Source organism: Citricoccus sp. NPDC055426, assembly GCF_040677445.1.
In the GTDB taxonomy this organism is placed as follows: Bacteria; Actinomycetota; Actinomycetes; order Actinomycetales; family Micrococcaceae; genus Citricoccus.
Window position 1 is genome coordinate 391,908 of record NZ_JBFARZ010000002.1, and the last position, 56,635, is coordinate 448,542.

Genomic DNA, 56,635 nt, shown 5'->3' on the forward strand with positions numbered 1-56,635 from the left:
GGAAGCCGATGGTCGAGCGCTGCATGAGCCACCAGGCGAAGACGGTGGCGAGCAGGGCCACCACGAAGCCCCAGTTGAGGCGGAAGGAGTCCCCGAACAACAACGGGAACCGGGCCGATGCCGGCAGGAAGTCCGAGACCGGGTTGGTGGAGCCCTCACGCTGGAGCACGGGGGTGTACAGGAGATAGGTGACCAGGTGGATGGCCACGTAGTTGAGCATGATCGTCAGGATGACCTCGTGCGCACCCGTGAGGGCCTTGAGGAAGCCCACCACGGCCCCCCACAGGGCACCGCCGAGGATGCCCATGACCAGCACCAGGATCAGGTGCAGCCCGAGGGGCAGTTGCAGGTGCACGCCGAACCAGGTCGCGAACATGGCGCCGAAGATCATCTGCCCCTGGCCGCCGATGTTGAACAGGCCGGAGCGGAAGGAGATGGCGATGCCCAGCGAGATGATGATCAGCGGGGTCGCCACCGTCAGCGATTCCATCAGCGGGTAGATGCCCTGGCTGAAGGTGTCGGCCCGGTAGTTGAAGACCGCGCCGCGGAACAGGGCAGCGTAGGCGGAGGACACCGCGGCCCAGGCGGCCGCCAGGGTGTCGCCCGGACGGGCGAAGAGATACCCCGCGGACTCGATGACGTCCTCATCGGTGAAGACGATCAGCAGGGCGCTGATGACCAGGGACAGCACGATGGCCAGAACGGTCACCGTGCCGTTGCCGGCCAGGACGTCCCGCATCGAGAATCCGCCGGTGGTGCGGCCGGCCGTGCCGCCGGGTTTCGGGCCGGGGACGGGAGCGGTGGTGCTCTCGGTGGTGGCGGCGCTCATGCCGTCTCTCCCTTCTGGGTGGGGGCCGCCGGGGCGGCCTCCGCCGCGGACCGGTTGGCCGTGGCGGGGTCCACCCCGGCCATCATGAGGCCGAGTTCGTCCCGCGAGGTGTCACCGGGGACGATCCCGATGATCCGGCCGTGGTACATCACGGCGATCCGGTCGGCCAGGTCCAGGACCTCGTCGAGCTCCGTGGAGACGATCATCACGGGGACGCCGGCGTCCCGCTCGCGGATGATGCGGTCGTGCAGGAACTCGACGGAGCCCACGTCCACCCCCCGGGTGGGCTGGGAGGCGATGAACAGCTTGAGCCCGTCCACCAGTTCACGGGCCATGACGACCTTCTGCTGGTTGCCGCCGGACAGCGTGCCGACGGGCAGGTCCACGCCCTGGGTGCGGACGTCGAACTCGGTGACCCGCTGCTCCGCGAGGTCCCGGATGGCCTTGAGGTTCAGTTGGAAGCGGCCGCCGGCCGGCGCCTGGTCGAAGCGGTTGAGGACCAGGTTCTCCGCCACCGTGAACGAGCCCACCAGCCCATCCGTGGACCGGTCCTCGGGGACGTAGCCGACGCCGGCCCGGATGATCTGCTTGGTGGTGCGGCCGAGCAGCTCCTCGCCGTCCAGCCGGATGGACCCCTGCGCCTTGAGCAGGCCCATGATGGCCTCCGTCAGCTCGGTCTGTCCGTTGCCCTGTACGCCGGCCACGGCGAGGACCTCGCCCTGGCGGATGGAGAAGGACACCTGGTCCACCAGCCGGACGCCCGCGGGGCTCAACACCGTCAGGTCGGCGACGGTGAACGTCTCCTCCCCCAGGTCCGGGGCGGACTTCGTGGTGTTCAGCTCCACGGCGCGGCCGACCATGAGGGCGGCCAGCTCAGAGGGCTCGGCTCCCGGGTCCGCGGTGCCGACCATCTTCCCACGGCGCAGCACGCTGATCACCGTGGAGATGGCCTTGACCTCGCGCAGCTTGTGGGAGATGAAGACGATCGCGGTGCCGTTGTCCCGCAGCCTGCGGATGATGTCCAGCAGTTCGTCCGTCTCCTGGGGGGTCAGCACGGCGGTGGGCTCGTCGAGGATCAACACGCGCGCGTCCCGCACGAGTGCCTTGATGATCTCCACACGCTGCTGGACGCCCACCGGCAGGTCCTCCACCAGGGCGTCCGGGTCCACGTGGAAGCCGTACTCGGCCGAGATCTCGCGGATCTTGCGGCGGGTGGCCTCGAGGTCGAGGATGCCGGCGGCGCGGGTGTGCTCGTCGCCGAGGGCCACGTTCTCCGCGACCGTGAAGACGGGGATCAGCATGAAGTGCTGGTGCACCATGCCGATGCCGGCCTCCATGGCCTCACCCGGTCCGCTGAAACGCACCGGGGTGCCGTCCACCAGGATCTCGCCCGCGGTCGGCTCATAGAGGCCGAACAGCACGTTCATCAGGGTGGATTTACCGGCGCCGTTCTCCCCGAGTAGGGAGTGCACCTGGCCGGACTCGACCGTGAGGTCGATCGAGTCGTTGGCCGTGAAGGCACCGAACTTCTTGGTGATGCCGCGTAACTCGAGTTTCACCGTGCTCCAGCCGTTCTGGCCTTGAGAAGACCGTTGCAGTGTTCTGGGCTCATGGGAGAGATCATCTCAGGAGAAGGACGGTGGGGCGGCCCGCAGGCCACCCCACCGCGTGATCCGCCGTCCGGCCCAGTTCGGACCGGACTGGCGGTCAGACCTCGGGCGAGTAGTCCGAGTCGACCTCGATGGAGCCGTCGATGATGCCGGCCCGGATCTCCTCGAGCTCGGCCTTCATCTCGTCCGAGACCTCGGCGTCGAAGTCGTGGAAGGGGGCGATGTCCACGCCGCCGTTCTCGAGCGTGCCCACGTAGGGCTCGCCGTCGAACTCGCCGGCCAGGTCAGACTCGATGACGTCCTTCACGGCCTCGCCCATGAGCTTGACCACCGAGGTGAGGATGATGTCGCCGGACTCCGTGGTCTCGAAGCCGTCGGAGTCGACCCAGATGACCTTGGCCTGCTTGCCACCGGCGTTGGCCTCCGTCACGGCGTCCAGGGTGCCCAGACCCACCGGACCGGCCACGGGCATGATGATGTCCGCACCCTCGTTGATGAAGTTGGAGGTGTTGGTCTTGCCGTTGGCCTGGTTCTCGAAGTCACCGGTGAAGGAGCCGGTCTTGGCCTCGCGGTTCCAGCCCAGCACCTCGACCTCGGCGTCCTTCTGCTCGTTGTAGTACTCCACGCCGGCGGCGAAGCCGTCCATGAAGATCGTCACGGTCGGGATCTCGGCGCCGCCGTAGGTGGCGACCTTGCCGGTCTCCGAGGTGCCGGCGGCCAGGTAGCCCGCCATGAAGGCGCCCTGGGCCGTGTCGTAGATCAGGCGCTTGACGTTCTCCGGGAACTCCGGGTCGGTGACGTCCACGCCCATGAAGTGGGTCTCGGAGTTGTCCGTGGCGATCGGCTTGATGGTGTCACCCAGGAGGAAGCCCACGCCGATGATCATGTTGCAGTCGGCCTGCAGCATCGAGTTGACGTTCGGGGTGAAGTCGGACGGGGAGGTCGACTCGGCCTCGAGGGTCTCGATGCCGAACTCCTCCTCCGCGGCCATCAGTCCCTCGTAGGAGGACTGGTTGAAGGAACGGTCGTCGAAACCGCCCTGGTCGGAGACGATGCAACCTTTGTAGTCGGAGTTGTCCGCGCCCACGGCGGAGCCCTCGGAGGAGGCCGCGGCCGAGCCGTCCCCGGCGTCCTCCGGGGCCGCGCCACAGCCGGCCAGGAGCAGGCCGGACAGGCCCAGGACGGCGGCCGGCAGGAGTGCTTTTCGAGACGACCTGCGATGCAGGGGGGATGCGATGCCCATGATGATCCTTCGGTGCGAGTGAGCGGGCTTCAGGGGTGCGGGCAGGTCAGTCGACGGCCGGCCTGCACGGGTGTCCGCGCCCAGATGACGGACAGTTACCGGGGAGTTTACCCAAAGTTGGCAGGAAACGCTTCAGAAATCGGGGCCGAGGTGTACAACGGATTGGTCACTGGACCCCGGCGAGGGTCCTCAGGGCCGCGGCCGTGAAGATGCGCATGCCAACCCCGATCGCCCGCTCGTCCGGCGCGTAGTCCCCCATGTGCAGGTCGTAGACCGGGCCTCCCGGGGTCCGGGTCCCCAGCCGCAGCATGGCGCCGGGGACCTGCTGGGTCATCCAGGCGAAGTCCTCCCCGCCCATGGACTGCGGCGTGAGCTGGATGGCCCGGGAGCCGAGTTCATACCGGGCGGCGTCCTCGATGAGGTCCGTCTCCGCCTCCGTGTTGACCACGGGCGGGACGCCACGGACGTGCTCCAGGTGGACCTTCACGCCGAAGGGCCGGGCCACCTGCTGGACCACCTCGTCCAGCAGGTCCCCGGCGGATTCCCACACCTCGGCGTCCAGGCACCGCATGGTCCCGGCGAGGTAGCCGGAGGCGGGGATCGCGTTCGGCGCCGCCCCCGCGTTGATCTGCCCCCACACCACGGAGACCGCCGAACGGACGTCGATGCGCCGGTTCAGCACCGCGGGCACCTGCATCGCGATCGCGGACAACGCGTGGACGAGGTCCTCGGTGAGGTGCGGGCGCGAGGTGTGGCCGCCGCGGCCGGACAGGCCGATCTTGATGGTGTCCGCCGCCGAGGTGATGGCCCCGATGCGGGTGCCGATCGTGCCGACGTCGAACCGGGGTTCGCAGTGCGCGGCCAGGATCCGCGGGATCCCCTGCAGCGTGCCCTGCCGGATGACGGACAGGGAGCCGCCGGGAAGGCGTTCCTCGGCCGGCTGGAAGATGATGCGCACCCGGCCCGCCAGCGGCAGGTGGGCGAAGTCGGGACCGGGCCGGCCGTCGTCGCCCAGGATCCGGTGCAGCGCCAGCGCGGTGCCGGCCATCACGGAGGTATGCAGGTCATGGCCGCAGGCGTGTGCCACCCCGGGGGTGAGTGAGGCGTACTCCAGGCCGGTCTGTTCCGTCAGCGGCAGGGCGTCGATGTCCGCGCGCAGCCCGAGCACGATCGGCCCCGAGCCGATGTCCACGTAGGCCCCGGTGTCCTCGAGCCTGACCGGTGACAGCCCGGCGGCCGAGAGGGTCTGCAGGATGCGGTCCGTGGTGCGGTGCTCGTCGTAGGACAGTTCCGGGTGCGCGTGCAGGTCCCGGCGGAAGGCCACCACGGCGGGCTCGAGCTCCTGGACCAGGGGGGTGACCCGCGGCAGCCCCGGATCGTCCAGGACGGGGCGGGGTTCATGCACCACGGGGCTCATCCCTCACAGGACGTCGTCATCGCCGTGGGCCTTGAGGGACTCCACGGCCTGCTTCACGGACTGGGCGTGCTCGGTGGTGGTCACCAACAGGGCATCCGGGGTGTCCACCACCACGATGTCCTGCACCCCGATCAACGCGATCACCCGCGCCGTGTCCGTCACGACCACACCGGAGGCCTTGGAGGAGTACACCCGCGGCGTCTCCCCGATCACGGTGATCCCCGAGGCCCGCTTGGCCGGGTTCAACCGGGCGATCGCGGCGAAGTCCCCCACGTCATCCCACGTGAACCCACCCGGGATCACCGCCACATCCCCGGCCGCCGCCGCCGGCTCCGCCACCGCGTAGTCGATCGCGGTCTTCTTCAACCCCGGCCACACCCGCGCCATCGTCTCCGCCTGCGCCTCGGTGCCCCAGGCCTTGGCGATCTGCACCACCCCGGCATGCAACTCGGGCTCGTTCGCCGCCAGGTGCTGCAGCATCAGGGACACCGGGGCCACGAACATCCCGGCATTCCACAGGTACTCCCCCGAGTCCACGTACTCCTGCGCCACCGCCTCGGCCGGCTTCTCCACGAACGCCGCCACACTCTTGGCATGCGGGGCCCCGTCCACGGACAGGTCCTCACCCTGCTGGATGTACCCGAACCCCGTGGCCGGGTGCGTGGGCCGGATCCCGATCGTCACGATCCGCCCGGTGGCCGCCGTGGCCACCGCCTCCGCCACCGCCTCCTGGAACTCCTCCACCGGGGTGATCACCTGATCCGCCGCGAAGGACCCCATGATCGTCTCCGGATCCCGCTCGAACAGGATCGCCGCCGCCAACCCGATGGCCGCCGCCGAGTCCTTCGGCTCCGGCTCCAGCACCACGTCCTGACCGGCCAGGCCCGGCAACTGCTCCACCACGGCGTCCTCATGGGCCTCACCGGTCACCACCATCACCCGGTCCCCCGCCAACGCGGACAGCCGGTCATAGGTGGCCCGGATCAGGGTCTGCCCCGATCCGGTCAGGTCATGCAGGAACTTCGGGGCCGCCGCCCGCGAGAGCGGCCACAGCCGCGTCCCCACACCACCGGCGGGGATCACTCCATAGAAACGGTCCAGCCCCGGGGTACCGGAGAGGTCCACGGCTGGCTGGCCATTGATTTCGGGGTCAGTCATCACACCGGACAGCATAGGTGACCGCCTCCCTCCATCCCGGCAGCGCCCCACCCGCACCGCCCGCGCGGTGACACGTGCCACACCGGGGCCTGGCCGGGTCAAAAAGGGGACCGGAGCGCCAAGAAGGACTAGTCTGTCGTGGAGGAATGCACTCGCACCGGCGTTTCCATGTGCCCACTGGAGGTGGCACAGGCGCCCTTGCAGTCCCTGGGAGGTTTAACAGTGTCAACTGCGACATCAGCGCAGGCCCCGGCGAAGTCCGGCCGTGGGACCCTCTATCGCGGCAAAGAGGGGATGTGGTCGTGGGTGATCCATCGGGTCACCGGCGTCGCCATCTTCTTCTTCCTGCTGGTCCACGTGCTGGACACCTCATTGGTGAGGGTCTCGCCGGAGGCCTACGACGCCGTGCTCGGCACCTACAAGAACCCGCTGATGGCCGTCGGTGAGGTCGGCCTCGTCGGGGCCATCATGTTCCACGCCTTCAACGGCATCCGGATCATCCTGGTCGACTTCTGGAAGGGCGGCACCAAGCACCACAAGAAGATGCTCTGGACCGTCGTGGTCGTGTGGGTCATCGCCCTGGCCGGCTTCTCCATCCGTCACCTGATGCTTGCTCTGGGAGGTCACTGAGCCATGAGTGCCACCGCTGAATCCACGATCGCAGCCCCCCGCACGGGGCGGATCGACCCCAAGTACACCCGCGGCGCGTCCACCACCGGCAACTTCGAGATGCTGACCTGGTTGTTCATGCGCATCTCCGGTGTGGCCCTCGTGGCCCTGATCTTCGTCCACCTGTTCTCCAACCTGATGGTCGGGGACGGCATCAACGGCCTCGACTTCGGGTTCGTGGCCGGCAAGTGGGCGGATCCGTTCTGGCAGTTCTGGGACCTGGCCATGCTGTGGCTGGCCATGCTGCACGGCACCAACGGCGTGCGCACCATCATCAACGACTACGCCGAGCGTGACGGTGTGCGGTTCTGGCTGAAGATGGTCCTCTACGTGGCGACCGTGGTCATCATCGTCCTGGGCACCCTGGTGATCTTCACCTTCGAGCCCTGCCTCACGGATGCGGCCGGGAACCTGCTGGGGTCATCCCCCGCGTTCTGCGAGACGCTCTGACGCTCCCGCGCCCCACTGACCCACCGAGATCTCTCGAGTAGAAGGAACTCCAACGCATGCAGGTACACAAGTACGACGTCGTGATTGTCGGTGCCGGCGGCGCCGGCATGCGCGCGGCGATCGAATCCGGTCAGCGCGCCCGCACAGCGGTGCTGACCAAGCTCTACCCCACCCGTTCGCACACGGGCGCCGCCCAGGGCGGCATGTGTGCCGCCCTGGCCAATGTCGAGGAAGACAACTGGGAGTGGCACACCTTTGACACCGTCAAGGGCGGCGACTACCTGGTGGACCAGGACGCCGCCGAGGTCATGGCCAAGGAGGCCATCGACGCGGTGCTCGACCTGGAGAAGATGGGCCTGCCCTTCAACCGCACCCCGGAGGGCCGGATCGACCAGCGCCGCTTCGGCGGCCACACCCGTGACCACGGCAAGGCGCCGGTCCGCCGCGCCTGCTATGCGGCCGACCGCACCGGCCACATGATCCTCCAGACGCTCTACCAGAACTGCGTCAAGCACGACGTCGAGTTCTACAACGAGTTCTACGTGCTGGACCTGCTGATGGTGGACGAGCCGGGCACCCGCCCGGACGGGACCCCCTACACGCAGAAGCGCGTGGCCGGCGTCGTCTCCTACGAACTGGCCACCGGCGAACTGCACATCTTCCAGGCCAAGTCCGTGGTCTTCGCCACCGGCGGCGCAGGCAAGGTCTTCAAGACCACCTCCAACGCCCACACCCTGACCGGTGACGGCATGGCGATCGCCTACCGCAACGGCCTTCCGTTGGAGGACATGGAGTTCATCCAGTTCCACCCGACCGGCCTGGCCGGCCTGGGCATCCTCCTCTCCGAGGCGGCCCGCGGCGAGGGCGGCATCCTGCGCAACTCGGACGGCGAACGCTTCATGGAGCGCTACGCCCCGACCATCAAGGACCTGGCGCCCCGTGACATCGTGGCCCGGTCCATGGCCGAGGAGGTCCGCCAGGGCCGTGGCTGCGGCCCGAACAAGGACTACGTGCTGCTGGACCTGACGCACCTGGAGCCGGCGCACATCGACGCCAAGCTCCCGGACATCACGGAGTTCGCCCGCACCTACCTCGGGGTCGAGCCCTACACCGAGCCGGTGCCGGTCTTCCCGACCTGCCACTACGTGATGGGCGGCATCCCGACCAACATCAAGGCCGAGGTCCTCCAGGACAACGACACGGTGGTCCCGGGCCTGTACGCCGCGGGCGAGGTCGCCTGCGTGTCCGTGCACGGCTCCAACCGCCTGGGCACCAACTCCCTGCTGGACATCAACGTCTTCGGCCGCCGCGCCGGCATCTACGCTGCCGAGTACGCCGCCACGGCGGACTTCGTCGAGCTGCCGGAGAACGGCGAGGCGCCGACGATCGAGCACATCGAGAACCTGCGCTCCGCCACCGGCACCGAGCGCGTGGCCGAGCTGCGCTCGCGCCTGCAGGAGGTCATGGACGCGGACATGCAGGTGTTCCGCACCGAGGAGTCCATCCGCCGGGCTTTGGACGAGATCGAGTCGTTGCGTGCGCGCTACGAGCAGGTCGCCGTCCAGGACAAGGGCAAGCGGTTCAACCTGGACCTGCTCGAGGGCCTGGAGCTGGGCTACCTGCTGGACATGGCCGAGGCCATGACCGTGGCGGCCCTGCACCGCAAGGAATCCCGCGGCGGCCACTACCGCGAGGACTACCCGGACCGTGACGACGAGAACTGGATGACTCACTCCATGCTCTACCGCGATCCCGACTCCGAGATGGAGGGGGTCAAGGGCATCCGGTCCGAGACCAAGCCGGTCGTTGTCACCCGTTACCAGCCGATGGAGCGTAAGTACTGATGAGCACCACAATCAACGAACCCGCCGAGGGACCCTCCAAGGTCGATCTGGGCGCCCAGGGCGGCGGCGGCGCCGGTGAGATTCCGAGCTTCGACGTCACCCTCAGGGTCCGCCGCTACCTGCCCGAGTCTTCCGAGGAGTCCTACTGGGACGAGTGGAAGATCACCATGTACGGCACCGACCGCGTGCTGGACGCCCTGCACAAGGTCAAGTGGGACCTCGACGGCACCCTGTCCTTCCGCCGGTCCTGCGCCCACGGCGTCTGCGGCTCCGATGCCATGCGCATCAACGGCCGCAACCGCCTGGCCTGCAAGGTCCTGCTGAAGGACCTGGACCTGTCCAAGCCCATCCTGGTGGAGCCCATCAAGGGCCTGCCGGTGGAGAAGGACCTGATCGTGGACATGGATCCGTTCTTCCAGTCCTACCGCGAGATCATGCCGTTCCTGGTCAACAAGGGCCCGGAGCCCACCAAGGAGCGTCTGCAGTCCGCCGAGGAGCGGGAGCGCTTCGATGACACCACCAAGTGCATCCTCTGCGCCGCCTGCACCTCCTCCTGCCCGGTGTTCTGGACCGATGGCCAGTACTTCGGTCCGGCCGCCATCGTCAACGCCCACCGCTTCATCTTCGACTCGCGCGACGATGCCGGTGACATGCGCCTGGAGATCCTCAACGACAAGGAGGGCGTGTGGCGCTGCCGCACCACCTTCAACTGCACCGATGCCTGCCCCCGCGGCATCCAGGTGACCAAGGCCATCGCCGAGGTCAAGCAGGCGGTCCTGGCCGGGGCGTTCTGACCCCTCCCCCACCGACCTGACCCACCTGCACCGCAGCACGCAGAAGCCCCCCGGAGATCTTCTCCGGGGGGCTTCTGCGTTGCCGGGTCCATCGTGTCCGCGGGGGTGTGTCCGTGGGGGTACGACGGCGGCCGGTTGCCTCAGGCGCGGGCGCGCAGGTACGCGTTGACGTCCTTCGAGAACGCGGTCACGAGCCACCAGATGTTCACGACCAGGAAGGCCACGGTGACGACGATGCTGGCGATGCCCAGGCCGGCGGCCACGGACATCATGACGCCCAGGCCGGTCAGGCCCCACAGGGTGAACAGCGTGCCGATCGCGGCGAACACGGTGCCCAGGATGCGGGCCCAGTTCTTCGACTTGCGCAGGCCGAAGTACACCAGCAGGTAGACGGCCGCCGCGATGACCAGGGTCACCACGGTGGTGCCCATGGCGATCGCCGTCCCGATCTCCATGCCCTCCTCCAGCTGCTCCCGCGGGATGCCCAGCTGCTCGGACTGCTGGTCGAGGGTGGCATCCATGATGTCCTGGTTGCCGGAGGTGATGAAGCCGACGATGCTGGAGATCACGTAGATCGCCAGCGAGGCCAGGGTCAGGTTCTTGAGCAGGCCGAACTTCTTCGGCTCGGACACCTCCTGGCCGAAGGCGCCGGAGTCGTAGGCGGCCGTGCCGTACTTGGAGCCCTGCTGGCCCTGGCCCTGCATCTGGCCCTCGAAGGCCGGGTTGCCGTAGGGCTGCTGCTGGCCCGGGACGCCGTAGGGCTGCTGTGGATTCTCTGTCATGGTGTTACCCCTCTCTGGATGGTGGAAAAGTTCTCTCGCCGGGCTACTCGTACCGCAGGGCCTCGATCGGGTCCTTCTTGGCGGCACGGGCTGCCGGCATGGTGCCGGCCAGGAACGCGATCACGAGGATCAGCGCCGTGATCAGCAGGATGGACAGCGGGTCCACGGCGAACAGGCTCAGCCCGGCCACGCCTGACAGCGGGCCGTTGACCAGGGCCGCGTTGCCGCCCACGCCGATCGCCACGCCCAGGCCCACGCCGATCACGGAGCCCATGACCCCGAGCAGCACGGCCTCGGTGGAGAACAGGCCGAAGACCTTGCCTCGGCCCATGCCGAGGGCCTTCATCAGGCCGATCTCCCGGGTCCGCTCCTGCACGGACATCAGCAGCGTGTTGACGATGCCGAAGCTGGCGGCCAGCAGGGCGATCAGCGCGAAGCCGTTGAGGACCCACGTCACCGTGTCGATGATCCCCGTGATGACGCCCAGCTGGTCCTCCAGGGTCAGGCCCATGAGACCCTCGTCCATCAGGGCCGCCTTGACCGCCGTCTCGTTCTCCGCCAGGTTCTCCACGGTGGCCACGGCCTGCACGTAGGACTGGGGCTGGTCCACCTCCAGGCCGGAGTTCTGCACCTCGTTCAGCTCCTGGTTCAGGGAGCTGGAGGGCATGGGGCTTCCGCCCACGCCGGAGATGGCCTGCTCGGAGACGCCCACGATCTGGGCCTCGACCGTCTGCTCCTGCTGGGCCAGGTCCTTGAGGCCGATGATGACGGTCTGGCCGATCACCTCGTTCGGGTCCTCCGTGTCGAAGGCCGGCAGCCAGTTCTCCGGCACGGTGATCTGGCTGGCCTCCGGGTCCGGCAGCTCGCCGGCGGACAGCTCCATGCTGTCTCCGTCCGAGGGGAAGCCCAGGCTGTCCAGGACGAACTGGTCCCCCGCCTCGGTCTGGAGGTAGTCCGCGGTGACGAACACGATGGGCTCGACGTCCGTGACCGAGTCGATCCCCTGGATCGTGGCGATGTCGTCCTCGGTCAACATCTGCATGCCGAACTCTCCGGTGGCGCCGGATTGCTCCGGGTCGTACTCCTGGGGCTCCGAGCTGGTGCTCATCTGCTGGGCGGGGTCGGCCCCGGGCATCACGTAGATCTGGTCGGTCTCACCGAAGCCGGCCACCATGGAGTCCACGTACTTGTTGATCCCGGCGCCCAGCCCCGAGGTCAGGGTCAGGGTGAAGGCACCGATGACGATCGCGATGACCGTCAGGAAGGTCCTGGTCTTGGACCGCATGGTGTTGCCCAGCGCGGTCTTGACGACGTCTACGCTCCTCATGCCTGTGCCTCCCCGGTCCCGCCGGTGCCCGGGGCGTCCGGACGCGCGTCGACCGGTGCGGGGGCGGCGTGCCGGCCGTGCCCGCCCGGCCGACGCGATCCCTCCCGGGAGGCCTGCCCCACGCCGGCGCCGGCGGCCTTGGCCGCCTCGCCCCGTTCGTCGGCGATGATCATCCCGTCCTGCATCAGCAGCCGGCGGTCGCAGCGGGCGGCCAGGTCGTCGTCGTGGGTGACGACCACCAGGGTGATGCCCCGGTCCCGGTGCAGCCCGAAGAGGATGTCCTCCACGACCTCGCTGGTGGCCGTGTCCAGGTTGCCCGTGGGCTCGTCGGCGAAGAGCACGGTCGGGTTGTTGACCAGGGCGCGGGCGATGCAGACGCGCTGCTTCTGGCCACCGGAGAGGTCGGTGGCCTTGTTCTTGGCCTTGTCCGCCAGCTCCAGCTGATCCAGTACCTGGAGGCCGCGGCGCTTGCGTTCCGCGGCGGGGACACCGGCGATCTTCAGGGGCAGGATCACGTTCTCCAGCACCGTCTGGTTCGCGTTGAGGAAGAACTGCTGGAACACGAACCCGAAGGTGTCGTTGCGCACGGCGGAGACCTGGGAGGCCTTCAACTGGCTGACGGGGCGCCCCTGCATAGCCACCACGCCGGACGTCGGGTCGTCCAGCAACGCCAACAGGTGCATCAGCGTGGACTTCCCTGAGCCCGACTTGCCGACGATCGCCACCGATTCGCCCTGCTGGATCTCGAAGGTCAGGCCCTTGAGGGCGTCGAAACGGGATTGCCCGCGCCCATAGACCTTGACCAGGTTCTCCGTCTCGAGAACGGGTACTGACATGCGGGACCTTTCCTTGTGACTTTCGTCGGGGTGGGGTTCCCTGTCAGTATGTCAGGTCACCCGGTCCCAGCCCGGTCCGAAACGGGCTCTGGGGCGCACAGATGACAGGTGTCATGGGTGTCCGTGACATGGCTCAGCGGCTCGGCGGCAGGAACCCGGCCTTCGCGTACACGTCGGCCAGCACCGGCGCGGCGACCTCGCGGGCCTTGGCCGCCCCGTGGTCCAGCAGCCGGTCCAGCTCGGCCGGGTCGTCCATCAGCTCCAGGGCCCGCGTACGGATCGGGGCCAGGCGCTCGACGACGGCCTCGGCCAGGTCCACCTTGAGGTGGCCGTACATCTTCCCGACGTAGGCCTCCTCGAGCTCGGGGATGCTCCGGCCGGTGAAGGCGGCGAAGATCGAGAGCAGGTTGGACACCCCGGGCTTGGTCCCCCGGTCGAAGCGGACCTCGGTGCCGTCGTCGGTCACGGCGGACTTGATGCGCTTGGCGGTGACCTTGGGCTCGTCGAGGATGTTGATGAGCCCGTTCGGGGACTCCGCGGACTTGGACATCTTCGCCGTGGGGTTCTGCAGGTCGTAGATCCGGGCGCCGTTCTCCGGGTAGAAGCCGGTCGGCACCACGAACGTCTCCCCGTGCCGGGTGTTGAACCGCTGGGCCAGGTCCCGCGTCAGTTCCACGTGCTGGCGCTGGTCGTCGCCCACGGGAACGCCGTGCGGCTGGTACAGCAGGATGTCCGCGGCCATCAGCATGGGATAGGCCAACAGCCCGACGCCGGCCGCCTCCGCGCCCTGCCTGGCCGCCTTGTCCTTGAATTGGGTCATGCGCTGGGCCTCACCCATGCCCGTCATGCACATCAGGATCCAGGCCAGCTGGGCGTGCTCGGGCACCTGGGACTGCACGAACAGCGTGGAGCGTTCGGGGTCGATCCCGGCTGCGATGTACTGCGCCGCGGTGTTGCGCGTGCGCAGGCGCACGGACGCCGGGTCCTGTGGGGTGGTGATGGCGTGCAGGTCCGGGATGAAGAAGTAGGCGTCGAAGTCCTGTTGGACCTGCACCCAGTTCACCAGGGCCCCGAGGTAGTTGCCCAGGTGCAGGGAGTCTGCCGAGGGCTGCATGCCCGAGAGCACGCGGTGGCGCGTGCCGGCGCCGGCCAGGTGGGCGGTCGTGGAGGTGTCCTGGGCCAAGACGTCCGCCGGGGACGTCCGCGCGGTGCGGGGGCCGGCGTCGGGGGTGGGGTTCTCGGTCACGGGGTCTTCCTCAGAACTGGTAGTCGACCACGAGCGGGGCGTGGTCGGAGAAGCGGGTGTCGTAGCTGGGGGCGCGGTCCACCACGGCGGAGGTGGCCTTGGCGGCCAGCTCGGGGGTGGCGGCCTGGTAGTCGATGCGCCAGCCGGTGTCGTTGTCGAAGGCCTGGCCGCGCTGGGACCACCACGTGTAGGGCCCGTCCACCTCTCCCGCCAGGTCGCGGTGCACGTCCCGGTAGCCGATCTCCTCGCCGAAGAAGCGGTCGAAGTAGGCGCGCTCCTCGGGCAGGAAGCCGGCCTTCTTGGTGTTGCCCCGCCAGTTCTTGATGTCGAGCTTCGTGTGGCCGACGTTGAGGTCACCGGTGACCACGGCGTAGTCCCGGGTGGCCCGCAGCTCGGGCAGGCGCCGGATCATCTCGTCGAGGAACCGGTACTTGTCCACCTGCTTGGGGGTGTCGACGACCCCGGAGTGGACGTAGGCGGACACCACGGTGAGCGCCTTGCCGTCCGGGGCGATCAGGTCGGTCTCGATCCAGCGGCCCGAGTCGTCGAAGTACGGCTCCCCGATCCCGACCCGGGTGTCCTGGGGTTCCAGCAGGGTGGCGATCGCGACGCCGGCACGGCCCTTGGCCGCGGCGGCGGTCTCCACCACGTGCCAGTCCTGGCCCGTGATGTCCTCGAGCAGGCCCTCCACGATCTCCTTCGGCGCACGCACCTCCTGGAGTGTGAGGACGTCGACCCCGCGGCCGGCGAACCAGGCGCCCATGCCCTTGCGGTGGGCGGCACGGATGCCGTTGACGTTGACGGTGGCCAGGCGCAGGGCACCGTCCGCCTTGGGGGCGTGGGCGTTGGTGTGGATGACGGGCTGGGGTGCGGTCTCGGCGGAAGTCACGCGTTCCAGCCTAGCGGGACCGAGGACCGGGGCAGGTCAGTTGATGACCTCCCCGGCGATCGGGCCCTCGGCGTCCGGTCCACGCCGCGGCCGCTGCCCCGGTGCCGGTTCCGGCTTCGCCCCCGTGTCCGTGCCGGTGCCCTTGTCCTTGTCCGTGTCCTTGAGCATGTCCCGGGCGTTCGCGGAGGTGATGTGGATGGTCTCCAGGGCGCGGGTCACCATGTCCGTGTCCGCCTCGGTGCCCTTGGCGAGTTCCTCGGTGACCACGCGGGCCTGCACCTGGACGATCTTGAACGAGTGGTCGAGCTTGGTGTCCCGCATCGGGTCGGCCGGCTCGGGGGCACTGGCCCGGTCCGGGACCTGCGGGGCCAGGGAGGCGGAGAAGTTCTTCATCTTGCGGTCCACCGAGCGCGCACCGCGGCGCACCCCGAGGACCACGAGGATGGCCAGCACGAGCCAGCCGGCGGAGATGGCCACCAGCAGCCAGCCGATCACGTCGTTCTGGTTGGCCGCGAACATCAGGGCCACCAGCAGGATCACCACCATGGCGGCGAAGGTGATGCCGCTGCCCTTCGAGGCCCAGCCCAGACCACGGGCCCCGGTGCCGGCCTGGCCGGCGTTGCGCTTGTTCGAACTCTCCACTGACTGCATGTCTCGATTATCCCGCATGTGAACGTCCGTGGTGTCCCGTCCGGGCGCTGATCGCCACCGGCTTAGTCTGGTGGACATGCCCGCCTCCTCCCGCCCCTCCGCCTCAACGCCTCCCGCCGCCCGGCCGGCGCTGTGGTCCCGGGGTTTCGTGCTGGCCTGCCTGGCCAACATCATGATGTTCTTCAACGTGCACTTCCTGCTGTCCACCGTGGCGGGCTACACCGTCGCCCGGTTCGCGGTCGGCGACTCCGTGGGCGGTGCCGTGGCCTCGGTGTTCATCCTGGGCACCCTCATCTCCCGGATCCTCGCCGGGCCGCTGATCGAGCGGTTCGGCTCCCGCCCGCTGCTGCTCATCGGCTTCGCCGCGTTCGTCGTCGCACCGCTGCTGTACTGGGCCTCCGGGTCCGTGTGGGCGCTGCTGCTGGTGCGTGCCGTCCACGGGCTGACGTTCGGGGTGTCGTCCTCCGTGATCGCCGGTGCCGCCGTGAACCGGCTCCCGGTCTCCCGGCTCTCCGAGGGCACCAGCCACTACTCCTCCTCCACGCTGATCGGCGTGGCCGCCGGCCCCCTGATCGGGCTGGCCCTGGCCGGCTCAGCCGCCGGCGCCGGCGTGGGGGGCGGGTTCGGCCCCGTCGCCGTGACCGCCTCCGCCGTCTCCCTGATCGGTCTGGTCACCGCGTGGTTCATGGACGTCCGCCCGCGCCAGCCGGAACCGGGGCACCCGGGGGACGGGCCGGCGTCGGGCACCGCGGAGGTGCCCGACGCCCAGGCTCCCGCCGCCCAGGCAGCCCCCACAGCCCCGGCCGCCCCGCGCCCGGCGTGGGCGCGCTACGTGGAGCCCGGCGCGGCACCCACCGCAGCCGTGGCGGCCCTGTACTCCCTGGGGTACGCCGGGATCGTCACCTTCCTGGCCACCCTGGCCAGCGAACGCGGCTTCGGCGCCGTCGCCAGCCTGTTCTTCGCGGTCTACGCGGGCACCGTGCTCGTCTCCCGCCTGTTCACGGGCCGGCTCATGGACCACCGGGGCGCGAACGTGGTCATGCTGCCCGCCTTCGTCCTCTTCGCCGCCGGGCTCGCGGCCATCGCCGCGGCGGACCACGTCTGGGTGTTACTGGCGGCCGCCGTGCTGGTGGGACTCGGCTATGGCCAGCTGCTCTCGGCCGGGCAGGTCATCTGCGTCACCCGGGTCCCCCGGGAACATGCCGGCATGGGCGCCTCGACCTACTTCCTGGGGATCGACCTCGGCATGGGCCTCGGCCCGCTGCTCGCCGGGGTCCTCGTCCAGTGGTGGGGCACCGGCGGCCTGTTCTGGGTCCTGGCCGGATTCGTCCTCGCCCTGCTCCCGGTGTTCTGGCTGGTCCAGGGCCGTCAGCTCCACGGGGAGGTGCGTCCGTGATGAACCGGAACCCCCTGCCGGCCGGCGGGCAGCCCGCCGGCGGCAACCGAATCCTCGTGGTCCTGCTGGTGCCCCTGTTCATGTCCCTGATGAGCGTCAGCGTGGTCAACGTGGCCCTGCCCGCCATCGAGGACGGGCTGGGGGCCTCCCCGGCGGACATCCAGTGGGTGCTGGCCGGTTACGCCCTGGCCTTCGGCGTGGTCCTCGTGGCCGCCGGACGCGCCGGCGACCTCTGGGGCCGCAAGCCGATCTTCATCGCCGGCATCCTGTTCTTCACGGTGGGGTCGCTGGCCGCCGGCCTGGCGGTCGACCCGCTGATGCTCAACCTGTCCCGGGTCGTGACCGGCCTGGGTTCCGGGCTGCTCAACCCGCAGATCATCGGCATCATCCAGAACGTCTTCCACGGCCGGGCCCGTGGCCGCGCCTACGGGTTCTTCGGCACCATCGTCGGCCTCGGGGTCGCCATCGGCCCGACCCTGGGCGGGGTGATCATCGGGGCCCTGGGCCCGGAATGGGGATGGCGCATCACGTTCCTCATCAACGTCCCCTTCGGCGTGCTCTCCGCCGTCCTGGCCGTGGCCTGGCTCCATCCTCCGGCGCGGGACCGGGCCGCCGAGGCACGCCGCACCCTGGGCGCGCTGGACCCCGTCGGCATGGTCCTGCTGGCCGCCGCCGTGGTCTTCGTGATGCTCCCCTTCATCCTGCCCGGGACCTGGCTCCTGCTGGCGCCGGCCGTCGTGCTGCTCGCCGCCTGGTGGAGGTGGGAACAGCGCATGAAGGCCCGGTACCCGGTCACGGGACGCGCCCCCATGGTGGATCCGATGCTGTTCCGCATCCCCTCCTTCAGCTACAGCACGGTGACCACGTCCTTCCTCCTGGGAGCCATGCCGGGGCTGTGGGCCGTCCAGGCCATCGTGACCCAGCAGGGGCTGGGCCTGTCCGCGCTGGCGGCGGGCCTGACCTCCCTGCCCCCGGCGGTGGCGATCATGGTCCTCTCCCCCTGGATCGGCCAGCATGTCCACCGCCGCGGCCCGCTGTTCGTGGTGCTGGGCGGGGTGCTGGCCATGATCGCCGTGGTCCTGGGCATGGTCGCCTTCCACCAGATCGCCGCCGGCGCCTGGCCCTACTGGACCCTGGCCGCCTGCCTGTTCCTCTTCGGCCCGGGCCAAGCCCTGCTGATGACCAGCACGCAGGTCCTCACCATGCACGAGGTCCCGTTGCACGCCGCCGGAGCCGCCGGCGGGGTCTCCCAGACGGCCCAGCGCGTGCTGACGGCCATCGGCCTGGCCGCCGTGACCGGGGCCTTCTACGCCTCCCTCGCGGCCTCCGGTACCGACGGCGACCGCCCCGACGCGGCCTCGGCGGGATCCGCGGTGGCCGTGGCCCACGGGGAGGCCGCCGACGCCGCCCTGCTGGTGGTCCTGGGGCTGCTGGCGGTCACCCTGGCCGCCGGCGTGCTCGACTACCTCCGGCGCCGCCGCAACGGGACCCTGGTCCTGGAGGACTGACCCCCACCACCGATCACGGCCGCAGTACAGGTCGAGAATCGCCGGCAGAGTCGACAGGTGTCGGTACCGTGATCCGGGTCAGCGCAGGAACAGCGCCTTCAGCCGGTAGGAGGTGAAGACCAGCCCGCCGCAGATCATCACCGCGAAGTACAGCACGTGCACGCCCGTGAACACCGTGAAGACCCCGGCCCCCAGCTGACGCATCAGCTCCACCCCGTGCCACAGCGGCAGCGCCTGGATGACCCACTGGACGGGCTCCGGGTACACGGCCAGCGGGAAGAACGTGGCAGAGAACAGGAACATCGGCATCAGCACCACCATGATCCAGTCCATCTGCTGGAACTTCGTCATATAGCTGGTCACCGCCATCCCCACGGAGGCGAAGGCGAACGCGATCATCAGGGCGGCGGGCACCAGCAGCAGGGCCCACCAGCTCGTCACCAGGCCCAGGGCGGACATCACCACCAGGAACGCCACCGAGTACAGGCCACCGCGCATCAGGGCCAGCGTGATCTCCCCCAGCGCGATGTCCACCGGCCCCAGCGAGGTGTTGAGCATGGTCTCGTAGAGCTTGGACATCTTCATCTTGAAGAACACGTTCCAGGTGGAGTCGTAGATGGCGCCGTTCATGGCGGACACGGCCAGCAGCGCCGGGGCGATGAACTCCCCGTAGCCCACCGGTCCCGCCGGCCCCTGGACCTCCCCCACCAGCGCCCCCAGCCCGATCCCGAGGCTCAGCAGGTACAGCACCGGCTCCACGAAACCGGACACGAAGATCGCCCAGTTCGAGGTCTTCAGGGCCCGCAGCCCCCGCTGGACCACCACCCGGATCCGGCCCGCGTACATCCCGGCCCCCGGTCCGGTCCGCGCGGTGAGTTCCGGCATCGGGGGCACCTGCTGTACCGGAACCCGGGGCACGACGCCGGCCGGCCGGCTTCCCGCTGCCACCGCACCGGGTGCGTCGGCAGCGGCGGGCGCGGGCCGTCGTCGTGCGCTGCCGGTTCTGACCCGTCCCACCGCCGCGTCCCGGTCCGCCGTCCCGGGGACCCAGCCCAGGCGCCGGGTGTAGATCCGGCGCACGAGGATCCAGCCGAGGGCGGCCAACGCCAGCAGGTAGCCCACGTGCACGGCGGTCAGCCAGGCGGGGTTCTCCATCCCGTAGGAGGCGATCCGGCCGAGCTGGGCGGCATGCCACTGCGGGGAGATCCAGCCGATCCACTGCAGGCCGATCGGCAGGGCGTCCAGGGGGTAGAAGGTGGCGGAGAACAGGAACAGCGGCATGATGATGAAGCGCTGGACGAGGGCGAACTGGCCGGCGTCCCGCCGCAGGGAGGCCGCGTACGCCATGAGCGGCAGCCCCACGGCCAGCCCGCCCAGGCACGCGGAGAGCACCTGCAGCCAGCCCCAGGGGCTGGAGACCGCCCCGAAGGCGAGCATGATGAGGAAGAACAGCACGGACTGGACCAGGTACCGCAGCAGGACCGCGGTGACGTGGCCGGCGGCGATCTGGTGCGGGGCGATCGGGCTGGCCTGCGGGCCGAAGTAGAGCCGGTGCCACTTGAACCCGTCCATCACGGGATAGGTGAACTCCGTGGCGGCGGCCATCAGGGTGCCGGCGGCCAGCAGGGCCGGGGCGATGAACTCCAGGTAGCCGACCCCGCCCGTCCCGTCCGCGGCGCCGACCGCCTCCGAGCCGCCGCCGCCGATCAGGGTGGCCAGGCCCATCCCCATCGCCAGCAGGTAGACCAGCGGCTCCCCGATGGCGGAGACCAGGATGACCCCGCCGTAGCGGCGCATGTTCTGCAGGTAGTGCTCGGCATAGTACCAGGCGCCGAACCGGCGGACCCGGGCCGCGGAGGCGGCCGGGCTCAGCGGGGCGGCCGGGCTCAGCGGGGCGGCCGGGCTCAGCGGGGCGGGCGGGCTCAGCGGGGCGGGCGGGGAATCAGTCAATGAGGCTCCGCCCGGTCAGGGTGAGGAAGACGTCCTCCAGCGAGGACCGGCGCACCAGCGAGGTGACCGGTTCCAGGCCCAGCCCCGTCACCGTCTCCAGGGCGCCCTCGCCGTCGTGGGCGTAGACGAGCACCCGGTCCGGCAGGGACTCGATCCGGTCCACCCCGGCCAGCTCGCGCTCGAGCTTCAGGGCCGCCGCGGCGTTGTGGACGGCCCCGAACCGCAGCTCGAGGACCTCGCGGCTGGAGTGTTCCCGGATCAGGGCGGCCGGGGACCCCTCGGCCATGATGCGGCCGTGGTCCACCACGATCAGCCGGTCACACAGCTGCTCGGCCTCGTCCATGTAGTGGGTGGTCAGTACGAGCGTGGTGCCCTGCTCCTTGAGCCGGAACAGCCGGTCCCACAGGATGTGCCGGGCCTGCGGGTCCAGCCCAGTGGTGGGCTCGTCCAGCAGCAGGACCCGGGGCTCGTTGACGAGCCCCCGGGCGATCACCAGGCGGCGCTTCATCCCGCCGGAGAGGTCGTCCACCCGCGTCTGGGCCTTCTCGGTGAGCTGGGCGAACTCCAGCAGCTCGGTGGCTTTGGGCCGCAGGTAGGAGTAGGGCAGGCCGAAGTACCTGCCGTAGACGATGAGGTTGTCCCGTACGGTGAGTTCCTCGTCCAGGTTGTCCTGCTGCGGAACCACCCCGAGGTGGGCGCGGACCTCGGGCCCGTGGCGCTCCGGGTCCAGGCCCATGATGGCCAGGTCCCCGCCGGTGCGCTGGGACACCCCGCCGATCATGCGCATGGTGGTGGACTTGCCCGCGCCGTTGGGGCCGAGCAGCCCGAAGGACTCCCCCGGACGCACGGCGAAGTCGATCCCGTCCACGGCCGTCACGGCGCCGTAGCGCTTCGTCAGCCCGCGGGCCTCGATGACCGGCGGGGTTGTAGAGGCGACCGAGGCGGCCGAGGCGGCAGAGGCGGGACCAGTGCGATCCGCATCACATCTTTCAGGAGTCACCCGGGCGAGTGTAGCCGGGACCAGAGGCTGCCGGCAGGCCCCTTCCGTTCGCCATTACGTGGGCCTGACCGGGCTGCCGTCATCGGATGGACGTTTCGTCGGAGCGCACCACGACGAGATGTCCGCCCGATGACGACCACCTGTCCGGCTCAGGAGCGCGCGGCGACGGCCCTCTCGGCGGCCTCGACCACGTTGGCCAGCAGCTCCACGCGGGTCATCGGCCCCACGCCGCCGGGGTTGGGGGCCATCCAGGAGGCCTTCTCGGCCACGGCCGGGTCCACGTCCCCGGTGATCCTGGCCTTGCCGTCCTCACCCTCGACGCGGGAGACGCCCACGTCCAGGACGATCACGCCCTCCTTGACGTCCTCGGCCTTGACCATATGGGCCACCCCGGCGGCGGCGATGATCACGTCCGCGCGGGCCAGCTCGGCCTTCAGGTCCTTCGTGCCGGTGTGGGCCAGCACCACGGTGGCGTTGACGTCCCGGCGGGTCAGCACCAGCCCTGCGGGCCGGCCGATGGTCACCCCGCGGCCGATCACCAGCACGAGCTGTCCGGCCAGCTCGATCCCGTAGTGCTGGAGCAGGTCCACGCAGCCCTTGGGGGTGCACGGCAGCGGGGAGTCCAGTTCCCCGCCCACCGAGGCCACGAGCCGGCCCAGGTTCATGGGGTGCAGTCCGTCCGCGTCCTTGTCCGGATCGATGGCCTCCAGCACCCGGTCCGTGTCGATGTGCTTCGGCAGCGGCAGCTGCACGATGTACCCGGTGCAGGCGTCGTCGGCGTTGAGCTCGGCCAGCACGGCCAGCAGCTCCTCCTCGGTGGCGGTCTCCGGCAGGTCGCGGCGGATGGAGGTGATGCCCACCTCGGCGCAGTCCCGGTGCTTGCCGGCCACATAGGACTGGGACCCGGGGTCCTCCCCCACCAGCACGGTGCCCAGCCCGGGCACCACGCCCTGTTCCTTCAGGGCCGCCACGCGGCCGGCCAGATCCTTCTTGATGGCGGCCGCGGTGGCGCGGCCGTCGAGCTTCTGTGCGGTCATGGCGGGGTCACGCTTCCTTGCGGGGTCGGCAGGGCCAGAGGGAATCTATACCTATCACCATAGTGATTGAGGTCGCTCCTGTCACCAGCCCTCCAGGCCGTCGTACAGCGGGAAGTCTGCCGCCAGACGGTCCACCCTGGCCTTGAGCGCCTCCACGTCCGGGCCCGGCGTCAGGGTCTGGGCGATGATGTCCGCCACCTCGGTGAACTCCTCGGCGCCGAAGCCGCGGGTCGCCAGGGCCGGGGTCCCGATGCGCAGGCCGGAGGTGGTCATCGGCGGCCGGGGGTCGAACGGAACCGAGTTGCGGTTCACCGTGATGCCCACCTCGTGCAGCAGGTCCTCGGCCTGGCGGCCGTCCAGTGCGGCGTGGCGCAGGTCCACCAGGATCAGGTGCACGTCCGTGCCGCCGGTCAGCACGGAGACCCCGTGCTCGGTGACATCGGCGGCGGTCAGCCGCTCGGCGAGGATCTGCGCGCCCTCGATCGTGCGGCGCTGGCGCTCGGCGAACTCCTGTGAGGCGGCGATCTTGAAGGCCACCGCCTTGCCGGCGATCGCGTGCATCAGCGGGCCGCCCTGCTGGCCCGGGAACACCGCGGAGTCGATCTTCTTGGCGTACTCCTCCCTGGAGAGGATGAAGCCCGAACGCGGGCCCGCCAGCGTCTTGTGCGCCGTGGAGGTCACCACATCGGCGTGCGGCACCGGGTTCGGGTGCAGCCCGGCGGCCACGAGGCCGGCGAAGTGGGCCATGTCCACCCACAGCTTGGCGCCGACCTCATCCGCGATGGAACGGAACGCCTCGAAGTCCAGCTGGCGCGGGTAGGCGGACCAGCCGGCCACGATCATGGCCGGCTTCTCGGCCAGGGCCTTCTCGCGGACCTTGTCCATGTCGATCCGGTAGGTGTCCGGGTCCACCTCGTAGGCGGCGATCGTGTAGGTCTTGCCGGAGAAGTTCAGCTTCATCCCGTGGGTCAGGTGCCCACCGTGCGCCAGGGACAGGCCCATCAGCGTCTGACCCGGCTGCAGCAGCGCGGTCATCAGGGCCACATTCGCCTGCGCGCCGGCGTGGGGCTGCACGTTGACGTGCTCGGCGCCGAACAGGGACTTGGCCCGCTCGATCGCCAGGTTCTCGGCCACGTCCACGTGCTCGCAGCCACCGTAGTAGCGGCGCCCGGGGTACCCCTCCGCATACTTGTTGGTCAGCACCGAGCCCTGGGTCTGGAGGATCGCGCGCGGCACGAAGTTCTCGGAGGCGATCATCTCCAGGGTGTCCCGCTGGCGGCCCAGCTCGAGGCCCAGGACCTCGGCGATCTCCGGGTCCACGGCGGAGAGCGGCTGGTTGTTCAGGGAGGTGCGGTCGGCGAATGCTGCGGTGGGCTCTGTCACGGAAGGCTCCTGCTGGCGTAGTCACGATCATGGGACGCCGCCGGACCCAGGCGGGCGGTCCGAAGGCCTGCACGGTCCGGCGGCCTTCAGCAGGTCGCCGATCCGTGTTCGCCGCTTCCCGGTGGTGGTCCACCTTCGCCAGTCGCGGCCTGCGCCCCATCGTAGCGCGGGGCCGGGCCTGACCCGTTCGCATTTCCCTGCCATACTGCGCCTCATGAGCAACTCCGCGTCCGGCCCCACCCCCCTGCTGGCCACCGTGGTGATCGGCGCCGGTCAGGCCGGGCTCAGCGCGGCCGGCCAGCTGCTGCGCAAGAAGCTGCGCCCGCACGAGGACTTCATGGTCCTGGACGCCAACGACGGCCCGGGCGGGGCCTGGCGGCACCGCTGGGACGCCCTGACCTTCGACGCAGCCCATGGGATCCACGACCTGCCCGGGATGGCGCTGGGCACCCCGGATCCGGCCGAGCCCGCCAGCCGCGTGGTCGCCCGCTACTACGGCAGGTACGAGCGGGATCTCGCCCTGCCCGTGGTCCGCCCCGTGAAGGTCGTCTCCGTGGATCACCATGTGGAGGATGCGGCGGCAGGGCACGGCGAGACAGGCTTCTTCACCGTCACCGCCGCCGACGGCCGCACCTGGCGGGCCCGCACCGTCATCAACGCCACCGGCACGTGGGACAGCCCGTATGTCCCCTACTACCCCGGGATCGCCGAGTTCACCGGCCGCCAGCTCCACACCCGGGGGTTCACCGCCGCCTCCGACTTCGCGGGGCAGCGGGTCCTGGTGGTCGGGGGCGGCACCTCCGCGCTGCAGTTCCTGCTCCAGCTGCATGAGGCCGGCGCCCGGACCGTGTGGAGCACGCGCCGCGAGCCGGACTGGACGGACCGCTTCTTCGATGCCTCCTGGGGCGTGGACGTGGAGACCTCGGTCTCCGCGCGCACCACCATGGGCCTGCCGCCCCTCTCGGTGGTGGCGGCCACGGGCCTGCCCGTCACGGAGCAGTACCGGGCGGGCCTGGCCTCCGGCGTGCTGATCAGCCGCGGTCCGCTGCGCCGGCTCACGCCCACGGGCGTGGTGCTGGACGGCCCGGGGCCCGACGGCGGCGCGGTCCCCTCCCAGGGTCGCGTCGCGGACGCGCTGCTGGAGCCGGGCGCGGCGGCGGCCGGCGGCCTGGACCGGGTGACTGCACTGACGGGGCGGGCCTGCACCCAGGTGTCCACGGAGGACCCGCTCACCACGTGGGAGACACCGGTCGACACCATCCTGTGGGCCACCGGATTCCGGGCCACCATGGACCACCTGGCCCCCCTGCACGTCCGCGAGCGCGGCGGCGGGGTGGTGATGCACGCGGACGGGGTGTCCGTGGCCAAGCGGCCCGGCCTCTTCCTGGTGGGCTACGGCGCCTCCGCCTCCACGATCGGCGCCACCCGGGCCGGCCGGCGGGCCGCGGTCGGGGCCGCCGAATCCACCACCGGGCATTTATGAGTTACTCAGAATATGGCATACTGGAGCCATGACCCAGAGCACCCCGTCCGGAGCCGCGCCCCTGGCGTGGGCTGCCCGGATGCGGGCCGCTGGCCTGCGGGTCACCAAGCAGCGGCTGGCCGTGCTGGACGCCCTGCACGCCAGGCCGCATGCCACGGCGGACGAGGTCCTGGCCCACGTGCGGCAGTCCCTGCCGGGGATCACGGTGCAGTCGGTCTACACCGTGCTGCACTCCCTCACCGGCGCCGGACTGCTGCGTCAACTGGACCTGGCCAACTCCCCCGCCCGCTATGAGACCCGCGTGGAGGACAACCACCACCACGCCGTCTGCACGGACTGCGGCCGGATCGAGGACGTGGCCTGCGCCGTGGGTCACGCCCCCTGCCTGACCCCCTCCGAGACGCACGGAATGACCATCCAGGTGGCCGACGTCGTCTACCAGGGCCTGTGCGCGGACTGCGCCGCCCGACCGGCCGGCGCTGCCGCCGCCCCAGACCCCCGGACGGCCCGTCAGGGCTGACCGGTATCCCCACCACCCGACCGACCCGACCACCCCAACCAACCCCGTAGGAGAACGTGATGACGGAAACCACTCCGCACGCCACCGGTTCGACCACCCAGGCCGGCATCCCCGCCGTCAGCGACCGCAACTCGCTGACCGTGGGCGCCGACGGCCCCATCGTCCTGCACGACCACCACCTGGTGGAGACCCTCGCGCACTTCAACCGGATGAACGTCCCGGAGCGCCGCCCGCACGCCAAGGGCGCCGGCGCCTTCGGCACCCTGGAGATCACCGAGGACGTCTCGCAGTGGACCAAGGCCGACTTCCTGCAGCCCGGCAAGAAGACCGACATGCTGGCCCGCTTCTCCACCGTGGCCGGCGAGCTGGGCTCCCCGGACACCTGGCGCGATGTGCGCGGCTTCTCGCTGAAGTTCTACACCGAAGAGGGCAACTTCGACATGGTGGGCAACAACACCCCCGTGTTCTTCGTCCGCGACCCCATGAAGTTCCCGCACTTCATCCGCTCCCAGAAGCGCATGCCGGACTCCGGCCTGCGTGACGGCACCATGCAGTGGGACTTCTGGACCCAGAACCCCGAGTCCGCCCACCAGGTCACCTACCTCATGGGCGAACGGGGCCTGCCCAAGTCCTGGCGCACCATGAACGGCTACTCCTCCCACACCTACTCGCTGGTCAACGCCGCCGGCGAGCGCTTCTGGGTCAAGTGGGCCTTCGAGTCCCAGCAGGGCGTGGAGAACCTCTCCAACGAGGAGGCCGAGCGCCTGGCCGGTGCGGACGCCGAGTACCACCGCCGCGACCTGCGTGACGCGATCGCCGAGGGCGACTTCCCGAAGTGGGACCTGTATTTCCAGATCATGCCGTACGAGGAGGCCAAGACCTACCGGTACAACCCCTTCGACCTCACCAAGATCTGGTCCAAGAAGGACTACCCGCGCCACAAGGTCGGCACCCTGACCCTGAACCGCAACCCGGAGAACTTCTTCGCCGAGATCGAGCAGTCCGCGTTCTCCCCGGCGAACATGGTCCCGGGCACCGGCAACTCCCCGGACAAGATGCTGCTGGGCCGCAACTTCGCCTACGCGGATGCCCAGCGCTACCGCATCGGCACCAACTTCCAGCAGCTGCCGGTGAACAAGCCGATCAACCCGGTCCACACCTACAACTTCGAGGGCAACATGTGGTATGAGCACACCGGTGCCCGCTCCGTGTACGCCCCGAACTCCTTCGGTGACTCCTGGTCGGACGAGACCGGCCCGGTGGACAACGGCTGGGAGGCCGACGGCGCCCTGACCCGCGAGGCCTACACCCTCCGCGAGGACGACGGCGACTTCGTGCAGCCCGGCATCCTGGTCCGCGAGGTGTTCAACGACGCCCAGCGCGACCAGTTCGTGCAGACGGTCTCCGGCGCCCTGGACGGCGTGCAGGAGCCGGTGCTCTCCAACGCCTTCCAGTACTGGAAGAACGTGGACGCCACCATCGGCCAGCGGATCGAGGACGCCGTGAAGGCCAACGCCGACGGCTCCGACGTCCCGGGCATGGGCGTCGACCGCGACCGGTAACCTCCGGTAGCCCCCGGTGGGGACACCACGGGCCCCGTTCCTGCCATGGCAGGGACGGGGCCCGTGGTGTCTGCAAGCACGGGGACAGACTCAGGGACAGGCTCAGGGGAGGCGGCCCGGGCGATCACCGCCCCCGCCCCGGTCCTCGTCGTCGGGATCGACGGGGTTCATGGTCCGGTCGCCAGCCGGCCGGTCGTCAGCAGGCCCGCCGTCAGCAGGCCCGCCGTCAGCAGTCGGGGCGCCGGAAGGTGGGGCGTCGGCAGGCGGGGCGTCGGCTGCGACGGGTGCCGCATGACGCCCCGGGGCCTGGTCCCGCACCGACTGGTCACCGTCGTGGTGGTCACCGTCGTGGTGGTCACCGGCCTGGTGGTCACCGGCGTCGTTGTCACCGGCGTCGACCGGTTCAGCACCGCCCCGGCGGTGCCCGCTCCGGTCGGTCCGTACCTCCGGGTCCAGCCGGTCGGCCTCCCGCAACTGCGAATCCAGGGCACTGCGGGAATCGCCGGCCGAACGCTCACGCTCCTGAGCCTCGGCACGCAGCTGGTCGGCCTGTTCCTCCGCGGCCCGGGCCTCCAGGCGCGCGGCTGCCGCCTGATCCTCCTCGGCGCGCGTGTGCTCCTGCCGTCGGGCGGCGTCGTCGCGCAGCTTCTCCGCCTCCCGGTGATCGGCCTCCCGACGCTTGGCACGCCGCCTGTTCCCCATGACGACGGCAACCGCGATGATGATGAGGAGCACCACCACGCCGATTACCAACCACAGGATCTGCTGGTCATTCATCGCGCGTCCTTTGCTGTAACGGTCAACGTTCTGGCCGGCCGGGCGCCGACCCGTTGGTTCCGCCCACTGTGCCACAGGGCATGGCCGAGGCCGAGGCCTACGGCCCGCGCACCTGGCGGACTCCCGCGCCGGGTGCCCACCACCGGAGGACAATTCGGCCCCGGGTGATACTAATCACTATGGAGATAGGTATGCTTGAGTCATGAACGTTCCCGCCACCCCCTCAGCCACCGCGTCCACGGCCGCCTCCCAGTCCCCGGCCGGCTCCCCCGGCAACGCCATGGTGTTGTCCCTGTCCTGCACGAACAGCAAGGGCATCGTGCACGCCGTCTCCGGTGCCCTGCTCTCGGTCCAGGGAGACATCACCGAGTCCAAGCAGTTCGACTCCCCGGACTCCGGGACCTTCTTCATGCGGGTGGAGTTCAACACCCCGGAGACCCTGGACGACGTCGAGGCCGCCCTGGCCCCCGTCCGGGACCAGTTCTCCATGGACCTGGGACTCTGGGAGGCCTCCCGCAAGACCCGGACCCTCGTGATGTGCTCCAAGGACGGCCGGACCCTGAACGACCTGCTCTTCCAGCAGCGCGCCGGCACCCTGGCCGTGGAGATCCCGGTGATCGTCTCCAACCACCTGGAACTGCAGCCCATGGCGTTCTTCTACGGCATCCCCTTCATCCACATCCCCGTCACCAAGGACGCCGACGGCAACTCCAACAAGGACGAGGCCGAGGCCAAGCTGCTCGACCTCGTCAAGGAATACGACATCGAGCTGGTCGTGCTGGCCCGCTACATGCAGATCCTCTCGGATGACCTGTGCCGCAAGCTCGAGGGCAAGGCGATCAACATCCACCACTCCTTCCTGCCGTCCTTCAAGGGCGCCAAGCCCTACCATCAGGCCCACGACCGCGGCGTCAAGCTGATCGGCGCCACGGCGCACTACGTCACGGCGGACCTGGACGAGGGGCCGATCATCGAGCAGACGGTCCAGCGCGTCACCCACGCCCAGACGGCCCGTGAGTTCGTGGTCCGGGGGCGCGAGGTGGAGGGCTCCACCCTGTCCCGCGCCGTGAAGTGGCACGCCGAGCACCGGGTGCTGCTGGACGGCAAGCGCACCGTCGTCTTCGACTGACCTCCATCTGAGTGGCACGAAGTGGCCCCGACCCCGCACAGGGAGGGCCATTTCGTGCGACCCAGATCACGCGGGCACCGCGTACGCTGAGGCCATGGCACACCTGATCACCATCGCCGGCGCCGAGCCGGCCGCCCACGCGTCCTGCTTCCTCGCCCCGACCGCCACCCTGTCCGGCGATGTCGCCCTCGGCGCGGAGTCGTCCGCCTTCTACGGGGTATCCGCCCGGGGCGACTCGGCCCCGATCCGCGTGGGGGAACGCACCAACCTGCAGGACAATGTGGTGCTGCACGCGGACGCGGGCTTCCCCTGCACCCTCGGCCATGACATCTCGGTGGGCCACTCCGCGGTGGTCCACGGGGCCACCGTGGAGGACGGCTGCCTGATCGGGATGTCCGCCACCGTCATGAACGGGGCCGTCATCGGCGCCCAGTCCCTGGTGGCGGCCGGCGCCCTAGTCCTGGAGGGCACCGTGGTCCCGCCCCGTTCCCTCGTGGCCGGCGTCCCCGCCAAGGTCCGCCGCGAGCTCACGGAGGAGGAGCTGGCCTCCCTCGCGAAGAACTCTGCCACCTACGTCCGGCTCGCCGCGGCGCATCGCGAGGCGACCGCCTGAGCCGACTACCTGAGCCGACCGTCCCCACCATCACGAGAGCGGCAACTGTCGATTTCACCGGCGATTCTCGACGTTAACTGCGGCCGTGATCAGCCAGGCGGTGGTCCGGCAGGTGGTGGTCCGGCAGCTGGGGCTCTGCCGCTGGGGCTCAGTCCTCCCTGGAGGCCGCCAACTCGATCTCCCGCTCGCGCTCCTCGGTGGCCATCCGCGTCAGCTCGGCGCCGGCCTCGGCGTCCCGGGTCAGGTTCTCCCCGGACTCCGGGTCGAAGAGGTGCACGCGGGAGGAATCCACCCACAGTTCCGTGGGCTGGCCGGGCCGCACCCGTGACTCCGCGGACAGGGTGGTGACCACCTGCGGGCGCAGCTCGTCGGCGTCCATCTCCGCGGCCAGGTCGGCGAGCAGCCGGCGGACCTTCTCGTCCGGCTCGAACTCGATGTAGCCGTACTGCTCGTGTCCCAGCCACTCCAGGTGGGACAGCTCCGCGGTGAAGACCGACCCCTTGGACATCTTGGCCTCGTCCACGAGCTTGGCGTCCTCGAAGAACTCGGGCCGCAGGCCGATCATGAGCAGTTCCCGCCCCCGGGCCACGGCCGCCTTCTCCGCCGAGATGGGGATGTCCCCGATCGGGGAGGAGAGGACCGCGCCTCCGGCGCCGTCCGCGCCCTCCTTGAGCGTGGCCGGCAGGAAGTTCATGGAGGGGGAACCGATGAACCCGGCCACGAACAGGTTGACGGGCTGCTCGTAGAGCTCGCGCGGGCTGGCCACCTGCTGGAGGATGCCCTTCTTCAGCACGGCCACCCGGTCCCCCAGGGTCATGGCCTCGGTCTGGTCGTGGGTCACGTAGACGCTGGTGACGCCGAGTCGACGCTGCAGCTGGGCGATCTCGGCCCGCATCTGCCCACGCAGCTTGGCGTCCAGGTTGGACAGCGGCTCGTCGAACAGGAACGCGTCCGCCTCGCGGACGATCGCCCGCCCCATGGCCACCCGCTGGCGCTGGCCGCCGGAGAGGTTGGCGGGCTTGCGGTCCAGGTGCTCGGTCAGCTCGAGCAGGTCCGCGGCCTTCCGGACCCGGTCGTCCACCGAACCGCCCCCGACCCCGCCACCGGACCCACCGTTCTTGTCCTTGGCCAGGCGCAGCGGGAAGGCGATGTTCTCATAGACCGTCAGGTGCGGGTACAGCGCGTAGTTCTGGAACACCATGGCCAGGTTCCGGTCCTTCGGGGCGGCCTCGTTCTTCCGGGTCCCGTCGATCTGCAGCTCCCCGGAGGTGATGTCCTCCAGCCCGACGATCATCCGCAACAGGGTCGACTTGCCGCAGCCCGAGGGGCCGACCAGGATGACGAACTCACCGTCGGCGATGTCCAGGGACACGTTGTTCACGGCCGGGAAGCCGTCATCGTACTTCTTGACGATGTTGTTCAGGGTGATGGAGGCCATCGGTGCTCCCTTTCTTTGGTTCTCGCTGACTGGTGCGGGCTGCCTAGCCCTTGACCGCGCCCGAGGTCAGGCCGGCGACGATTTGCTTCTGGAAGAACATGACCAGCAGCACGATGGGGATGGTCACGATGATCGCCGCGGCCGAGATCGCCCCGGTGGGCGACTCGAACTGGGAGGCGCCGCTGAAGAACGCCAGGGCGGCCGGCACCGGTCTGGCCGCCTCCGTGGAGGTCAGCGAGATGCCATAGACGAAGTCGTTCCAGGCGATGAAGAAGGCGATGATCGCCGTGGTGAACACCCCCGGCAGCGCCAACGGGACGATCGCCTTGCGGAACGCCTGCAAGGGGGTGGCTCCGTCCACCTGGGCGGCCTGCTCCAGCTCCCACGGGATCTGCTGGAAGAACGCCGTCAGCGTCCAGATCGAGATCGGCAGGGTCAGGGACAGGTACGGGATGATCAGGCCGGGCCAGGTGTCATACAGCCCCAGGGTCCGCCACATGTTGAACAGCGGCGTCACGAGGGAGATCACGGGGAACATGGAGACCATCAGCGAGACGGTCAGCACGACCCTCTTGCCCGGGAAGTCCAGCCGCGCGATCGCGTAGGCGCACAGGGTGGCCAGCACCACGGCGATCGCGGTGGCGATCACGGAGATGCCGATCGAGTTCCACAGCGCCGTCAGGAACAGCTCCCGCGAGTCACCGACCAGGATCTCCGAGTAGTTGACCCCGGACCACTCGGTGGGCAGGAACTTGCCGTTGGACAGGTCGGCCGGGGCCTTGAAGCTCGTAGCGAGGATCGAGGCCACGGGGAAGAGACACCACACGGCCACGACGGCGGTGAGCACCCACCAGCCGATGGCGGTGTTCCGCCGGGCCCGACGGGCCTTCTGCTGGCCTTCGAGCTCCTCGTCGGTCAGTGCCTCCTCGCGCGGGGCACGGGAGGCCCGGCTGTCGTTCGACGCCTCGATGCTCATTTGCGTCCTCCCTTTCCACCGGCCAGGTCGACGTTGAAGACCTTGATCGCCGTGAAGGCGATCAGGGCCACACACAGGAACAGCACCACGGAGATGGCCGAGCCGAGCCCGATCTCCAGCCGGCCGATCGAGGTGCGGTAGGCCAGCAGCGAGAGCACCTCGGTCCCGTAGGCACCGTTGGTCATGATGAAGATCGAGTCGAACACCCGGAACGCGTCCAGGGCCCGGAACAGCACGGCCACCATGATGGCGGCCTTCATGTTCGGCAGGATCACCTTGCTCAGGCGCTGCCACCAGCTGGCGCCGTCCACGGCCGCCGCCTCGGAGAGGTCCTCCGGGACCTGGGCCAGCCCCGCGAGCAGGAGCAACGAGATGAAGGGTGTGGTCTTCCAGATCTCCGAGAACATGATGACCACCAGCGAGGTCCCGCCCTGGGCGAACCAGTTCATGTCGTCGTTGAACCCGGGCAGCCAGCTGAGCCAGTTGTTCACGTAGCCGGAGTCGATCGAGAACATGTAGTACCAGGCATAGGCGGAGACCACGGTGATGATGCCGTAGGGCACCAGGATCACGGTGCGGACCAGGCCACGGGTGGACTTGATGGCCTTGTGCATGATCATCGCCAGGATGAAACCGAGGATGAGCTCCACGAACACCGTCACCACGGTGATCAGTGCCGTGACGCCGAGGGCGCTCCAGAACACCTGGTCCGTCAGGATCGTCCCGTAGTTCTGCAGGCCGATGAACTCCCGGTCGGCCGGAGCCGTCAGGCGGTAGCTGAACAGGGAGTCCCAGACGGCCTGGGCGACGGGGTAGAAGATGACGGCCACCATCAGGACGAAGGCCGGCCCGGCGAGCCACCAGCCCAACCGCGCCTCGGCACGGGCCCGTTCGGACCGCGGGGCCCTGCGGCGGCCACGGGACCGTCCCGGCGAGGCGGCATCCGGTTCGGGGGCCTCCGGGCCGACCGCGGGGACATTCGTTGGGACGGCACTCACAGCAGGGACTCCCCTCGCAGGACTTCCATGATGAACTGGCCGGTCTCGGCCGGTGTGGTCTCGGGGTTGACGGCGCCCGGCGGGGTGAAGCGCTGCTGGATCGCCGTGGAGACCTCGTTGTAGTAGGGCGTCTGGGGCCTGGGTGCCGCCAGTTCAAGGGATTCACGGATGGCCGGGGCCATCGGGAACTGTTCCTCCACCTCCGGGTCCTCGAACGCGGCGGCGCTGGAGGGCGGGTTGCCGTTCGTCACGAAGTACTGGGTCTGGTGCTCCGGGGTGACGATGCACTCGATGGCCGCCCAGGCCAGCTCGGGGCGCTCGGACTGCGCCCCGACCCCGAGGTTGATGCCGCCGAGCGGCGGTGCCTGCTCCTGGTCCTCGAAGACCCGCGGGTACAGCGTCCAGCCGATGTCCTCGGGCAGGTCCTCCGGCAGCGAACCGTCCTCGACGGCGGCGTTGGTGGCCGGCCAGACGAACGGCCAGTTCACCATGAAGGACCCGCCGTCCCCCTGGAAGAGCAGCATGGCCTCGTTCTCCTGCTGGGTGGCCAGGCCGGGGCCGCCGAGCCCCTCGCTGCCGATGGTGGAGATGATCTCGGCGGCCTTGATCCCGGCGTCCGAGTCCAGCCCGGTCCTCACCTCCGCGGCCGAGGCCTCCGGATTCTCGAGGATCTGACCCCCGCCGGACTCCACCAGGGCGTTGAGCCACACCGTCATGGACTCCGCCCGGGCGCCCTGAACGCCCAGTTCCTTGTCCTGGTCCCGGGCCACCTGGATCAGCTGGTCCCACGTGACGGGCCCGTCCATGTCCAGCCCGGCCTCCTCCACCACGGACTTGCGGTACCAGAGCAGCTGCGTGTTGGCCCAGAACGGGACCGTGACGAGGTTGTCCTTCCAGCTGGCACCGGCCAGGGCCCCTTCCAGGGTGTCCTGCGTGGTGGCGGAGGCCACCTCCGCCGGGACGGGTGCCAGGAATCCCGGCTCGGCCAGTTCGGGGATGAAGGGCGGGTCCAGGGACATGATGTCCATCGAGGTGTCCCCGGCGGCCAGCCGCCGGGTGAGCTGCTCACGCTGGGAGGCCGCGTCGTTGGGCAGCACGGAGGTCTCGATCCGGTAGGCGCCGTCCGACGCCTCGGTGCACTGCTGTGCGATCGCGGCCTGGCCGCCGTCGTCCGGGTTGGTGTACCAGGTGAGCACCGGTGTGTCCTCGGCCGGGCCGCAGCCGGCGAGCACGAGGGCCGCAGTGGCCACCGCCGCCGCGCCGACAGCGCGCCGGGAGCGCCGCGGCGTGGAGGCCGTCCTCGGCGAGGTCCTCGGTCGTGGATCCGTCATCAGTCGCGTACCTCCGGTCCGTGTCACACCGTGACCGATGCCGTCGCTGCCCGTCAGGGACGGCAGTGTGCGGTGGGTCACTGTGACGTGAGCATATTCCCGACGCGGTGGTTTCCCAAGGGCTCCGGTCCGACGGGTCGGATGCCTTACGCTTCATCCCATGGGCACCGAGGTCGAGTCGAGCACCTATTCCCGTTCCGAACGGACGCGCTACCGGGAACGCCTGGAGTCCTCCCTGCAGGACTTGAAGGCCTTTCTGGCCGGCCACGAGTTCCCTGAGGCGGGCCGGATCGGCCTGGAGCTGGAGCTGAACCTGGTGGACGGCCGGTCGCAGCCGGCCCCACTGAACCGCGAGGTGCTGGCGGCCATCGACAACCCGGCGTTCCAGACCGAGCTGGGCCGGTACAACATCGAGCTGAACCACCCCTCGCTGACCATCCGCGGGCGGGGCCTGACCGATCTGGAGGAATCGCTCAAGGCCGAGTTGGACCGCGCGGATGAACGTGCGGTCCGGGCCGGCGCCCACCTGTACGCCGTGGGAATCCTGCCCACCATCAGCGGGGAGGACCTGGCCGGGGAGGGCTGGATCAGCGAGGGCAACCGCTACGCCGCCCTGAACGCGGCGATCCTCGAGGCGCGCGGGGAGGACATCCTCATCGACATCACCGGGCCCGAGCGCCTCTCCTACTACGCCCGGGACATCGCCCCGGAGTCCACCTGCACCTCCATGCAGCTGCACCTCGAGGTGACGCGCGCCCAGTTCGGCCCGGTGTGGAACGCCGCCCAGGCCATCGCCGGCCCCCAGGTGGCGCTGGCCGCCAACTCGCCGCTCTTCCTCGGCAGCCGGTTGTGGGCCGAGACGCGGATCCCGGTGTTCCAGCAGTCCGCAGACACCCGCGGCCCCGAGTTGGCCCGGCAGGGGGTCCGGCCCCGCGTCTGGTTCGGCGAGCGGTGGATCGACGGGATCGACGACCTGTTCGAGGAGAACATCGCCTTCTTCCCGGCCCTGCTGCCCGAACTCTCCGGTGACGGCACCAGCACGGCCGCCGGCGCGCCGAGGCTCGCCGAGCTGCTCCTGCACAACGGCACGGTCTACCGCTGGAACCGGCCCATCTATGATCCCGGCAAGGACGAGAAGACGGACGACGGCGGCACCTCACCGGCGCTCGCGGCGAACCTCCGGGTGGAGAACCGGTTGCTGCCGGCCGGGCCCACGGTGGTGGACATGGTGGCCAACGCCGCCTTCTTCTTCGGGCTGGTCAAATACCTCGTGGAGACGGAGGAGAACCCCTGGGAGCGGATGTCCTTCGGGGTGGCCCGCACCAACTTCTACGAGTGCGCCCAGCAGGGGCTGAACGCCTCCGTGTACTGGCCCGGCTACGGGGACCTGCCCGTCACCGAGCTGCTGGACCGGCACCTGCTGCCGGCCGCCCGCCACGGTCTGGAGTTGCTGGAGGTGGAGGACGAGGTGGCCGAACGCTACCTGGCCGTGCTCACCGGACGCACCCGGACCGGCCAGAACGGGGCCACCTGGATGACGCGCTCCCTCGCCCGGTTCGAGGAGTCCGGGCTGGCCCGCGGCGAGGCCCTGGCCCGGCTGGTGGACACCTACGGCGAGCACATGCGCGGCGGCGAGCCGGTGCACACCTGGGCGTTGCCCCAGGGAGCAGCCACAGATTGATTGTGGTTTACAAACATTGAGAACTGCATATGATTGTCCTATGACTTCCGTTGCTCTCCCCCGCCCGATCTTCGACGACTCCCACGACGAGTTCCGAGACGTCGTCCGACGCTTCGTCGAGCGGGAGGTCACGCCCCACCTCGAGGCCTGGGCCACGGCGGGCCGGGTCGACCGCAGCCTCTTCAAGAAGGCTGCCGAGACCGGGCTGATCGGCATCAACGCCCCGGAGGAGTTCGGCGGCGGCGGAGTCGAGGACTTCCGCTTCAACGCCATCCTCATCGAGGAGTTCGCCCGCGCGGGCGCCACCGATGTCTCGATGTCGATCGGCGGGGAGAACGACCTCGTCGCACCGTACTTCTCCGCCTTCGGCACCCCCGAGCAGAACGAGCGGTGGCTCACGCCGATGATCGCCGGCGAGAAGGTCGGCGCGATCGCGATGACCGAGCCCGGCACCGGCTCGGACCTCGCCGCCATCACCACCACCGCCGTCCCCGAGGGCGACCACTTCATCGTCAACGGCTCCAAGACCTTCATCTCCAACGGTCTGCTCTCCGACTTCTTCATCGTCGCCGTGCGCACCGACCCGGAGGCAGGGCGGGAGGGCATCAGCCTGCTGGTCATCGAGGCCGACACCCCGGGGTTCACCCGGACCGGCCCACTGAAGAAGATCGGCCTGCCCGCGCAGGACACGGCGGAGCTGTCCTTCGCGGACGCCCGGGTGCCGCGCGCGAACGTGCTCGGCGGCGAGGGCAAGGGCTTCTCCAACATGCGTCGGAACCTCGCCATCGAACGCCTCAGCATCGCGGTGACGTCCATGGCGCGCATGCGCGCGACCTTCGAGCAGGCACTCGACTACTCGAAGGAACGTCGCGCCTTCGGTCAGCGCATCGCCGACTTCCAGGCCAACCGCTTCTACCTGGCGGAGTTGGCCACGGAGATCGAGGTCACGCAGACCTTCATCGACCGCTGCATCCTGGACGCCTCGAGTCACCAGCTCGACGAGGTGACCGCGGCCATGGCCAAGTGGTGGGCCACCGAGCTGCACCAGCGGGTCATCCAGCGCTCCCTGCAGTTGCACGGAGGCTACGGCTTCATGCGCGAGTACGCCGTGGCGCATGACTACATGGATTCACGCGTCGCGACCATCTTCGGGGGCACCACGGAGATCATGAAGGAGATCATCGGCCGTCGGCTCACTCGCTGACAGCGCTCCTGAAGAGGTTCCCCCGCCCGGGTGGGCGGGTCAGATTCCGGCCGTCAGCTCACGCAGGGCCGCGACATGTTCGGTGAAGGCGGCCCGCCCCTCCTCCGAGGTGGACAACCAGGTCCGTGGCCGTTTGCCGACGTAGCCCTTGCGGATCCGCACGTAGCCGGCCTCCTCGAGTGCGGTGGAATGCTTGGACAGAGCGGAATCACTGATGTCGAGGACCTCCTTGAGGCTCTTGAAGTCGATCTCGTCGACCCCGGCCAGGGACGCCATCAGGGACAGTCGGATGGGGTTGGTGAACTGGTCGTTGAGGTTCTGGCGTGCCGTGGCGCTCATGACCGCCGCCACCAGCCGGCGATCACCAACGGGGCGGCGATGACGAGCCCCACCAGGGCGGCCACCGGCCAGCTCTCCCGGGACGGCAGGGCCATCAGGAGCATCGACACCGCGTACAGGGCGAAGGTGGCCATCAGCCCGATCAGGTAGCGGCGACCGCCACCCAGCGGGGTGGCCGTGCGCGTGCGCAGGTACCACCAGGTCAGGGCCAGGACGGCGACGACGTAGACCCCCATGGCGGTGAGGAACGCCGGCAGCATGACGTCTGGCCGGAAGACCGCAGGGATCACGTGGGCCGCGCCGATGAGCAGGGCCAGGGCCGTGCAGAACCACGCGAGACGACGGCGGGACTGCTCCTGGACCCCTGCCAGGCGGGCCTCGGCCCCCCGCAGCGCGGACAACTGCGCCTCGGCTCCCGGGGACCCCTCGGGACGGCCACTCACCGGAGCGACTTCCGGTGGACGGAGTAGGCCGAGGCCATCGACGCTCCCCCGGCGATCGTCGACATCGTGGCGACGAGGACCAGGCCGGGCTGCGCGGTGACCACGCCCGCCGTGATCATGACGAGGCCGATCAGGGCGAGCATGACGGCGCAGACCGCGAGCCAGAACCGGGCGTGGCTCGCATGGCGGGCCGCGCCCGGGACCCGTCCGGGCGCGGGGCCGGCGGCGGGGCTGGTAGCGGGGCTGGCGAGGGTTGCGATCTCGGGATTCATGATGACCTCCGGTGAAGTGATGATGCGTCTGGGGATTCGTCTGGTTCCAGCATGGCAGATACTTTCCACTTTGGAAAGTAGTTTCTCGAACTCGTGACTCGCCGGCTGCGCCGCCGCTCAGGCAGGATGATGCGCATGGACCCTGACATCCACCGCGGCCAGCTGTCCCCCACCGAGGTCTACCGCCGCTTCGGGCGGATCGAGGCGCGTGGAAGTTCCCCCACCTACCGGGAGTGGTCCGGGTGCCTCGCCGAGGACCCCGCGGCCCTGGACCTGATCGCCAGCCTCCCCCCGCCCCAAGCGGCAGCCGAACCTGGTGTTCGCCGCCGCCCGGCTGCACGGTGCGGCGGGCCCCTACGCCTCGTTCCGCGGCACCCTCATGGAGCGCTCCACCCAGACCAACGAGGCCGCCCGCTGCGCTGTGCTGCTGCCGTTCCTGGCGGAGCTGAAGCAGCCGATCGCCCTGATCGAGGTGGGCGCCTCGGCCGGGCTGTGCCTGCTGCCGGACCGCTACTCCTACCGGTACGGTGACGGCCCGCGCCTCGACCCCGAGGCAGGACCCTCCGAGGTCGTCATCGAGTGCGACCTGGGGCCGGGCCTGACCGTGCCAGACAACCTGCCACAGGTGTCCTGGCGGGCCGGGATCGACCTGGACCCCGTGGACGTCCGGGACCCGGAGTCCACCGACTGGCTGGAGGCCCTCATCTGGCCGGAGCATCAGGACCGTCCGGACCGGCTGCGGTCCGCCCTGGACATCGCCCGACGGGACCCGCCGCGACTCGTGGCCGGCGACCTCAACGAGGCACTGCCGGCCCTGGCCGCGGAGGCCCCCGCCGACGCGACCCTGGTGGTCTTCCACACCGCCGTCCTGGCCTACCTGGACCCGGCGGCCCGCGCCGACTTCGTGGAGACCGTGAACGGCCTGCCGGGCCACTGGATCAGCAACGAGGGAGGCGGTGTGGTCCCCCTCTCCTCCCCCGACTCCGCCCCCAGACCACCGACGGAGGCCGCGGCTGAGGGGGCCCAGGACGGCCGGTTCGTGGTGGCCGTGGACGGCGTGCCGCGCGCGGTGGCCGATCCCCACGGTCGCTCGGTGGCCGGTCTCGACGGCGGGTAGGCCCTCTCCCCTTGCCACGCGGCCGCCGACGGCGTACGCATGGACCATGGACATTCCCCCCGAGACCTTGAATCGCGACGAGCTGCAGGACTACCTCAACCACCACCTGTTGGGGTCGAAGAGTGGGGTCCGCCTGTTCCAGGCCGCTGCCAGCACCTGGAACGGCACGGCGTACGAGCAGGAGTTCCTGGAGCTCTCCGAACAGGTCAGCGAGGAACAGGACGAACTCAGCCAGCTCATCGACCAGCTCGACCTGCGTCAGTCCGTGGTGGAGAACGCCATAGGCATGGCCGCTGAGGCGGCCGGTCGACTCAACCCGGTGAACATCACCCGGTCGAAGTCCGAGGGCATGACCCAGGTGGAGATGGATGTCCTGCAGAGTGCCCTGCAGGGCAAGGCCGGTATGTACGCGGTGCTGGCCAGACTGGCGGAGCGCTTTCCCGACGCCGGCCTGGACGGCCAGCGGATGTCAGACCTCTACGAGCAGGCGCAGGACCAGCAGGCCCGAGTCCGTCGCATCAGTGATGAGACGATGGACAGCCGGTTCGTGGCTCCTGACCACCACCACGGGAGCGGGGTCTCGACGTGACCCTCCGGGACCGGATCGCCGCCCCCGGGGGACCCGGAGGAGCGATCACGGCCGCAGTCGAGGTCGGGACACGGGCGGATCGACAGTTGCCGCGGCCGTGATGCGTGGGGCCTACTCGAGCGGCGAGCTGGAGCGGTGCTCGGCGTTGCCCAGGCCCTCGGTGCCGTCGAAACCGTCCAGCAGGGCCCGGATCGCCTGCTGGGAGCTGACGGTCTCCTGCCAGCCGGTCGCCTCGCGCAGCTTGGTGGTGTCCATGATCGGCACCGTCTCGGCCATGTCGATCCACCCCGGGTCGGTCGGCTGCACGCGCGCCGCGTAGGTCAGAGCGGCCAGCGCCTTGAACACGCCCACCGGCAGCTCGAGGTAGCGTCGGGAGCCGAGTAGCTGGCCCATGGTCTGGGCATCCAGGACGGGCTCGGCGGCCACGTTGAACGCCCCGCCGGCCCGCTGCCTCACCACCTGCCAGTACGCCTCGGCCACATCCACGGCCGCGACGGCCTGGAAGCGGATGCCGGCCGGGAACGGGAGCACGGGCAGCCGGCCCACCGCCAGCAGCCAGGTCAGCAGCCGCGCCGGGACGAGGGCGCCGAGGAAGTAGTCCTTGATCTCCGGTGCCGGCACGGCCCCGAAGATCAATCCCGGCCGCAGGCGTGTCACCAGCACCCCGGGGTTCTCCGCCTCGAAATCGTCCAGCAGCGATTCCACCTCGGCCTTCTGCGCCCCGTAGTGCGAGGTCGGCGTGCCGGTGGTGGGGTGGGACTCGTCCACGGGAACGGTCTTGGACCCCTTGCCGTAGGCCCCGATCGAGGACGCGTAGACCAGGTGCGGGACGCCGGCGTGGGCGGCCGCCTGGAACACGGTGCGGTTGCCGTCCACGTTGACAGCCCGCAGGTAGTCGCGATCCCGGTTGGGACGGATCACCCACACCAGGTCGATCACCGCGTCGGCCCCGTGCATCGCCGACTCCAGCTGCGGCCCGGCATCGGGATCCGTGACGTCGATCCGGTGCCACGTCACGCCCTCGAAGGGCGGCCCGGGGCGGTCCGGGCCGCGCCGGGACACCCCGACGATCGAGTCCACCTCACCGGCCGCCTGGGCGGCCTGGAGCCGGTGCAGCAGGGCGGTGCCCGCATTGCCGGTGGCCCCCAGGACCACGACCCGCATCAGACCTCGCCCTCGGGTGCCACCACGGGCACGGTGGAGGTCACGGGGGCGATCTCGGGCTTGAGGATGACCTTGATGCAGCCGTCCTGTTTCTTCTGGAACGTCTCGTACATCTCCGGTGCCCGGTCCAGCGGCACCCGGTGGGTGGCCAGGTCGAGCACGCCGAGCGGGTCGGAGGGATCGTCCACCAGGGGCATGAGGTCGTCCATCCAGTGCTTGACGTTGCACTGGCCCATGCGCACGGCGATCTGCTTGTCGAACAGCGTCAGCATCGGCATCGGGTCCGCCGTGCCGCCGTAGACGCCGGACAGGGAGATCGTCCCGCCGCGGCGTACCGCCTCGATGGCGGTGTGCAGGGCGGCCAGGCGATCCACTCCCGCGGTCTGCAGGGCCTTGCGGCCCACCGCGTCCGGCAGAAGCCCGACGGCGGCATGCGCGGCTCCCGCGGCCGGCGACCCGTGCGCTTCCATCCCCACGGCGTCCAGCACCGCGTCCGGGCCGCGCCCGTCCGTGGCCAGGCGCAGACGCTCGACGAGGTGCTCGTCCTCGTCCGCGGTCTCGATGCCGTGGCGCTCGGCCATGCCCCGGCGCTCGGCCACCGGGTCCACGCCGATCACCCGGTAGCCCAGGTGCTTGCCGATCCGGGCCGCGAACTGGCCGACCGGGCCCAGACCGAGGACGGCGAGCGAGCCGCCGTCGGGCACCTGGGCGTACTGCACGCCCTGCCAGGCGGTGGGCAGGATGTCCGAGAGGTAGAGCCACTGCTCGTCCTCGCCGGTGTGCGGGACCTTGATGGGCCCGTAGTCCGCGTTGGGCACGCGCAGGTACTCCGCCTGTCCCCCGGGCACGGAGCCGTAGAGCCGGGAGTAGCCGAACAGGGCGGTGCCCGAGCCCTGCTCACGGACCTGGTTGGTCTCGCACTGGGACTGCAGGCCACGCTGGCACATCCAGCAGTGGCCGCAGGAGATGGTGAAGGGGATGACCACCCGGTCCCCCACGGAGAGGTTGCCCACCTCCGGGCCGACCTCCTCCACGATGCCCATCGGCTCGTGGCCGATCACATCGTCCTTGTCCATGAACGGGCCCAGGACCTCGTAGAGGTGCAGGTCCGAGCCGCAGATCGCCGTGGACGTGATGCGGACGATCGCATCCGTGGGGGCCTGGATCACCGGATCCGGGACGTCCTCGACGGTGACATGCCGTTTGCCTTGCCAGGTAAGTGCCTTCATGGGCGCCACGCTATGGGCTGGGACGGCAGCGTGTGAAGGGGCTGGACGTGACGCCCTCGTTCTGGTTGGGCCTGCCTCACCCTGGGCGGGCCCGGCCTCCCGGGGGTGAACTCTGCCTCCCGGGGGTGATCCCGGGCGGGCAAGGGTGCAAGGATGGCCGCATGGGACCCATCAGACGAACGTGGTTGGTCGCAACAGTGGCGACGATGGCTTTGATCATGACGGGATGCACCTCCTCGGGGTATCCGGCCGACCCGGACGGAACCTTCGACGAGGTCTCCGGCGGAACCCTCTCCGTGGGGGTCGTCCACCACCCGCCCTATGTGGACGCCACCGGCGAGGAGCCCTCCGGCAGCGAGGTGGACCTCGTCCGGGCCTTCGCCGAGCAGTTGGAGGCGGACATCGAATGGACCGCCTCGGGTGAGGAGGCACTGATGACCGCCATGGAGTCAGGAGACGTGGACCTGGTGGCCGGGGGGCTGACGGATCAGTCCCCGTGGAGTTCCACGGCATCGCTGACCCGCTCCTACGCCGAGGCCACCGGCCCGGACGGCGAGACGGTCCAGCTGGTGCTGGCCGTCCCCCTGGGCGAGAACCAGATGCTCGGGGAGCTCGAGCGGTTCCTGGACGAGCAGCACGAGGGGGCCACGCCGTGAAGAAGACGTCCCGCCGCTTCGGGCGCACCGAACTCTCCCCCGCACTCCAGGACTCCCTGCGCCGGGCGATAAGGCTCGAGTGGATCACGCTGGGCTACCTCGCCGTCACCATCTCCCTGATCGCGCTGGTCATGGGCAGTTCACAGGCCATGCAGGCGGCATGGATCGAGGACATGCTCTCCGTGGTCCCCTCGGTGGCCTTCCTGGTGGCCGTGACGGTGGTGAACAAGCCCCCCACCCGCAGACGCCCCTACGGAAACCACCGGGCCGTCGGGGTCGGCCACCTGGTGGCTGCCGTCGCCCTGTTGGTCATGGGCTCCTACCTCATCCTCGACTCAGCCATGGGGCTGGTCCAGGGCGAGCACCCGCCGATCGGCACCTTCCACCTGTTCGGGCACACCGTGTGGCAGGGCTGGTTCATGATCGTCCTGATGCTGCTGCTGATCCCGGGGCCGATCGTCCTGGGCCGCCTCAAGATGAAGCTGGCGGAGGAACTGCATGACAAGGTCCTCTATGCCGATGCGGACATGCTCAAGGCCGACTGGCGCACCTCCCTGGGCACCGCCGTCGGCGTGGCGGGCGTGGGCCTGGGCCTGTGGTGGTTCGATGCCGCCGCGGCCATCTTCATCGGCTTCAGCATCGTCAAGGACGGGATCACGAACGTGGGCACCGCCATCACCGATCTCTCCGACTCCCGGGCCCGGACCATCGAGGGCAAGGACCCGCACCCGCTGGTCGATGAGGTGGAGGCGCACGCCCGGTCCCAGGACTGGGTCCTGGACGCCGGCGCCCGGGTCCGGGACGAGGGCCATGTGTTCCACACCGAGCTGTTCGTGGTCCCGGTCCACGGCGCCGCCCAGAGTCCCGAACGCCTCCGGACGCTGGCCGAGTCCGTGGTCGAGCTCGACTGGAAGCTGGAGGACGTGGTGGTGGCGCTGGTGGAGGAGCTGCCCGCCGAGGTCCACGGCGGCGAACAGCAGGACAAGCAGTCCGAGGGCGGCCGCGCGTCCCAGTGACATCACCGTGACATCAACAGCGACCCGCCCGTCCGCCTACCGGCGGGTCGTGGTCCTCGCGGTGGCCGGCGCGCTCCAGGGGTCCTCCGGCCACGGATGCTTGGGGTACCGTCCCCGCATCTCGGCCCGGACCTGGGCATACGGACCCGACCAGAAGGAGGCCAGGTCTGCCGTCACCGCGAGCGGGCGGCCCGCCGGGGACAACAGGTGGAAGACCACCGGCACCCGGCCGCCCACCAGCCGCGGGGTCTCGGCCAGCCCGAAGCACTCCTGCAGCTTCACCGCCACCACCGGGTCGGACCCGGCACCCACCGCCGGATAGTCGATCCGTGCGGTGCGCCCGCTCGGCACCGGCAGCCGCTCCGGCACGAGCTCGTCGAGACGCGCGGCATCGGGCCACGGCAGCAGCCGGCGCAGGGCCGAGGCCAGGTCCAGCGAACCCGCCCGGGCCCCGCCTGCCAGCTTCTCCACCTCGGGTGCCAGCCACCGGTCCCAGTCTGCGGCGAGCGCCGCGGAGGAGACGTCCGGCCACGGCTCCCCGAGCATCCGGTGCAACAGGTCCAGCCGGCGGCGCAGCCCGTCCGCCCCCGGCGCGGCCTCGGGGTCCAACCCGAGCTCCTCCGGCCCGCGCTCGGCCAGCAGGCGCACGACGGCGGCCCGGCCGGCCACGCGCTCGGGCGCCACGGGCGTCTCGGTCAGGAGGATGGCGCCGAGGACGCGTCGCGAACGGCCGACGACGCGTCCGATCACCCGGCCACCCTGCCGCTCCGCCTGCCAGTCTGCCGTGGACTCCTCGCGATACAGCGGCCCGGCCAGCCGCACCGCCAGTGCCTCGGTCACGGGTGCGGCGGCCCGGATCACGGCGCCGGTGCCCGCGGCCGCCGGGCCGTCGGCACGGGACACCTCGGCCACCGCCAACCAGTCGGTCCCGGCCAGCGGGCTGCCCGGTGGCAGGGCGGCGCGCGTCCCGGAGGCCAGCAGGTACACCCCGTCCCCCCGGTGCCGGGCCAGCCGTTCGGGCCACGCGAGCCCGACGACGGCCCCCACCTCGGCCTCCCGCGGCACCGCGTCCTGTGGCACGGTGTCCCCGGCCAGCCGTTCGAGGCGCTGGGCCTCCCGGCGCCACCGCGCCTCCCCCTCATGACGCCCCTGACCCAGCCGCGCCAGGGCCACCGTCAGGTCGGCTCCCTCGGCACGCACGTCCCCGGAGACCAGGGCGACCACCTCGGCGGCGGCCCGGGCACCCACCAGCCGGCCGCCGTCGAGCAGGGCGCGGGCGAGCCGCGGCTCGGCGGGGATGGCGGCCAGGCGGCGCCCGTGGTCGGTGGCCCGCCCCGCGGGGTCGATCGCGTCCAGAGCCGTGAGGGTCTGCAGGGCCTCCGCCAGCGCCGCCGGCGGCAACGGCTCCGGCAGCACCAACCCCGCGCCGGCCGGCGCGCCCCAGCAGGCCAGCACGAGCGCGGCACCGGTGAGGTCGGCGACGGCGGCCGCGGGCGTCGGGTGGGCCGGCGCGGCCCCGTAGGTGGTGCGGTCATAGCAGCGCACCACCGTGCCGGGTCCGAGGCGCCCGGCGCGGCCGGCCCGTTGCTCGGCGGAGGCCTGGGCGCAGGCCACCGTGACCAGGCCGGTCATGCCGCGGGCGGCGTCCCGCCGGGGCTCGCGGGCCAGGCCGGAATCCACGACCAGACGCACCCCGGGCACCGTCAGCGAGGACTCGGCCAGGGAGGTGGACACGATGATCCGGGGCGGATCGGTCGGCCCCTGCCGGCCCCCGATCGCGCGGTCCTGTTCGGCCGGCGGCAACTGGCCGTGCAGGGCCAGCACCTCGGTGCCCGGGGCCAGGGACCTCAGCCGGGACGCCACGTCGGTGACCTCGCGGGCCCCGGGCACGAAGACCAGGGCATCCGTGTCCGGCTCGGTGGCCAGCACCTCGGTGTGCGCCTGCGCCGCGCTGCGTGCCACGTGGTCCAGGAACGGGCGGGTCACGCCACGCAGGTCCTGTCGGCGGCCCGCGGCCGGGCGGTACCGGACCTCGACGGGGTGCAGGGCGGAGGGGCAGTCCACCACCGTGGCGGGCCCGGGGCGGCCGGTGCCCTCGCCCAGCCGGGCGGCGAACCGCTCGGCGTCCAGGGTGGCGGACATGGCCACCAGCAGCATCTCGGGCCTGAGCTGGGCGACCTCCCCGAGCATGCCGAAGAGCAGGTCGGTCTCCAGGTCCCGTTCGTGCACCTCGTCCAGGATCACGGCGCCCGTCCCGGGCAGCTCCGGATCGGCGAGCAGGCGGTTGACGAGCACGCCCGGCGTCACGAACTCCACGAGCGTCTCGGGCCCGGTCCTCCGCTCTCCCCGCACCACGTAGCCGGAGCGCCCCCCGGTGCCGGATCCGTCCAGGGCCGCGAGCCGGCGGGCGGCCGCGCGGGCCGCGACCCGGCGCGGCTGGGTGACCACGGCCTTGCCGCCCGTCCCGGAGCCCGCTGCCAGCAGGTTCGCCGCCGCCGGGGGGACGAGGGTGGTCTTGCCGGTGCCGGGCGGAGCCTGCACCACGGCCAGACGCTCGGCGGAGAGTGTCCGGCGCAGTTCCGGCAACGAGGAGGCGAAGACCAGCCCCGCCCCCAGTCGATCGAGGTCGAAGGGGACGGCCCCGGCACCGGACCTGACAGAGGAGCTCATCCCTCCATTGTGGCCCCCACGGTGACGCTCACGGCGTGGGTGTGCCCCCGTTGGCATTGAGGGTGTCACCCGTGATGTAGCTGGACTCCCCGGAGGCCAGGAACACATAGGCGGGGGCCATCTCGACCGGCTGGCCGGCCCGGCCCAGCGGGGTGTTGTGCCCGAACACCGGCAGCTTGCCCTTGGGCTGGCCCTCCGAGACCTGCAGGACCGTCCACACGGGGCCGGGCGCCACGGCGTTGACCCGGATCCCCCGCGGGGCCACCTGCTGGGCCAGCCCCTTGGTGAAGTTGTTGATCGCCGCCTTGGTGGCCGCATAGTCCAGGATCATCGGGTTCGGCTCATAGGCCTGGACCGAGGTGGTGTTGATGATCGTCGAGCCGGGTCCCATGTGCCTCAGGGCGGATCGGCAGAGCGTGAACATCGACTTGATGTTGATCTGGAACGTCTCGTCGACCTGCTCGTCGCTCAGCTCCTCCAGCGTCTCGTTGATCACCTGCTTGCCGGCGTTGTTGACCAGGATGTCCAGGCCGCCGAGCTGATCGGCCGCCGCGTCCACGACCCCCTCCCGGTAGGCCCGGTCCATCAGGTCCCCCGGGAGCGCGACCGCGGTGCGGCCGGCCTCCTCGACGGCCTGCACCACGCGCCGGGCGTCCTCCTCCTCGGCCGGCAGGTAAGCGATGGCCACATCCGCACCCTCCCGGGCGAAGGCGATCGCCACGGCGGCACCGATGCCGGAGTCCCCGCCTGTGACGAGGGCCTTGCGGCCGCGGAGCCGGCCGAGTCCCGCATAGGACTCCAGGCCGATGTCCGGCACCGGCTCCGTCCTCACGTCCAGTCCCGGCTCGGGCTGGTCCTGCTCCGGCGGGGAGACCTTCGGATGCCGGGTGGTCGGGTCGTCTGCGGCCAGCTGGGCGTCGTGGGATGGGTTCTTCGAGTCCTTGTCCATGACACCGAGCCTAGAAAGTCCTCGGGGCGGACAGCAAGGCGTGAGGTCCACCCGCCCGGTGAGCACGGGTTGTGACAGCATGGCGGCATGACTGATGCGACGAAACGCCCCGACCGGGTGCTGTTCTACCCGCCGGCCGACACCCGCTCCGATGGCCCCTACCGCGAGGCCCATGCCGAGCCGGCCCAGGCGACGGCCGACGTCGGCGGTGTGGTGGTGCCCAACGACGCCCAGACGCCCTACGGGGACGGCAGCGCCACCGCCCTGGTGATGGTGTTCCCCGTCCCGGTGGACGAGGTGCGTGCCCTGCTGGCGGCCAACCCGGGGATCAGCTGGGTGCAGCTGCCGTTCGCCGGAATCGAACGCTACGTCCCCACGATGCGGGAACACCGGGAGATCACCTGGACCTCGGCGAAGGGGGTGTATGCCCCGCCCGTGGCCGAACACGCCCTCACCCTGACCCTGGCCCTGCTGCGGGACCTGCCCGAACGCGTGCGGGCCACGAGCTGGGGGGCCGGCGGCGGGACCACCCTCAACGGCCTGCACGCCGTGGTGCTCGGCGGGGGCGGGATCGCCCGGGAGTACCTGCGGCTGCTGAAGACCTGGGACACGACGGTCACCATGGTGCGGCGCTCGGCGGGCGAGGTGCCCGGCGCCGACCGCACCGTCACCCAGGACCAGTTGGACGAGGTCCTGCCCGGCGCGGACGTGGTGATGGTCGCCGCCGCGGCCACCGACGAGACGCGCGGGATGATCGGCGCCCGCCAGCTGGAGCTGATGGACGGACGCGCCATCCTCGTGAACATCGCCCGCGGCACCCTGGTGGACACGGACGCCCTGGTGCAGGCGCTGGCGGCCCGGTCCATCCGCGCGGCCGGCCTGGACGTCACGGATCCAGAGCCGCTGCCGGACGGACATCCGCTCTGGGACGAGCCGCGGTGCCTCATCACCCCCCACACGGCCGACACCCCTGAGATGTGCATCCCGTTGATCAACGCCCGGACGGTCCGCAACCTCTCCGCCCGGGCCGCCGGTCAACCCCTGGAGGGACGGGTGGACGCCGACGCCGGGTACTGACCGGGACCGGGCGTCCGGTCCCCTTAGGCTGGGGGTATGAGATCCCCCGTGCAGGAGTACCTCGACCGGCTGGTCGAGCAGATCCGCCCCGTCGACGAGGGCACCACCTACCAGGCCGTCCCCTCGGCAGCGGCCATGGACCGCTCCCTGTTCGGCCTCGCCCTGACCACGGTGGAGGGACACGGCTACGCGGCCGGGGACGCCGACCACGCCTTCTCCCTGCAGTCGATCTCCAAGGCCCTCACCTACGGCCTGGCCCTGGAGGACCTCGGGCCGGCGAAGGTGCAGGAGAAGATCGACGTGGAGCCCTCCGGGGACCCGTTCAACGAGATCTCGCTGCAGGCCGGCACGGGCCGCCCGGACAACCCGATGATCAACGCCGGGGCCATCGCCACCACCTCGCTCATCAAGGGCCGGGGTGGGCGTGACCGGATCGGCCGGATCCTCAACACCTTCTCCGACGCCGCCGGACGGGATCTCAAGGTCTCCGACTCCGTGTTCAAGGCCGAGGACAAGGCGGGGCACCGCAACCGGGCCCTGGCGTGGCTACTGCGCTCCTTCGGGATCCTGGAGTCCGATCCCGAGCCCACCGTGCAGGACTACTTCCGCCAGTGCTCCATCATGGTCACCGCGAAGGACCTGTCCATGATCGCCGCCACCCTCGCGAACCAGGGCGTGAACCCGGCCACCGGGGAGCGCGTCTTCTCCCCCCGGGTGGTCCGCTGGGTGCTGTCCGTGATGTCCACGTGCGGTATGTACGACGACGCCGGCACCTGGGCCATCGAGATCGGCCTGCCGGCCAAGTCCGGCGTGGGCGGCGGCCTGCTCGTGGTGGTCCCCGGCCAGATGGGCGTGGGCGTGTTCTCCCCGCCCCTGGACGAGCACGGCACCTCCGTGCGCGGCAGCCTGGCCATCGCGCAGATCACCCAGGACTTCGGCCTGCACTACGGCGACGTGCCGCCGCTGGGCCGGTCCACCGTGCGGGCCCGCTACGACCTCTCCGAGGCCCCCTCCTCCGTGCCCCGCAGCGTGGAGGCCCTGCAGGTCCTCGAGAAGCACGGCCACCAGTGCCGCATCATCGAGGTGGGCGGGGACATCGGCTTCGCCGAGGCCGAGACCCTGACGCGCGCCGCCGTGGAGCTGGACGAGTCCGTCCGCACCCTCGTGGTGGACGTGCGCAAGGTGGACGATTTCGGCACGGCCGCCGCCCGGTTGCTCACCCACGTGGTGCGGAACTTCCTGGCCGGCGGCCGGGACATCATCCTGCTGGATGACGACGAGGCCCTGACCCGCTCCCTGCTGGACCACGCCGCCGCATCCGAGGACGGGGCCCTGCCGGACGCGCTGCCGGAGACCGCCACCTGGCCCTCCTCCGGCCCCACCCCGGACGGGTCGCCCACCGCGGATGACGCCCACACCCGGGATGCCGCGGTCTATGACCTGGCCCCCACCGAACCGCACCTGGACGACGTGGAGGCGGCCGACGTCGGGCCCGAATTCCGGTTGTTCCTCTCCCGGTCCCTCGCGCTGGAGTGGATCGAACAGCGGCTGCTGGCGTTCCACGCCCCCGAATTGGTGCCCACGGGCAGCCAGGAGCCCACCCGGTCCCCCCTGCTGGAGATGCTCACCGACGAGGACGCCAGCACCCTGGCCGCGTTCATGGAATCGCGGACCTACCGGGCCGGGCAGGTCATCCGCCGCACGGGCCAGCCGTTCGGCGGGATCTACTTCATCACCGCCGGCCAGGTCGAGCTCATGGGGCAGGGCTCCGGCGGGCGCCGCTACCGGCAGGCGTATCTCTCCCCCGGCATGATCTTCGGCGAGATCGCGCTCGGCCAGGCCGGGCGCCAGGTCACGACCGTCCGGGCGGTCGGCCCGGTGACCACACGGGTGCTGACCGCCCAGGTGATCTCCGCGCTGGAGGAGTCGGACCCCCAGCTGGCCATCAAGCTCTGGTCCGCGCTGGCCCGGGACGCCTACACCTCCGTGGAGCAGATGAGCCGGGAGTCCGGGGCCCGCTACGAGTAGGGCATTGACCCCGTCCGGCGGCCGGGTCCACACTTCCCACCATGAGCACCACCGGCACGGACTTCCACAGCGCCCCGGCTGACGGCGGGGAGGGGGAGCTCAAGCGCGTCCTCGGACCCAAGCTGCTGCTGCTGTTCATCGTCGGCGACGTGCTCGGCGCGGGCATCTACGCCGTCACGGGCGAGATGGCGGGCCTGGTGGGTGGCATCCTCTGGCTGCCCTTCCTGCTGGCGTTCACGGTGGCCACCATGACGGCGTTCTCCTACCTCGAGCTCGTCACCCACTACCCCCAGGCCGCCGGTGCGGCGCTCTACACGCACAAGGCCTTCGGCATCCACTTCATCACGTTCCTGGTGGCCTTCGCCGTGGTCTGCTCCGGCATCACCAGCGCCTCGACCTCCGCCAACGTCCTGGCCCAGAACTTCTTCGGCGGCCTGGAGGTCAACGGCTGGGTGGAGTCGGTGGACCAGGGCGCCGTGACGGCCGTGGCCCTGGGCTTCATGGTCCTGCTCGCCCTGATCAACCTGCGGGGTGTGGGCGAGAGCATCAAGTTCAACGTCGTCCTGACCCTGGTGGAGGTCACGGCCCTGTGCATCGTGATCGGCGTGGGCTTCTTCGCCATGGCCGAGGGCGGATCGGACCTGAGCCAGATCTTCGTCTTCCAGGACAACAACGAGAAGGGCCTGTTCCTGGCGGTCACGGCCGCCACCTCGATCGCCTTCTTCGCCATGGTGGGCTTCGAGGACTCCGTGAACATGGTCGAGGAGACCAAGGACCCGGTGCGCATCTTCCCCCGGACCATGCTGACCGGCCTGGGGATCGCGGTGATCTTCTACATGCTGGTGGCCGTCTCGGCCGTGGCCGTGCTCTCCCCCACCGAACTCGCCCGGATCGGCGAGGCCGAGGGCCGGGCCCTGTTGGAGGTCGTGGCGAAGGGCTCGCCGGACTTCCCGGTGGACCGGGTCTTCCCGTTCCTGGCGGTCTTCGCCGTGGCCAACACCGCCCTGATCAACATGCTGATGGCCAGCCGGCTGGTCTACGGCATGGCCAAGCAGAACGTGCTGCCGCGGACCCTCGGCAAGGTGCTGCCCCACCGGCGCACGCCCTGGGTCGCCATCATCTTCACGACCCTGCTGGCCCTGTTCCTGATCTGGTACGTCACCAGCGACCCGGAGAGCAACATCGTCACGAACCTCTCCAGCACCACCGCGCTGCTGCTGCTGTGCGTCTTCGCCGTGGTGAACGTGGCGTGCATCGTGCTCCGGCGCCGCCGCGGGCCGGACGCCGAGCCCGGCCGGGCCTTCCACTCGCCGAAGGCGCTGCCCTACCTGGCGGCGGTCCTCGCTCTGTTCCTCGTGGGCCCCTGGGTGGACCGTGACCCCATGGTCTACCAGATCGCCGGCGGGCTCATGGTGCTCGGAATCCTGCTGTGGGTCGTCACCTACTTCATCAACAAGGCCGCGCACCGCCAACGGGGGGCACCGGTGGGCGACGTCAGGATCGGCGAGGACGACGACCTCCCGCCCCGGCCGCCGGGGCGCTGACCCGGGCTGGCTCGGGCTGACCCGGGCTGACACCCGCCGCACCGGCAGCTGAAGGTCAGAAGAGGCCCGTTCCGCCGGGATTCACCGGGAGAACGGGCCTCTGCTGACCGCTGGATGCAGGGGTGGTTACTTCGCCAGCTTCGCCACGATCGCGTTGAGGGTGGCCGAGGGACGCATGGCCTCGAAGACGCGGTCCTTGGACGGGCTGTAGTAGCCCTCGATGTCCACCGGGGCCCCCTGGACGGCGTTGAGCTCGTCCACGATCTGCTGCTCGTTCTCGGTCAGGTCCGCCGCGATCTGGGTGAACTTGGCGGCCAGCTCGGCGTCCTCGGTCTGGCGCGCCAGCTCCTGGGCCCAGTACATGCCCAGGTAGAAGTGCGAACCGCGGTTGTCGATCTCCCCGACCTTGCGGGACGGGCTGCGGCCCTCCTCGAGGAACGTGCCGGTGGCCCGGTCCAGAGTGTCCGCCAGCACCTGGGCGCGGGCGTTGCCGTGGGAGACGGCCTCGTGCTCGAAGGAGACGGCCAGGGCCAGGAACTCGCCGAGGGAGTCCCACCGCAGGTGGTTTTCCTCCACGAACTGCTGCACGTGCTTCGGTGCGGAGCCGCCGGCGCCGGTCTCGAACAGGCCGCCGCCGTTGATCAGCGGGACGATCGAGAGCATCTTGGCGGAGGTACCCAGCTCAAGGATCGGGAACAGGTCCGTCAGGTAGTCGCGCAGCACGTTGCCGGAGACCGAGATGGTGTCCTCGCCGCGGCGGATGCGCTCCAGGGTGAAGGCCGTGGCGGCCTCCGGGGCCATGATCTCCAGCTGCAGGCCGTCGGTGTCGTGCTCTTCGAGGTACTCGTTGACCTTGGCGATCAGGTTGGCGTCATGCGCACGGTTCTCGTCCAGCCAGAACACGGCCGGGGTCTGGGAGGCCCGGGCCCGGGTCACGGCCAGCTTGACCCAGTCACGCACCGGCACGTCCTTGGTCTGGCAGGCGCGCCAGATGTCCCCGGCCTGCACCGCGTGCTCGAGCAGCACGGCGCCGGAGCCGTCGACCACCTGGACGGTGCCGGCGGCCTCGAGGATGAAGGTCTTGTCATGGGAGCCGTACTCCTCGGCCTTCTGCGCCATCAGGCCCACGTTCGGGACGGTGCCCATGGTGGTCGGATCGAAGGCGCCGTTGGCCCGGCAGTCGTCGATGACCACCTGGTACACGCCGGCGTAGGAGGGGTCCGGGAGGACGGCCAGCGTGTCCTGCTCCTGGTCGTCCTTGTTCCACATGTGCCCGGAGGTGCGGATCATGGCCGGCATGGAGGCGTCCACGATCACGTCGGAGGGCACGTGAAGGTTGGTGATGCCCTTGTGGGAGTTCACCATGGCCAGGTCCGGGCCCTCGGCGTAGCCGGCCTCGATCTCGGCCTTCACGCCCTCGGCGACCTCCGGGTCCAGGGCGTCCAGCCCGGAGAGGATGGCGGCCAGGCCGTTGTTCGCGGACAGTCCGGCGGCGTCCAGCTGGGCACCGTACTTCCCGAACAGGGACGGGAAGAAGGCCTTGACCACGTGGCCGAAGATCACCGGGTCGGAGACCTTCATCATGGTGGCCTTGAGGTGCGTGGAGAACAGCACGCCCTCCTCCTTGGCCCGAGCGATCTGAGCGGCCAGGAACTCGTCCAGGGCCTGCGCGGACAGGAAGGTGCCGTCGACGATCTCACCGGCGAGCACCGGGAAGTCGTCCTTCAGCACGGTGGTCTCGCCGGAGCCGTCCACGAACTGGATGCGGATGGTGCCGTCTTCGGGGATGACCACGGACTTCTCGTTGTGGAAGAAGGCGTCGGCGTCCATGGTGGCCACGTTGGTCTTGGAGTCAGCGGACCAGGCGCCCATCGAGTGCGGGTGCTTCTGGGCGAAGTTCTTGACGGCCTTCGGCGCGCGGCGGTCCGAGTTGCCCTCGCGCAGGACGGGGTTCACGGCCGAGCCCTTGACGGAGTCGTAGCGGGCGCGGGCGTCCTTCTCCTCGGCGGTCTTCGGCTCATCCGGGTAGGCCGGCAGGGCGTAGCCGTCCGCCTGGAGCTCGGCCACGGCGGCCTTCAGCTGGGGCACGGAGGCCGAGATGTTCGGCAGCTTGATGACGTTGGCGTCATCGGACTTGACCAGTTCACCGAGCTCGGCCAGGGCGTCGTTGACCTTCTGGTCCGCCGGCAGCACCTCGTTGAAGGCGGCCAGGATGCGGTTCGCCAGGGAGATGTCCCGGGTCTCCATGCCCACCCCGGCCGTCGAGGCGAAGGCCTCCACGAGCGGTAGGAGCGAGCCGGTGGCCAGCATGGGAGCCTCGTCGGTATAGGTGTAGATGATCTTCGACATGAAGCGTGCGTCTCCTCGCAGGGCGCGCCGGTGGGCACGGCCCGAGTCGTGGTGATGGGTCAATCGGCCCCCAATCTACCGGAGCGGGCGGCCCGGACACCCATCGTGACCGGACCGGGCACCTCACCGGCCACTGTCACCGGCCGCCGCTCAGAGCCCCAGCACGGCGCGGGCGATGAAGAAGTAGAGGATCAGGCCCAGGGCATCCACCACCGTGGAGATGAACGGATTGGAGAAGACGGCCGGATCCACCCCGAGCCGCCGGGCGATGATCGGCATCATCGAGCCCACGGAGGCGGCCAGGGTGCAGATGGACAGCAGCGTCAGGCCGATCACGATCCCGATGGGCCAGGAGTAGATGAGTCCGGTGACCACCAGGCCGAGCGTGCCCAGCATGGCACCCAGGCTCAACCCGACCGCGAACTCCCGCCCCACCACCCGCAGGGTGTCCCCGGCCCGGACCTCGCCGAGGGCCAGGGCGCGGGTGACGGTGGTGGCGGCCTGGTTGCCGGTGTTGCCGCCGGTGCCGATGAGCAGGGGCACGAAGACGGTGAGGACCACCATCTCCTCCAGGGTCGACTCGAAGACCTCCAGCACCTGGACGGTGAGGGTCGCGCCCACGGCCAGGACCATCAGCCACACGATCCGTGACCTCACCAGCCGGCCCACGGACGTGCTGAGGTAGGGCTGGGCAAGGGGTTCGGAGCCACCCGACCGCGCGGCGTCCTCCGTCTCCTCCTCAGCCAGGATCCGGGTCGCATCCGCCAGGGTCAGGACCCCGACGATCCGGGCGGTCTCGTCGAGCACCGGCAGGGCCAGCAGGTCCTCGTCCAGGAGCCGGCGGGCCGCGGCCTCGTCGTCCTCGGTGGTCGCCACCGTCTCCAGGTCCGTCGACATCAGATCGACGACGCCGGCCCCCTCGGCTGCGCTGGCCAGGACCGTCAGCTCCACCATCCCGAGGAGTCGGTGCCCGGGCCCGACCACCGGCAGGCTCACCAGGCGGCGCAGGCGCCGCCGGGGGACCCCGGAGTCGCGTAGAGCCCGCAGGGCCGCGCCGGCGGTCATCTCAGGGCGGAGCTCGATGAGCACGGGGCCCATCCGGCGGCCGACGGACCCGGGAGGGTACCCCAGCACCCGGCCGGCGTCCGCCCGCTGGTCGCTGTCGAGCGTGCCGAGCAGCCGTTGGGCCACCTCGGCGGGGACGTCGTCGAGCAGCCGTGCCTGGCTTGAGGCCTGCAGCTGCGCGAACATGACCTGCACATCCTCATCCTGCAAGCCGTTGATCAGGTTCGACTGCTGGCGCGGCTCCAGCGCCGCGAAGACCTCGACGGCGACGGCCTTCTCCAGGAGCCGGAAGACCACGGCCAGGCTGCCGGGCTCCGTGCGGCCGAGGAACCGCCCGGCCTTGGCCGGGCTCAGGTGACGGAGCCCGTCCCGGGCCGCCTCGAGACGGTCCTGACGC

49 protein-coding genes (2 of these 49 only partly in view) are annotated in these 56,635 nt (G+C 70.3%); 20 read left to right on the forward strand and 29 right to left on the reverse strand.

The features are described 5' to 3' along the window. The 5 genes from AB0K08_RS05580 to AB0K08_RS05600 all read right to left on the reverse strand — a co-directional run. Nucleotides 1–829, reverse strand: partial view of an ABC transporter permease gene (locus tag AB0K08_RS05580; RefSeq protein ID WP_363352498.1) — the 5' portion only. The gene continues 578 nt to the left of window position 1, outside the view; the window shows 829 of its 1,407 coding nt (coding positions 1–829); its start codon is at nt 827–829; its stop codon lies off the left edge, out of view. Next, the gene (locus tag AB0K08_RS05585; RefSeq protein WP_363352500.1) at nt 826–2,388 is read right to left on the reverse strand and encodes an ABC transporter ATP-binding protein; all 1,563 of its coding nucleotides are present in this window, start codon (nt 2,386–2,388) and stop codon (nt 826–828) included. The genes AB0K08_RS05580 and AB0K08_RS05585 overlap by 4 nt, the downstream gene beginning before the upstream one ends. A gap of 148 nt (nt 2,389–2,536) precedes the next feature. Beyond that, on the reverse strand, nt 2,537–3,682 hold the full coding sequence (locus AB0K08_RS05590; protein WP_363352502.1) for a BMP family ABC transporter substrate-binding protein: 1,146 nt from the start codon (nt 3,680–3,682) through the stop codon (nt 2,537–2,539). A gap of 166 nt (nt 3,683–3,848) precedes the next feature. Further along, nucleotides 3,849–5,090: an amidohydrolase gene (locus AB0K08_RS05595; protein WP_363352504.1), complete on the reverse strand. Its 1,242-nt coding sequence runs from the start codon at nt 5,088–5,090 to the stop codon at nt 3,849–3,851. A gap of 12 nt (nt 5,091–5,102) precedes the next feature. Next, nucleotides 5,103–6,257 carry a sugar phosphate nucleotidyltransferase gene (locus tag AB0K08_RS05600; protein WP_363352506.1) on the reverse strand — a complete coding sequence of 385 codons (1,155 nt, stop codon included), beginning with the start codon at nt 6,255–6,257 and terminating at the stop codon, nt 5,103–5,105. A 222-nt stretch (nt 6,258–6,479) separates the two neighbouring features. Between AB0K08_RS05600 and sdhC the strand changes: the two genes are divergently transcribed. From sdhC to AB0K08_RS05620, 4 genes are read left to right on the forward strand one after another with little or no spacing between them, the layout of a single operon-like run. Then, a complete protein-coding gene (sdhC, locus tag AB0K08_RS05605) occupies nt 6,480–6,887 on the forward strand; it encodes a succinate dehydrogenase, cytochrome b556 subunit (RefSeq protein WP_363352507.1) in 408 nt (135 codons plus the stop codon). Nucleotides 6,888–6,890: 3 nt separating this feature from the next. Beyond that, on the forward strand, nt 6,891–7,376 hold the full coding sequence (locus tag AB0K08_RS05610; RefSeq protein WP_363352508.1) for a succinate dehydrogenase hydrophobic membrane anchor subunit: 486 nt from the start codon (nt 6,891–6,893) through the stop codon (nt 7,374–7,376). Between the two features lie 56 nt (nt 7,377–7,432). Further along, nucleotides 7,433–9,220, forward strand: a complete 1,788-nt coding sequence (gene sdhA / locus AB0K08_RS05615; protein ID WP_363352509.1) for a succinate dehydrogenase flavoprotein subunit — start codon at nt 7,433–7,435, stop codon at nt 9,218–9,220. Next, nucleotides 9,220–10,014 (forward strand): succinate dehydrogenase iron-sulfur subunit, encoded by a 795-nt coding sequence (locus tag AB0K08_RS05620; protein ID WP_363352510.1) that lies wholly within the window; start codon nt 9,220–9,222, stop codon nt 10,012–10,014. Before sdhA ends, AB0K08_RS05620 begins: the two co-directional genes overlap by 1 nt. Nucleotides 10,015–10,154: 140 nt before the next feature. Here AB0K08_RS05620 and AB0K08_RS05625 read toward each other — a convergent pair whose 3' ends face one another. The 6 genes from AB0K08_RS05625 to AB0K08_RS05650 form a co-directional block, all read right to left on the reverse strand. Further along, nucleotides 10,155–10,796, reverse strand: a complete 642-nt coding sequence (locus AB0K08_RS05625; protein ID WP_363352511.1) for a hypothetical protein — start codon at nt 10,794–10,796, stop codon at nt 10,155–10,157. A 43-nt stretch (nt 10,797–10,839) separates the two neighbouring features. Further along, the gene (locus tag AB0K08_RS05630; RefSeq protein WP_363352512.1) at nt 10,840–12,123 is read right to left on the reverse strand and encodes an ABC transporter permease; all 1,284 of its coding nucleotides are present in this window, start codon (nt 12,121–12,123) and stop codon (nt 10,840–10,842) included. Continuing rightward, nucleotides 12,120–12,959: an ABC transporter ATP-binding protein gene (locus tag AB0K08_RS05635; protein WP_363352513.1), complete on the reverse strand. Its 840-nt coding sequence runs from the start codon at nt 12,957–12,959 to the stop codon at nt 12,120–12,122. The genes AB0K08_RS05630 and AB0K08_RS05635 overlap by 4 nt, the downstream gene beginning before the upstream one ends. Nucleotides 12,960–13,092: 133 nt before the next feature. After that, nucleotides 13,093–14,142 carry a tryptophan--tRNA ligase gene (gene trpS, locus AB0K08_RS05640; RefSeq protein WP_363352584.1) on the reverse strand — a complete coding sequence of 350 codons (1,050 nt, stop codon included), beginning with the start codon at nt 14,140–14,142 and terminating at the stop codon, nt 13,093–13,095. Nucleotides 14,143–14,215: 73 nt separating this feature from the next. Then, a complete protein-coding gene (locus tag AB0K08_RS05645) occupies nt 14,216–15,061 on the reverse strand; it encodes an exodeoxyribonuclease III (protein ID WP_363352585.1) in 846 nt (281 codons plus the stop codon). Nucleotides 15,062–15,130: 69 nt separating this feature from the next. Continuing rightward, the gene (locus AB0K08_RS05650; RefSeq protein WP_363352514.1) at nt 15,131–15,745 is read right to left on the reverse strand and encodes a hypothetical protein; all 615 of its coding nucleotides are present in this window, start codon (nt 15,743–15,745) and stop codon (nt 15,131–15,133) included. 76 nt (nt 15,746–15,821) lie between these two features. Here AB0K08_RS05650 and AB0K08_RS05655 point away from each other — a divergent pair, with 76 nt between their 5' ends. Together AB0K08_RS05655 and AB0K08_RS05660 are read left to right on the forward strand one after the other, a co-directional pair. Then, nucleotides 15,822–17,141, forward strand: a complete 1,320-nt coding sequence (locus AB0K08_RS05655; protein WP_363352515.1) for an MFS transporter — start codon at nt 15,822–15,824, stop codon at nt 17,139–17,141. Beyond that, on the forward strand, nt 17,141–18,649 hold the full coding sequence (locus AB0K08_RS05660; RefSeq protein WP_363352516.1) for an MFS transporter: 1,509 nt from the start codon (nt 17,141–17,143) through the stop codon (nt 18,647–18,649). Before AB0K08_RS05655 ends, AB0K08_RS05660 begins: the two co-directional genes overlap by 1 nt. A gap of 78 nt (nt 18,650–18,727) precedes the next feature. On the opposite strand, the gene AB0K08_RS05665 is transcribed toward AB0K08_RS05660, so the two are convergent. The 4 genes from AB0K08_RS05665 to glyA all read right to left on the reverse strand — a co-directional run bounded on the left by AB0K08_RS05665 (nt 18,728) and on the right by glyA (nt 24,019). Then, nucleotides 18,728–20,599 (reverse strand): ABC transporter permease, encoded by a 1,872-nt coding sequence (locus tag AB0K08_RS05665; protein ID WP_363352517.1) that lies wholly within the window; start codon nt 20,597–20,599, stop codon nt 18,728–18,730. Beyond that, nucleotides 20,592–21,512, reverse strand: a complete 921-nt coding sequence (locus AB0K08_RS05670) for an ABC transporter ATP-binding protein (protein WP_363352586.1) — start codon at nt 21,510–21,512, stop codon at nt 20,592–20,594. Before AB0K08_RS05670 ends, AB0K08_RS05665 begins: the two co-directional genes overlap by 8 nt. 236 nt (nt 21,513–21,748) lie before the next feature. Continuing rightward, nucleotides 21,749–22,636, reverse strand: a complete 888-nt coding sequence (locus AB0K08_RS05675) for a bifunctional methylenetetrahydrofolate dehydrogenase/methenyltetrahydrofolate cyclohydrolase (protein WP_363352518.1) — start codon at nt 22,634–22,636, stop codon at nt 21,749–21,751. 81 nt (nt 22,637–22,717) lie between these two features. Next, nucleotides 22,718–24,019 (reverse strand): serine hydroxymethyltransferase, encoded by a 1,302-nt coding sequence (gene glyA, locus AB0K08_RS05680; protein WP_363352519.1) that lies wholly within the window; start codon nt 24,017–24,019, stop codon nt 22,718–22,720. A gap of 214 nt (nt 24,020–24,233) precedes the next feature. Between glyA and AB0K08_RS05685 the strand changes: the two genes are divergently transcribed. From AB0K08_RS05685 to AB0K08_RS05695, 3 genes are read left to right on the forward strand one after another with little or no spacing between them, the layout of a single operon-like run. Next, nucleotides 24,234–25,502 (forward strand): NAD(P)-binding domain-containing protein, encoded by a 1,269-nt coding sequence (locus AB0K08_RS05685; protein ID WP_363352520.1) that lies wholly within the window; start codon nt 24,234–24,236, stop codon nt 25,500–25,502. Between the two features lie 28 nt (nt 25,503–25,530). Beyond that, a complete protein-coding gene (locus AB0K08_RS05690; RefSeq protein ID WP_363352521.1) occupies nt 25,531–26,022 on the forward strand; it encodes a Fur family transcriptional regulator in 492 nt (163 codons plus the stop codon). 59 nt (nt 26,023–26,081) lie between these two features. After that, nucleotides 26,082–27,584: a catalase gene (locus tag AB0K08_RS05695; protein WP_363352522.1), complete on the forward strand. Its 1,503-nt coding sequence runs from the start codon at nt 26,082–26,084 to the stop codon at nt 27,582–27,584. A gap of 102 nt (nt 27,585–27,686) precedes the next feature. On the opposite strand, the gene AB0K08_RS05700 is transcribed toward AB0K08_RS05695, so the two are convergent. Further along, entirely contained in the window at nt 27,687–28,361 is a 675-nt protein-coding gene (locus tag AB0K08_RS05700; RefSeq protein WP_363352523.1) for a hypothetical protein, read from the reverse strand. Between the two features lie 280 nt (nt 28,362–28,641). On the opposite strand from AB0K08_RS05700, the gene purU reads away from it, so the two are divergent. Together purU and AB0K08_RS05710 are read left to right on the forward strand one after the other, a co-directional pair. Beyond that, on the forward strand, nt 28,642–29,490 hold the full coding sequence (purU, locus tag AB0K08_RS05705; protein ID WP_363352587.1) for a formyltetrahydrofolate deformylase: 849 nt from the start codon (nt 28,642–28,644) through the stop codon (nt 29,488–29,490). Between the two features lie 94 nt (nt 29,491–29,584). Further along, nucleotides 29,585–30,103 carry a gamma carbonic anhydrase family protein gene (locus AB0K08_RS05710; RefSeq protein ID WP_363352524.1) on the forward strand — a complete coding sequence of 173 codons (519 nt, stop codon included), beginning with the start codon at nt 29,585–29,587 and terminating at the stop codon, nt 30,101–30,103. 148 nt (nt 30,104–30,251) lie between these two features. Here AB0K08_RS05710 and AB0K08_RS05715 read toward each other — a convergent pair whose 3' ends face one another. Genes AB0K08_RS05715 through AB0K08_RS05730 form a run of 4 tightly spaced genes read right to left on the reverse strand, consistent with a single transcriptional unit; the run spans nt 30,252 to nt 34,846 of the window. Next, complete coding sequence (locus AB0K08_RS05715; protein ID WP_363352525.1) at nt 30,252–31,541, reverse strand: ATP-binding cassette domain-containing protein; 1,290 nt, start codon at nt 31,539–31,541, stop codon at nt 30,252–30,254. A 43-nt stretch (nt 31,542–31,584) separates the two neighbouring features. Next, nucleotides 31,585–32,517 (reverse strand): carbohydrate ABC transporter permease, encoded by a 933-nt coding sequence (locus AB0K08_RS05720; RefSeq protein ID WP_363352526.1) that lies wholly within the window; start codon nt 32,515–32,517, stop codon nt 31,585–31,587. After that, nucleotides 32,514–33,515: a sugar ABC transporter permease gene (locus tag AB0K08_RS05725; RefSeq protein WP_363352527.1), complete on the reverse strand. Its 1,002-nt coding sequence runs from the start codon at nt 33,513–33,515 to the stop codon at nt 32,514–32,516. The genes AB0K08_RS05720 and AB0K08_RS05725 overlap by 4 nt, the downstream gene beginning before the upstream one ends. Beyond that, a complete protein-coding gene (locus AB0K08_RS05730; protein ID WP_363352528.1) occupies nt 33,512–34,846 on the reverse strand; it encodes an extracellular solute-binding protein in 1,335 nt (444 codons plus the stop codon). Before AB0K08_RS05730 ends, AB0K08_RS05725 begins: the two co-directional genes overlap by 4 nt. A gap of 160 nt (nt 34,847–35,006) precedes the next feature. Between AB0K08_RS05730 and AB0K08_RS05735 the strand changes: the two genes are divergently transcribed. Both AB0K08_RS05735 and AB0K08_RS05740 read left to right on the forward strand, forming a co-directional pair. Continuing rightward, a complete protein-coding gene (locus AB0K08_RS05735) occupies nt 35,007–36,527 on the forward strand; it encodes a glutamate--cysteine ligase (RefSeq protein ID WP_363352530.1) in 1,521 nt (506 codons plus the stop codon). 40 nt (nt 36,528–36,567) lie between these two features. Beyond that, on the forward strand, nt 36,568–37,731 hold the full coding sequence (locus AB0K08_RS05740; RefSeq protein WP_363352531.1) for an acyl-CoA dehydrogenase family protein: 1,164 nt from the start codon (nt 36,568–36,570) through the stop codon (nt 37,729–37,731). Between the two features lie 39 nt (nt 37,732–37,770). On the opposite strand, the gene AB0K08_RS05745 is transcribed toward AB0K08_RS05740, so the two are convergent. The 3 genes from AB0K08_RS05745 to AB0K08_RS05755 are packed head-to-tail and all read right to left on the reverse strand — an operon-like array spanning nt 37,771 to nt 38,785. Further along, the gene (locus AB0K08_RS05745) at nt 37,771–38,070 is read right to left on the reverse strand and encodes a transcriptional regulator (RefSeq protein ID WP_363352532.1); all 300 of its coding nucleotides are present in this window, start codon (nt 38,068–38,070) and stop codon (nt 37,771–37,773) included. Next, nucleotides 38,067–38,513 (reverse strand): hypothetical protein, encoded by a 447-nt coding sequence (locus AB0K08_RS05750; RefSeq protein ID WP_363352533.1) that lies wholly within the window; start codon nt 38,511–38,513, stop codon nt 38,067–38,069. Before AB0K08_RS05750 ends, AB0K08_RS05745 begins: the two co-directional genes overlap by 4 nt. Further along, complete coding sequence (locus AB0K08_RS05755) at nt 38,510–38,785, reverse strand: hypothetical protein (RefSeq protein ID WP_363352534.1); 276 nt, start codon at nt 38,783–38,785, stop codon at nt 38,510–38,512. The genes AB0K08_RS05750 and AB0K08_RS05755 overlap by 4 nt, the downstream gene beginning before the upstream one ends. Nucleotides 38,786–39,101: 316 nt before the next feature. On the opposite strand from AB0K08_RS05755, the gene AB0K08_RS05760 reads away from it, so the two are divergent. Then, nucleotides 39,102–39,902, forward strand: coding sequence for a DUF2332 domain-containing protein (locus AB0K08_RS05760; protein ID WP_363352535.1), 801 nt, complete (start codon nt 39,102–39,104; stop codon nt 39,900–39,902). A 46-nt stretch (nt 39,903–39,948) separates the two neighbouring features. Beyond that, nucleotides 39,949–40,491, forward strand: coding sequence for a hypothetical protein (locus AB0K08_RS05765; RefSeq protein WP_363352536.1), 543 nt, complete (start codon nt 39,949–39,951; stop codon nt 40,489–40,491). A gap of 111 nt (nt 40,492–40,602) precedes the next feature. Here AB0K08_RS05765 and AB0K08_RS05770 read toward each other — a convergent pair whose 3' ends face one another. After that, nucleotides 40,603–41,655: an NAD-dependent epimerase/dehydratase family protein gene (locus tag AB0K08_RS05770; RefSeq protein ID WP_363352537.1), complete on the reverse strand. Its 1,053-nt coding sequence runs from the start codon at nt 41,653–41,655 to the stop codon at nt 40,603–40,605. Beyond that, nucleotides 41,655–42,884 (reverse strand): zinc-dependent alcohol dehydrogenase, encoded by a 1,230-nt coding sequence (locus AB0K08_RS05775; protein WP_363352538.1) that lies wholly within the window; start codon nt 42,882–42,884, stop codon nt 41,655–41,657. The genes AB0K08_RS05770 and AB0K08_RS05775 overlap by 1 nt, the downstream gene beginning before the upstream one ends. A gap of 218 nt (nt 42,885–43,102) precedes the next feature. On the opposite strand from AB0K08_RS05775, the gene AB0K08_RS05780 reads away from it, so the two are divergent. Both AB0K08_RS05780 and AB0K08_RS05785 read left to right on the forward strand, forming a co-directional pair. Further along, nucleotides 43,103–43,540: a transporter substrate-binding domain-containing protein gene (locus AB0K08_RS05780; RefSeq protein WP_363352539.1), complete on the forward strand. Its 438-nt coding sequence runs from the start codon at nt 43,103–43,105 to the stop codon at nt 43,538–43,540. After that, complete coding sequence (locus tag AB0K08_RS05785) at nt 43,537–44,556, forward strand: cation transporter (protein ID WP_363352540.1); 1,020 nt, start codon at nt 43,537–43,539, stop codon at nt 44,554–44,556. The genes AB0K08_RS05780 and AB0K08_RS05785 overlap by 4 nt, the downstream gene beginning before the upstream one ends. Nucleotides 44,557–44,592: 36 nt before the next feature. Here AB0K08_RS05785 and hrpB read toward each other — a convergent pair whose 3' ends face one another. Both hrpB and AB0K08_RS05795 read right to left on the reverse strand, forming a co-directional pair. After that, nucleotides 44,593–47,226, reverse strand: a complete 2,634-nt coding sequence (hrpB, locus tag AB0K08_RS05790; RefSeq protein WP_363352541.1) for an ATP-dependent helicase HrpB — start codon at nt 47,224–47,226, stop codon at nt 44,593–44,595. Nucleotides 47,227–47,254: 28 nt separating this feature from the next. Continuing rightward, nucleotides 47,255–48,175 carry an SDR family oxidoreductase gene (locus AB0K08_RS05795; protein ID WP_363352542.1) on the reverse strand — a complete coding sequence of 307 codons (921 nt, stop codon included), beginning with the start codon at nt 48,173–48,175 and terminating at the stop codon, nt 47,255–47,257. Between the two features lie 87 nt (nt 48,176–48,262). On the opposite strand from AB0K08_RS05795, the gene AB0K08_RS05800 reads away from it, so the two are divergent. From AB0K08_RS05800 to AB0K08_RS05810, 3 genes are read left to right on the forward strand one after another with little or no spacing between them, the layout of a single operon-like run. Then, nucleotides 48,263–49,252, forward strand: a complete 990-nt coding sequence (locus tag AB0K08_RS05800) for an NAD(P)-dependent oxidoreductase (RefSeq protein WP_363352544.1) — start codon at nt 48,263–48,265, stop codon at nt 49,250–49,252. Between the two features lie 36 nt (nt 49,253–49,288). After that, nucleotides 49,289–51,280: a glutaminase A gene (glsA, locus tag AB0K08_RS05805; RefSeq protein ID WP_363352545.1), complete on the forward strand. Its 1,992-nt coding sequence runs from the start codon at nt 49,289–49,291 to the stop codon at nt 51,278–51,280. 41 nt (nt 51,281–51,321) lie between these two features. Next, nucleotides 51,322–52,824, forward strand: coding sequence for an APC family permease (locus tag AB0K08_RS05810; RefSeq protein ID WP_363352546.1), 1,503 nt, complete (start codon nt 51,322–51,324; stop codon nt 52,822–52,824). A 126-nt stretch (nt 52,825–52,950) separates the two neighbouring features. On the opposite strand, the gene AB0K08_RS05815 is transcribed toward AB0K08_RS05810, so the two are convergent. Further along, the gene (locus tag AB0K08_RS05815; RefSeq protein WP_363352547.1) at nt 52,951–55,173 is read right to left on the reverse strand and encodes an NADP-dependent isocitrate dehydrogenase; all 2,223 of its coding nucleotides are present in this window, start codon (nt 55,171–55,173) and stop codon (nt 52,951–52,953) included. 150 nt (nt 55,174–55,323) lie between these two features. Beyond that, a protein-coding gene (gene mgtE, locus AB0K08_RS05820; RefSeq protein ID WP_363352548.1) for a magnesium transporter crosses the window boundary here: on the reverse strand, nt 55,324–56,635 show its 3' portion. 65 nt of this gene lie beyond the right edge of the window; only the last 1,312 of its 1,377 coding nucleotides appear in the window; its start codon lies beyond the right edge, outside the window; it ends in the stop codon at nt 55,324–55,326.

Excerpts from the sequence above, each read along its gene's own strand:
- AB0K08_RS05590 (WP_363352502.1), bottom strand. The coding sequence starts at position 3,682 with ATGGGCATCGCATCCCCCCTGCATCGCAGGTCGTCTCGAAAAGCACTC.
- AB0K08_RS05600 (WP_363352506.1), bottom strand. The coding sequence starts at position 6,257 with ATGACTGACCCCGAAATCAATGGCCAGCCAGCCGTGGACCTCTCCGGT.
- AB0K08_RS05610 (WP_363352508.1), top strand. The coding sequence starts at position 6,891 with ATGAGTGCCACCGCTGAATCCACGATCGCAGCCCCCCGCACGGGGCGG.
- sdhA (WP_363352509.1), top strand. The coding sequence starts at position 7,433 with ATGCAGGTACACAAGTACGACGTCGTGATTGTCGGTGCCGGCGGCGCC.
- AB0K08_RS05620 (WP_363352510.1), top strand. The coding sequence starts at position 9,220 with ATGAGCACCACAATCAACGAACCCGCCGAGGGACCCTCCAAGGTCGAT.
- AB0K08_RS05625 (WP_363352511.1), bottom strand. The coding sequence starts at position 10,796 with ATGACAGAGAATCCACAGCAGCCCTACGGCGTCCCGGGCCAGCAGCAG.
- AB0K08_RS05630 (WP_363352512.1), bottom strand. The coding sequence starts at position 12,123 with ATGAGGAGCGTAGACGTCGTCAAGACCGCGCTGGGCAACACCATGCGG.
- AB0K08_RS05635 (WP_363352513.1), bottom strand. The coding sequence starts at position 12,959 with ATGTCAGTACCCGTTCTCGAGACGGAGAACCTGGTCAAGGTCTATGGG.
- AB0K08_RS05650 (WP_363352514.1), bottom strand. The coding sequence starts at position 15,745 with ATGCAGTCAGTGGAGAGTTCGAACAAGCGCAACGCCGGCCAGGCCGGC.
- AB0K08_RS05655 (WP_363352515.1), top strand. The coding sequence starts at position 15,822 with ATGCCCGCCTCCTCCCGCCCCTCCGCCTCAACGCCTCCCGCCGCCCGG.
- AB0K08_RS05660 (WP_363352516.1), top strand. The coding sequence starts at position 17,141 with ATGAACCGGAACCCCCTGCCGGCCGGCGGGCAGCCCGCCGGCGGCAAC.
- AB0K08_RS05675 (WP_363352518.1), bottom strand. The coding sequence starts at position 22,636 with ATGACCGCACAGAAGCTCGACGGCCGCGCCACCGCGGCCGCCATCAAG.
- AB0K08_RS05685 (WP_363352520.1), top strand. The coding sequence starts at position 24,234 with ATGAGCAACTCCGCGTCCGGCCCCACCCCCCTGCTGGCCACCGTGGTG.
- AB0K08_RS05690 (WP_363352521.1), top strand. The coding sequence starts at position 25,531 with ATGACCCAGAGCACCCCGTCCGGAGCCGCGCCCCTGGCGTGGGCTGCC.
- AB0K08_RS05695 (WP_363352522.1), top strand. The coding sequence starts at position 26,082 with ATGACGGAAACCACTCCGCACGCCACCGGTTCGACCACCCAGGCCGGC.
- AB0K08_RS05700 (WP_363352523.1), bottom strand. The coding sequence starts at position 28,361 with ATGAATGACCAGCAGATCCTGTGGTTGGTAATCGGCGTGGTGGTGCTC.
- purU (WP_363352587.1), top strand. The coding sequence starts at position 28,642 with ATGGTGTTGTCCCTGTCCTGCACGAACAGCAAGGGCATCGTGCACGCC.
- AB0K08_RS05710 (WP_363352524.1), top strand. The coding sequence starts at position 29,585 with ATGGCACACCTGATCACCATCGCCGGCGCCGAGCCGGCCGCCCACGCG.
- AB0K08_RS05715 (WP_363352525.1), bottom strand. The coding sequence starts at position 31,541 with ATGGCCTCCATCACCCTGAACAACATCGTCAAGAAGTACGATGACGGC.
- AB0K08_RS05720 (WP_363352526.1), bottom strand. The coding sequence starts at position 32,517 with ATGAGCATCGAGGCGTCGAACGACAGCCGGGCCTCCCGTGCCCCGCGC.
- AB0K08_RS05730 (WP_363352528.1), bottom strand. The coding sequence starts at position 34,846 with ATGACGGATCCACGACCGAGGACCTCGCCGAGGACGGCCTCCACGCCG.
- AB0K08_RS05735 (WP_363352530.1), top strand. The coding sequence starts at position 35,007 with ATGGGCACCGAGGTCGAGTCGAGCACCTATTCCCGTTCCGAACGGACG.
- AB0K08_RS05740 (WP_363352531.1), top strand. The coding sequence starts at position 36,568 with ATGACTTCCGTTGCTCTCCCCCGCCCGATCTTCGACGACTCCCACGAC.
- AB0K08_RS05745 (WP_363352532.1), bottom strand. The coding sequence starts at position 38,070 with ATGAGCGCCACGGCACGCCAGAACCTCAACGACCAGTTCACCAACCCC.
- AB0K08_RS05755 (WP_363352534.1), bottom strand. The coding sequence starts at position 38,785 with ATGAATCCCGAGATCGCAACCCTCGCCAGCCCCGCTACCAGCCCCGCC.
- AB0K08_RS05765 (WP_363352536.1), top strand. The coding sequence starts at position 39,949 with ATGGACATTCCCCCCGAGACCTTGAATCGCGACGAGCTGCAGGACTAC.
- AB0K08_RS05770 (WP_363352537.1), bottom strand. The coding sequence starts at position 41,655 with ATGCGGGTCGTGGTCCTGGGGGCCACCGGCAATGCGGGCACCGCCCTG.
- AB0K08_RS05775 (WP_363352538.1), bottom strand. The coding sequence starts at position 42,884 with ATGAAGGCACTTACCTGGCAAGGCAAACGGCATGTCACCGTCGAGGAC.
- AB0K08_RS05780 (WP_363352539.1), top strand. The coding sequence starts at position 43,103 with ATGACGGGATGCACCTCCTCGGGGTATCCGGCCGACCCGGACGGAACC.
- hrpB (WP_363352541.1), bottom strand. The coding sequence starts at position 47,226 with ATGAGCTCCTCTGTCAGGTCCGGTGCCGGGGCCGTCCCCTTCGACCTC.
- AB0K08_RS05795 (WP_363352542.1), bottom strand. The coding sequence starts at position 48,175 with ATGGACAAGGACTCGAAGAACCCATCCCACGACGCCCAGCTGGCCGCA.
- AB0K08_RS05800 (WP_363352544.1), top strand. The coding sequence starts at position 48,263 with ATGACTGATGCGACGAAACGCCCCGACCGGGTGCTGTTCTACCCGCCG.
- glsA (WP_363352545.1), top strand. The coding sequence starts at position 49,289 with ATGAGATCCCCCGTGCAGGAGTACCTCGACCGGCTGGTCGAGCAGATC.
- AB0K08_RS05810 (WP_363352546.1), top strand. The coding sequence starts at position 51,322 with ATGAGCACCACCGGCACGGACTTCCACAGCGCCCCGGCTGACGGCGGG.
- AB0K08_RS05815 (WP_363352547.1), bottom strand. The coding sequence starts at position 55,173 with ATGTCGAAGATCATCTACACCTATACCGACGAGGCTCCCATGCTGGCC.